We start from the raw sequence: 57671 nt of genomic DNA on the forward strand, positions 1-57671 counted from the left end.
CGCCGTTGCGCATAGATTCGCGGACGTCGACGATCTCCAGTCGGGTGATCGGCCCCCCGGTTGCGATCAATTCCGACAGCCAAGTCCAGACATCGGCGTGCTCGCGTGCTTCGGCAGGCAGGACAAGGGTCATTCCCCCATCCGGCATCGTGACCAGTTGGGAATTGAACAGATACGTCCGGATCGCTGTGTCGAGGCTCACCTGATCTGCCGGAACCTCGACGATCACCGCGTCGGGGACGAGCGCCGCCACCGCATCGTACAGCGCGCAAGGATCGGCGAACGCCTGCTCATGCGCGAACAGGACGTGACCGTTGGCCACCGCAACCACGTCATTATGGAAAGCACCGGCCGCGATCGCCGCCTCGCTTTGCCGAACCATCAGCGTATGGCGCGTATCGAGGCCGTGGCGGCGTGCGACCGCCTCGCTCGCGCTGCGGTGCTGACGCGAGGGGAAGCCACCCGCCTGCCCCTCGCCATAGACGAACATCTCTACCGCGGCGGCGCCTGCGGGCGAGACCAGCCGCATGAAATTGGCGGCGCCTTCATCCCCGAACGCGGCGGGCAGGGGGGGATGCACTCGGAAATACCGCGCGTCCGAAAACGCAAGGCGGAGTTGTCGTTCGGTCTGCACGGCCTCGATCGCCCGGTGCGGCATCGTCGACAGGTTCGCGACCGAGATATGGCAAAGGCCGTCATCCGTGTCGGTCGCCGGGGAAACCGTGCCTGCATTCGCGGTCCACATCGACGACGCCGACATCGCGTTGGCGACCAGCGCACGATCAGTTGTCCACGCCGCCGACAGGACTTCCGCATCGGAACCCGCGAAACCGAGCGTCCTCAGCCAAGCGACCTGCGGCCTGACGTGCGGCAGGAGGACGCCTTGCTTCAGGCCCATGGCCATCAGGCGACGCATCTTGCCCATACCCTGAAGCGCGGCCAAGCGCGGCGCGGACACCGCACCGGCGTTGGCGGACGACGCACGGTTGCCGATCGAGAGCCCTGCATAATTGTGCGTCGGACCGACGATTCCATCGAAATTGACCTCGATCACGGCATCACTCCTCGTTCCGTCGGTCTCGGTGTTTGCCACCGCCGTCCCGCGAATGGCAGGCCGATAGCCGGAATTGCCGACAGGGTAAAAGGTGCCGTGCCCGATGAAGGATAGCTATCACGCAGCGCCAACGGTCTCGAGCGACGGGGCGGGTTAGCGCGATAGGCTTCCGCTCAGCGCCACCAAGCGCCTGTGCGTGGCAACCGTGCGACGGTGCGAGGTTCCGATCCGCTGGTGTCTGTGGCACATCCTTCGGCATGGGTGGGGGTAACACGAGCAGCGACTTGGCTGCGCAACGGCGCTTTCGGCGCGATCGCAATGCTGTCCTTCGGCGGACCGGCAGCGGCGCAGGACGACGCAGGGTTTCAGTCGTACATGCGCGAACTGCGTCAGCAGGCGCTGGCCGATGGTGTCAGCGCGCGTACGGCGGATGCGGTCTTTCCGACGCTGACGCTCAACCCTCGCGTGATCGAACTCGACCGGGCACAGCCGGGCGCAACGAACTCCAGCGCGATACCCGCCTTCGCGCCGTATCGAACGCAGCATGTCGACGCCGCGAGGATCGCGCGCGGTCGCCAGACCTATCAGGCGCAGCGCTATCGGCTGCAGCGGATCGAGCAGCAGACCGGCGTTCCCGAATCGGTCATGGTCGCGATCTGGGGCCATGAGACGAACTACGGCAGCTACACCGGCGACTTCGATCTCCTGCGATCGCTCGCGAGCCTCGCCTATGAAGGCCGGCGGAGGTCGCTGTTCGCGGGCGAGTTCATCGCCGGGTTGAAGATGCTCGATCGCGGCGTGACGCGGTCGCAATTGAAGGGAAGCTGGGCAGGGGCCATGGGCAACCCGCAGTTCCTGCCGTCCATCTACCTGCGGATCGCGCGAGACGGCGATGGGGATGGCCGCGCGGATATATGGAACAGCCCCGCCGACACGCTCGCGTCGATCGGCAACTACTTTGTCGATGCCGGCTGGCGGGCTGGTCAGCCCTGGGGGGTCGCAGTCAACGTGCCCGCCGGGTTCGACCGATCGCAGGTCCGCAACCGCCTCGTCTCGCCGCGCTGCCCGCGCGTGTTCGAACGGCATAGCGGCTGGCGGACGATCGCCGAGTGGCGCGCCCTGGGTGTCAGCCCGCAAAGCGGTAGATCGCTGGACGGTTCGGTGATGGCGACGTTGCTCGAACCGGATGGCCCGGGCGCGACCGCGTATCTGCTGACCAGCAACTACCGCGTGATCCTCGATTACAATTGTTCGAATTTCTATGCGCTGTCGGTCGGATTGCTGGCCGATGCGGTCGAGCGCTAGGGCCCTGAGCCTGGCGTTCGCGCTCGCCGCCTGTGGTCACGCGCGCGAAAGCGGTGGCGCGATACTGTCGGCTGGCGGCGGACTGTACGGCAGCTATCAGGATACCGGCACGGCAAGCTGGTACGGCGACGAATTGTCGGGCAACCGCACGGCATCGGGCGAGGCGTTCGATCCGGATGCGATGACCGCGGCGCATCGCACACTGCCGCTCGGGTCTTTCGTCGAAGTCACCTCGATCGAGACCGGCCGGTCGATTCTGGTCCGCATCAACGATCGCGGCCCCGGTCGTCGTGACCGGATGATCGACTTGTCCCGCGCCGCAGCGCACATGCTCGGCACCGACCGCCATCAGGTGGCAACCGTCCGCATCCGCGCGATCGTGCCGTCGATGCGGGACGCTTCACTGCTGAGGGCGGGTAAGGCTGTCGCTCTGCAACCCGCCACCTATACCCGCGCGATGAGCACCGACACCTTGCCGTCTCGTGCACCGGTGACGCTGATACCCGGCCGTCGGTATCTGTTGCAGGTCGCGACCTTCTCGAACGAAGCGCGCGCGACCGCCTTGGCCAAGCGCCTCGATGCGGACGTGGTCGAAGGCGGTGGCCTGTACCGCGTCCGCATCGGCCCGTTCAAAGATGCTATCAGCCTGCAACGCGCGCGTGACGCGGTCGCCGAGCGCGGCTATGGCGATGCCCAGGTCCTGCCCACGGATTGAGTTCCCTTTTGCTCACGGAATACCCCATGAAGAAGCTGATCGTCGCACCGCTTGCCGCCCTCGCGCTGGCGCATCCGTCCATCGCTGCTGCGCCGCAGTTCCAGACCGCCGCGCCGATCGCGTACATGGAGGATCTGTCCTCAGGCGCAGTGTTGTTCTCGCGTGATGCCGACCGCCGCATGCCGCCGGCGTCGCTCGCCAAGATGATGACGGTCTATGTCGCGTTCGACATGGTCAAGAAGGGCGAGTTGAAGCTCGACCAGATGATGACCGTGCGTCCCGAGACCTGGGCGAAATGGCATGGCCCGACCGCGGGTTCGACGATGTTCCTGTCGTCCGGCGAGAACGTCAGCGTCGCCAACCTGCTTTACGGTATTGTCACGCTATCGGGTAACGACGCGTGCATCGTGCTTGCCGAAGGGATCTCCGGTTCGGAGCAGGCCTTCACCGAGCGGATGAACCGCAAGGCAGCCGAACTCGGCCTCAAGGACAGCCATTTCGGTACCGCGAACGGTTGGCCCGACAACGGCGTCACCTACGTCACCGCACATGACCTTGCCGAACTCGCAGCCGCGACGATCAACAACTATCCAGACCTCTACAAGCAGTTCTACTCGAAGCGCGACTTCACCTGGGGCAAGACGATGGGCGGCAGCGCCATCACCCAGGCAAACCGCGATCCGATCCTCGGGCGCGTCGCCGGTGCCGATGGCCTGAAGACCGGGCATACCGAGGAGGCGGGCTACGGCTTCACCGGCTCGGCCGTGCAAAACGGGCGCCGCCTGGTCATGGTCGTCGCCGGCCTGACGAGCGCGGGGCAGCGCGCGGAAGAATCAGTGCGTTTCATGGAGTGGGGCTTTCGCGCATGGCAGTCGAAGCCGATCGTCGCCAAGGGCAAGAAGGTCGAGACCGCAGCGGTCCAGCTCGGCGATGCCTCGTCGGTCGGTCTCGTCGCGCCCAAGGCACTGACCGTGACTTTGCCCGCCGGTACCTCGCCGAACCTTACTGCCAAGGTCGTGTACGAGGGCCCGATCAAGGCGCCGATCAAGGCTGGCCAGCACATTGCGGATCTCGTCGTAACGACGTCGGACGGCCTGCAGCAGCGCATGCCGCTCGTCGCAGACAAGGATGTCGCCGTAGCCGGCTTCTTCGGTCGTGCCTGGGCAGGCCTGACCGGGTTCTTCGGATGACGATGCATGTCCCGGACGCGCGACGGGCATGACTGAGATATTCGGCAACGCCGCCGCGCAGTCCGCTTTCCTTGCGGCGATGCGTGGCGGCGCGCTGCATCACGCCTGGCTGCTGACCGGACCGCAAGGTGTCGGCAAGGCGAGTTTCGCGCGGCTGGCGGCGATGCGGATGCTGGCTGACGGCGCCAATCCCGATGCCACTCCGGCTGGGTTCGACGTGCCGCAGGGCGACCGCACGCGGTCATTAATCGAGGCGGGGTCTCACCCGGACTACCGTGTGCTCGCGCGTCTTCCAAAGGATCCGGAGAAACCCGACCAGGACCTGGCGCGAAGCATCACCATCGCGCAGGTCCGCACGCTCCAGCCGCTGTTCGCGACGACGCCATCGATGAGTCCGCGCCGCGTGGTGGTGATCGATGCGATTGACGATCTCGAACGCGGCGGTGCCAATGCGTTGCTCAAGAACCTCGAGGAGCCGCCCGCTGGAACGATCTTCCTGCTCGTCAGCCACGCACCCGGGCGACTGCTGCCGACGATCCGGTCGCGGTGTCGATTGCTGCGGTTCGAAGCACTGGGCCAAGACGAGGTGACGAAGGCGATCCGCGTACTCCGCCCCGAAGCGGATGACGAAGAGGTCGCCGCGCTCGTCCGTGCCAGCGACGGGGCACCGGGCAGGGCGCTACGCTATGCCGGCCTGGATATCGCCGGCATCGACAGCGCGCTTGCCGAGATCGCGCGCGACGGTGACCGTGATAATGGCCGGCGACTGAAATTGGCAAAAGCGCTTGGGAGCAAGACGTCGCAACCGCGATACGAGGCGTTCCTGGACCGCGCGCAAGCCTTTGTTGCGGACCAGGCGCGCACGCGATCCGGACCTGCTTTGCGTACCGCGCTCGATGCCCATGCGGCTGCGCGCGATCTCGCCGGCGCGGCGGTTGGACTTTCGCTGGATGCCCAGGCGACCGTCTTCGAAATGGCCGGGATCGTCGCGTCGCTGCGCCAGTAAGCAGCGGAATCGTCCGAGCATTCCGGCGGGGTCATAGCGCGGGCTTCACCTGATCGGACCGATGCTCTAGGAGCGCGCCATGGCCGACCCCTTTTATATCACCACCGCGATCCACTATCCCAATGGCCGTCCGCATATCGGCCATGCCTATGAGATGATCGCCGCCGACGCGATCGCCCGGTTCCAGCGTCAAGCGGGACGCGACGTGCTGTTCCAGACCGGTACCGACGAGCATGGTTTGAAGATGGCGCAGGCCGCGCGCGACAGGGGCATTCCGGTGCGCGCGTTCGCAGACGAGATGTCGTCGCATTTCAGCGTGATGGCGGATCGTCTTGGCATCTCCTATGACCGTTTCATTCGTACCGTGGACACGGATCACTACGCCGCCAGCCGTGCCATCTGGCAAGCTATGGCGGACTCGGGCGATCTGTATCTCGATCGCTACGAGGGCTGGTATTCGGTTCGCGACGAGGCGTTCTACGATGAATCGGAACTGACAGGGGGAGGGCGACGATCGCCGTTCGCCGCAAGGTACGCCGGTCGAATGGACCGCCGAGGAAACGTGGTTCTTTCGCCTGTCGAAATACCAGCAGCCGCTGCTCGATCTCTACGCCGCCAACCCGGACTTTATCCGCCCCGAAAGCCGCCGCAACGAGGTGATGCGTTTCGTCGAGGGTGGTCTGAAGGATCTGTCAGTGTCGCGTACCAGCTTCGACTGGGGCGTGCCGGTGCCCGACAGCCCCGGCCACGTCATGTATGTGTGGGTCGACGCGCTGACGAACTATCTGACCGGCATCGGCTATCCCGACATGACGGGCGACAAGGCGAAGTTCTGGCCCGCCGATATCCATCTGATCGGCAAGGATATCGTCCGGTTCCACGCGGTCTACTGGCCCGCGTTCCTGTTGTCCGCGAACATTCCGTTGCCGAAAAGCGTGTTCGGTCACGGCTTCCTGCTCACACGCGGCGAAAAGATGTCCAAGTCGGTCGGCAACGTCGTCGACCCGATGGCGTTGGCGGATGCGTTCGGCGTCGACGCCCTGCGGTATTTCTTCTTGCGGGAGGTCAGCTTCGGTCAGGACGGGAGCTATTCTCCCGAGGCGATCGTGACCCGTGTGAACGCCGAACTGGCGAACAGCTTCGGCAATCTGGCGCAGCGGACTTTGTCGTTCATCGCCAAGAACTTGGAAGGCGTGTTTCCCTCCGCGGGTACGGTCCACGAGGCGGATGGCGTTTTAATCGAGGAGGTCATCGTCGCGTGTGCCGGCTTCAAGGCAGGCTTTACGGATCTGGCCTTGTCGCAGGGTATCGAGGCCTGGATGCGCGGTGTGTTCGCCTGCAACCAGTATATCGACGCGCAGGCGCCCTGGGCACTGCGCAAGACCGATCCCGACCGGATGCACGCCGTCTTGCGCACGCTGGTGCGCGCGATCCGCATGCTGGCGATCGCGATCCTGCCGGTCGTGCCGGACTCCGCCGGTAAGGTGCTCGATCAGATCGGCGCGGTCGAGCGCGATCATGCGGCGATCGACGATGATCGCTGGTACGACCGGGTAGCTGCGTCCGACTTCCGGATTACGCCACCATCCCCCGTCTTCCCCCGTCTCGAACTGCCCGCGGAGGCCTGATGCTCGCCGACAGCCATTGCCACCTCAACTACAAGGGGCTCGTCGAGCATCAGCAAGCCGTACTTGCACGGGCGCGAGCGCGGGGCGTGACGGCGATGCTGAACATTTCGACCCGCGAGAGCGAGTGGGATGATATCGTCGCGACCGCAGAGCGCGAGCCCGACGTCTGGGCAACGATTGGCATCCATCCGAACGAGGCGGACACCTATCCCGACGTCGATGCCGCCAAGCTGATCGAACGGGCACGTCATCCTCGCGTGGTGGGGCTGGGCGAAAGTGGCCTGGATTATTTTCGCGACACGTCCGATCGCGCCCGCCAGCAAGCGAGCTTTCGCGCGCACATAACGGCATCGCGCGAGACCGGGTTGCCGATCGTCGTCCACACACGCGATGCCGAGGACGATACCGCCGCGATCATGGCCGAGGAAATGGGGAAGGGGGCCTATCCCGGCGTCATCCATTGCTTCACCGCGAGCGGAGCTTTCGCCGATAAGGCGTTGGACATGGGCCTTTTTATCTCGATATCGGGTATCGTCACCTTCAAGAACGCACGTGATCTGCAAGAGACGGCCGCGCGTTTGCCCATCGAGAGGCTTCTGATCGAGACCGACGCACCGTTTCTCGCGCCGGTCCCGCATCGTGGCAAGACGGGAGAGCCCGGCTTCGTCGCCGACACGGCAAAATTCCTGGCCGACTTGCGCGGTGAGGATGTCGAGGAATTATCGCGCCGTACGGCCGAGAATTTCCACACGCTGTTCGGCAAGACGCGCGCATGAGGATCACGATTCTCGGATCGGGCACGTCGTCCGGCGTCCCGCGGATCGGTAACGACTGGGGCGACTGCGACCCTGCCGAACCACGCAACCGCCGCACGCGCGCGTCCGCGCTGATCGAGCATGATGGTACGCGCATCCTGATCGACACTAGCCCGGACATGCGCGAGCAACTTCTCGCGGCCGACGTCGACCGGGTCGACGCCGTTATCTGGACGCACGATCACGCGGATCACTGCCACGGTATCGACGATCTGCGCCAGCTCTACCACGCCGCAGGAACGCCGGTACGCGGCTATGCGCGACCCGCCACGCTAGCGGCGCTGGACTCGCGTTTCACCTATGCATTCCACGGCCGAGCGGGCTACCCGCCGACGATTGCGGCACAAACGCTACCCGATCGGCTGACGATAGGCGGGATCGAAATTCGTGTTACCGATCAACCTCACGGTAACATCCACGCGGCTGGACTGCGGTTCGAAGCAGGCGGCGTTTCGATCGGATATGCTACCGATTTCAATATCATGACCGACGATATGGCCAAGCTTTACGAAGACCTCGACGTCTGGGTCGTCGATGCGTTGCGGCGACGACCGCATCCGACGCATATGGAGTTGCCCGCCGTGCTTGGATGGGTCGACCGACTGCGGCCGGGGCGAACCGCGCTCGTCCACATGGACCACAGCATGGATTATGCGAGCTTGATCGCCGAACTTCCGAAGGGTGTCGAGCCTGGTTATGACGGGCTCGTACTCGACGCATGACCGCAGACCGTGCAGCCCAGTTCGCGCTGTACGCCGTGATGCTGATCCTGCCGCTGTCGGCGCTGGTTGCTAGGCGAAGCGCCGTCAAGCCGATGCTCAAGATGGCGCTGGCATGGGTAGGCATCTTCGCCGTCGGTCTCCCTGATTGCGAGCCAACGCGATCGACTGTCCGATGTCATTGCGATGTTCGACGACCAACAGGTCAGCGGAACGGAAACCCGCATACGCATGGCTGACGACGGTCATTTCTGGGCGAACGTGGAGATCAACGGGGTCGGTCGACGCATGCTGATCGATAGCGGCGCCACAACGACCGCATTGTCGACGCAGACCGCAAAGGCGGCCGGCCTGGACCTGAGCGAAAGTCCGTTTCCCGTAATTCTTTCAACTGCCAACGGCCAGGTCACGGCACAGTCGGCGACCGCGAAACGCGTAGCCGTCGGAAATATCGTCATGACCGACCTGGGAATCGTGACGTCGCCGGCCTTCGAAGAGACGGACATCCTCGGCATGAATTTTCTGTCGCGGCTGAGTTCATGGCGGGTCGTCGAAAAGACGCTGATCCTCTCGCCATCACCATCTTGAATTTAACATAATGTATATTATCGATCTTATATTGTGTGGAGCGGCGGATTCTAATTTGAAGTGCGAAAAGTCAGCTTATACGCGGGTTCTACCCGCTTAGAGGTCGCACATGGGTAACTACCAGCATCTCGATCTGGAAGAACGTCGCAAGCTATACCGGCTTATCACCAGCGGCAGAAGCCCGCGGCAAGCGGCAATCGAGCTCGGGCGGCATGCTTCGACAATCTATCGTGAGCTGAAACGGAACCAGCATTTCGACAACGAGCCAATGTTCCGCGGATATTTCCCAGTTACAGCGCAGGACAAAGCTGCCGCTCGACGAACTAAGGGTAGTAAAATCAGCAAAAATGCTGAACTGGCTTCGTATGTCATCGAACGGCTGATAGAAGCCTGGTCTCCAGAACAAATTGCCGGTTACCTTCGGCACAGGCACGAAGATAGCCTCCAGATTAGCCACGAGACGATTTATCAGTTCGTCTATAGCCCCATGGGCCGCAACATGGAGTTAGCGCGCCTCCTACCGACCGGCCGAAAAAAACGCCGGCGCCGTTATGCTCGTCGGCCCCGCGGAGTGAACATTCCACTAGCTAACACAATTGCAGCGCGACCAGCGGAGGTAGCAAGTCGCTTGGACTTCGGCCACTGGGAAGGCGATCTCATCGCCTTCAAATTGCAGCATGGCACAGCGAACCTTACTTCCCTCATCGAGCGGCGTAGCCGCTTCACGGTCCTGACGTCGAACCCCAGCCGCCACTCTGCCGGAGTCATAGGGGGCATAGAGCGACGCCTCCATCATCTCCCCCTTCCCTCCGGCGCACCATCACGTTCGACCGAGGCACCGAGTTCGCGGCGTACGCTCGATTGCGAGATACGCTTGGAATGACCGCGTACTTTTGTCAGCCGTCAGCACCTTGGCAAAAGGGTAGCGTTGAAAATAGTAATGGCCGGGTAAGGCGCTTCTTGCCATTGGACACCGACATCGCTCGCATCCCAGAAGCTGACATCGACCGGTTAGTCGCTCGGCTCAATAATACTCCACGCAAATGCCTCGGCTACCGTACGCCCCGCGAGATACTTGCCGAACAGATTGCATTATCGGCAGCAGTTACTATTGGCGGTTAGTAATCGGGTACAACGACAAAGAAAGCAGACACACTGACTTAGCAGGGGCCCCACATTTTTAGTCACAGTCTGATGTCTCCTTGCTTGCGACAGGCTGGTCAGATATCCAATGAGGCACTTGATCTTGCGCACATTATCCAGAAGCAGCTGAACCAGCTTAGATAACTGTTGGGTGGTTACACCTGAACGTTCGACCAGGCTGCGCGCAAGCCGTCACCCGCGCTGTGAGTGAGCCCGCTTCTTGCGCAGCGGGTCCAAGGTCGCAGGAGCCGCGAGACTATCGCATCAGCAGGGGCACCGTTGCGCTGTTGGGATGGCTACACGCTGCCCCTGCTGCTACCCGGCGGTATGTCGTGTCGCACTTCAACTTGAAACCTCAAGCATATCGGTTGATTCCGAGGTGCTCCTAGGCATCTCGGTAGCCAAGCAGCTTACGTATAATGACGACGCTCTGCTCGTCATGAGCGCTCATCCCTGGCTCAGCGTATGCGGTTCAACGGTGAACGCTGCCAATGATGGCGCCACCGATTCGGCACGATACCGTATCGAAGGTATCGTCCGGCGTATGAAGAGGCTGAGGCAGCGCCATGTCGCGCTGCCTCAGCCTCCCTCCTTGCGCGCTACTTCGCGTTGGCAAGCGCTGTGTCGATCTCCGCGGACTTCGCCTGCCGCAATACACCGCAGTGGCGAATACTCTCCAGCGTGCGCTGATAATTTAGCAACCCGACGTTAGCCTTGCGGATCGAGGCGCCGACCTTTGCATCGATCCGGTCCGCCTGATCGGCACCGCACTGGACCGCGAGCGCCTGCGGCAGGCGGCTGGTGATGAAGATGCCGTCGCCACCGGCGAGAAGCTTGTCGTAGTTCGCCAGGATCCAGTCGATGCCGAGATCGCGCGTTCCCGCATTGCCGGCGACGCCGAAGATCAGCCCGATCCTGTCATAGCTCCGCATCCGCTTGTCTTCGAGCGACAGGAGATAATTGGCGGCGTCGGGCCGCCCACTGGACGCAGCGGCGCCGAGAGCAGCCTGGCGGAAGCCCGGGTCCTCGCTCGATAACGCCTTGTCGACCAGCATCTTCGCAGCAGGCAGACCGCCCCTCCTCTGCCACCACGGTCAGCGCAGCTCCGAGAAAGCCGGAGTCGAGCGCCGCGGTGTCGCCCGCCAGGTATTTTTCCCCCGCTGACTTCAGTTTGTTGCGGACGGCGGGATCGCGCGCATCGTCCGCGACGAGATTGACCAGTTCGTGGCGCAGGTTCTGCCGACCTGGATCATCCTTTGCATAGGCGCCGGCTGCCGGGTTGAACCCCAGCGCGGTCAGGCGCGGTGTGTAGATCGAGGCTAACAGCGCGCGGTAGGCGGGCAGTGAAGCGGCCGAGATCAGCCCGCGCGAGCGCAACCCGGCAATTCGCCGGCCGCCGTCGATGCTGGCAGTCGAGTCCGGATTTGCCGCGACTGCACGCGCTTCCGCGAACAGCCATGCAGCCGGTGCCTTGCCAGCGCGGAACGCGGCCCACAGGCTATCGGTGGTGGCGAGCGCCTCGCCCGGGGACAACGTGCCCGAAGCCGCGATCAACGCCTGCCAATCCGCCGGTGCCATGTCGAAACGGTAATAGCCCGCACCACCGACGTTCGGCATGATCACCCCCTGAAGCGGGCGCGGCGATCGACGTCGTGGTCTTGTCGAGCAGCGTGCATTGCTTCGCCGCGCCGACCCGAACGCAGAACGGGATCGTCCAGCTCAATGGCGGCGGAGACGATCCCAGGAAGGCATAGCGCGACTGGGACGCGACGATGCCGTTACCCTGCCGCCGGACGTCGATGACCGGAACGCCCTGCTGATCGACGAACGATTTCAGCGCGGACAGCACGCGCGGATCCTTCGCCGCATCCGAGATCGACTGAAAGAACTGCTCGGATGTCGCGTTGCCATACGCGTGACGCTTGAGGTGAAGGCGGACCCCCGCCTTAAACTTCTCGTCGCCGAGATAGGCGGCGATCATCGCGACCACCTGCCCGCCCTTTCCGTAGGTTATGCCGTCGAACGCGGAATCGATCTGGCCGTTGTCGGTGATCGGCTGGTGGATTGGGCGTCCGACCTCCAGCGCATCGGTGTTCATCGTGCCGAAGCCCTCATCCAGCGCGCCGACGCCGATGTTGAGCTCGGGCCGCCATGCGTTGCCGATGCGATAGCCCATCCAGTTGGCGAAGCTTTCGTTCAGCCAGATGTCGTCCCACCACGCGGGCGTGACGAGGTCGCCGAACCATTGGTGCGATAGCTCGTGCGCGACGATCATCCCGAACGCCTGCTTGTCGGACGTCGTCGCGCCGGGCGAGAGGAAGATGATGCCGTCGCCATAGGTGTCCGCGCCCGCGTTTTCCATCGCGCCCGGCATGATCGGCGTGCCGATCTGGTCGAGCTTGGGGAACGGGAACGGCTCTCCGAAATATTGCTCGAGCAGGGACACGATGCGTGGCGTCTCCGCCATCACATAGCCCATCTTGTCCTTCTGCGCGTGCGTCGCGACGGCGCCATACGGCATCGGCGTTGACCGTTCGGGGGTCGCCGGGATCGTCCCGGCCTGGTGAACGAACGGCCCCGTATCGAACGCAACGAGATACGTGGGCAATGGCTTGGTAACCGCGAGCTGATGCTTCTCCATTCCCCCGGCGACCTTCGTGACGGACACCTTCGGCGCGTTGCCGATCACGACCAGACCTGGATGCGTCGTGACGGACACGGTGAACGGCGTCTTGAAGCCAGGCTCGTCGAACCCCGGAAACGCAGCGCGTGCATCGATGCTTTCGAACTGCGTCCAGCTGTACCAGGCATCGCCGACCTTGACGTGGAACAGCCCTGAAGCGCTGTCTCCGAAACTGCCCGTATAATCGAATGCCAGCGTGGCCGCGCCGGCAGGCAGGACATTCGCGAAGTCCAGCCGCGCCGTGCCACTCTGATCGACCTGCGTGAAGATCGCCGGGGTAGCCTTGCCACCTACCATCGCGACCGCCTTGCCAATCTTCAGGTCGCGCCCGTGGACATACAGAGATTTTGTCGCAGCCTTCAGCGTGACGTCGATCTCGTCATGTCCCGAAAACCGGTCATCCTCGGGCAAAATGGTGAAGTCGAGGCGATACGCCTTGGGTATCGCCGCATCGGACAGACGCCCGTTCGGTGCGTTCGCATCGGGTACGATCGCCGCCTTGGCGGGCGCTTCCGTCATCGCCTTCGGACTTGCATGCGCGGTCGACGACAGCAGGAGAGCGGTGAAACCAATGAGGCATGAGGCGCGCATGTGAAGATTCCCGACGAAGGTGTAGTAGGGGTGTAAGTCAGCACCGAAGGCGCTGCAAGCCTTGTCTGGCCATGCCCTCGATCCGCGCCGGGCGGAAAATTTCGAAGGTTTTCCTGCACGCCGATGACGAGTAGCAAATGGCGTTCGACATCGTCTAAGGCTTGAGTATGCAGCAAGACCCGCCGGTAAGCCCTTCCGATACCGCCATTTTAGCAAGGACGCCTTACCCGTCGATCGCCCCCGCCCCTGCGTTGCGGGCCGCAGAGCCCTACGCCCGTGATGAACTGCTGCACGAGATCTTCGACGCCACGCGCGCGCTGCATCCCGACGGGATCGCGCTGCGGCTGATCGGCGCAGACGAGGAATACGACCGCAAGACCACCTGGAGCTATACCGACCTCGCCACGCGCAGCTTAGCTCTCGCGCACCGCCTGCGCGCGATGGGGATCGGCCGCGGCGATCGTGTCGTGCTGTGCCTGCCGCGCGGGCTCGACCAGTATATGGCGATCCTCGGCGTGCTGCGCGCGGGTGCCGCCTATGTGCCGGTCGACTGGGGCTACCCGCAGGACCGCATCGACTTCATCGTCGAGGACAGCGAAGCCGCGCTGACGATCACCGTCGCCAGCCGCGTCGCCAACCTGAAGGGGAAAACGCTCGCGCTCGACGCCGCGCTGGGCGATCTCGCGGCCGAGCCGTCCGAACCGATCGGCCGCGACGTCACGCAGGCAACGCCGCAGGACCTCGCCTACATCATCTACACCTCGGGCACGACCGGCCGGCCCAAGGGCGTGATGATCTCGCACGGCAATGCCTGCCACCTGGTCCGCTCGGAAAGCGCGATCCTCGACCTCACCCCCTGCCGACGTGGTGTTCGGCGGCTTCAGCCTCGCGTTCGACATGTCGGTCGAGACGATGTGGAGCGCGTTCTTCGTCGGTGCGGTCGTGCTGGTCGCGACCGAGGCACTGGCGACCAGCGGGCCCGACGTTGCGATCGCGTTGGCCGAGGCGAACACGACGATCTGGCACGTCGTCCCCTCGCTGATCGCGCTGGTCGAGCATCCGGTGCCGACGCTACGCCTGCTCAACATGGGCGGCGAAGCGTGCCCGGCGGACCTGCCACGCCGGCTTGCGCGACCGGGCCTTCGTCTGCTCAACACCTACGGCCCGACCGAGACGTCGGTCACCGCGACCTGGACCGAGGTGTTCCCCGGCCAGCGCATCACGATCGGCAAGCCCCCTCCCCCGGCTACACCGCCTGGGTGGTCGACGAGCACATCCAGCCGGTCCCCGACGGCCAGGAAGGTGAACTCGTGATCGGCGGGCCGGGCGTCGGCGTCGGCTACGTCAACCGCCCCGATCTGACCGCCGAGAAGTTCATCATGACGCCGTTCGACGGCCCGTCGGGTGCGCCGGAGCGGATCTACCGGTCGGGCGACCTAGTGAAGCTCGACGCGGCGGGCGACATCGATTTCGTCGGCCGGATCGACACGCAGGTCAAGATCCGCGGCTTCCGCGTCGAACTCGCCGAGATCGAAGCGGTGATCGGCGAATGGCCCGGCGTCGCGCAGACCGTCGTCCAGCTCTTCACCGACGACGACGGCTCCGAATTCCTCGCCGCGTTCCTGATCGCGCGTCCGGCCGAGGAGATCGACATGGTCGGCCTCAAGGCCCGCGTCGCCGAGCGGCTCCCCCAATTACATGCGCCCTGCGGGCTACCAGTTGCTGTCGCACATGCCGACGCTGCCCGCCTCGGGAAAGGTCGACCGCAAGGCGCTGGTCAAGCCCGAGATCACCGTGACGTCGGACCGCGAGATTGTCGCGCCCGCCACGCCGATGGAGGAAAGCCTGCACCGCGTCTGGGCCGAGGCGTTCGCACCGCAGCCCGTCTCGGTGCTCGACGACCTGTTCGAGGATCTTGGCGGCCATTCGCTGAAGGCCGCTCGGTTGGTTTCGGCAGCGCGAAAAGTGCGCGGCCTCGAAGGGCTGTCGCTCGAGGACGTCTACGCCGCGCCGACGATCCGCGCGCTGGCGTTACGGATCGGTGGCACCACGCCCGTCGCGATCCTCGACGAGAGCAGCTTCCACCATATCGCGCCGTGGAAGCGGCGCCTGTGCGTCGCCGCGCAGACGCTCGCGCTGCTGCCGATCTACACGCTGGCGGGGCTGCAGTGGTTCTCACCCTATCTCGCCTACACGCATCTCGCCGGCGACATGCCGCGGGTCGATGCGCTGATCCTCAGCGGGCTGTTCTTCACGGTCGTCCCGATCGCGTCGATGGCCCTGTCGATCGCGCTGAAATGGCTGATCGTCGGGCGCTTCAAGGCGGGCGATTACCCGCTCTGGGGCAGCTATTATTTCCGCTGGTGGCTGGTCCGCCGGATCATCGGCGTGACCGCGACGCCGTATCTCGCGGGCACGCCGATGATCCGCGGCTATTACCGGATGATGGGCGCGAAGATCGGCGAGCACGTCCATATCGGTACCGGGATCATCGATACCGCCGACCTGCTCCACGCGGACGACGATGCGATCATCAGCGACCAGTCGGTGCTCTCGACCAGCTCGGTCGAGCGCGGATTGCTCCGCCTCGGCACGGTAAAGCTCGGCAAGGGCGCGTTCGTCGGGTCGATGGCGGTGGTAGGCCGCAACGCCGCGCTCGGCGACGACGCGATGCTCGACGACCTGTCCGCGCTGCCCGCCGACACGACGATCCCCGCCGGCCAGCGCTGGGCAGGCTCGCCCGCTGCGCACGACGGCGATGCACACCCGCCGCCCGGCCACCGCAGCCTCGCGCAACGCCGGCCCGGCGATCGGTCTGTTCCTGTGCGCGCTGATCCTGCCGCTGGTCGCGATCCTGCCGATCGCGCCCGGCCTGATCGCGCTGATCGAGCTCGACTGGGCGACCAGCGGCTATGCCTATGTCGCGGTCGCGCCGCTGCTCGCGGTCACCTATGTCGTGATGATGTGCGTGCTGACGGTGGCGGCCAAGCGCCTGATCCTCGGTCGCGTCGCGCCCGCGGTGTATGCGCTGAACAGCGGGTTCTACGTCCGCTACTGGTTCGTGCAGCAGATCAACGACCTCGCGCTCCGCCTGCTCCACCCGATCTTCGCGACGCTGTACGTGGTGCCGTGGTACCGCGCGCTCGGCGTGAAGGTCGGCCGGCGTGCGGAAATCTCGACCGCCAGCGCGATCGTGCCCGACCTGGTCGAAATCGGCGAGGAGAGTTTCATCGCGGACTCGGTGATCTTCGGCGCGGCGCGGATCGGCCACGGCACGATCGAACTGGCGCACACGAAGATCGGCCGCCGCAGCTTCATCGGCAATTCCGCGCTGCTGCCGAGCGGGACGCAGATCGGCGACGAGGTGCTCGTCGGCGTGCTCTCGAAGCCGCCGAGCGACCCCGCGCTCGCCACCGAGGCGGGTAGCACCTGGTTCGGCTCGCCCGCGATCAAGCTGCCGGTGCGCCAGGTCAACACGATGTTCGACGAGGGCGCGCGGTTCAATCCGTCGCGCGCGCTGATCGCCACGCGCCTGTCGATCGAGGCGGTCCGCACCACGCTGTCGCTGACCGCGTTCCTGGTGTTCTTCAGCTTGCTGCTGTCGGTGGTCGGCGACCTCGACGATCTCGACAACGGTGCGCTGGTCGTAGCGGCGACCTTCCCCTTTCTGTACGTCGGCTTCTGCCTCGCCTGTGGGATCTTCGTCCTCGCGCTCAAATGGCTCGTCGTTGGCCGCTATAAGGTCACCACCGCGCCGCTCTGGAGCACGTTCGTCTGGCGCACCGAACTGGTGACCGCGACCTACGAGAATCTGGCGGTCGCCAACCTGCTCGAACCACTCCGGGGCACGCCGTGGATCGCGCTCTATCTCCGGCTGATGGGCGCGCGGATCGGCAAGCGCTGCTACATCGACACCACCGACCTGACCGAGCACGACCTCGTCGATATCGGCGACGACGTCGCGCTGAACGATTTTGCCGGCTTGCAGACGCATCTGTTCGAGGACCGCGTGATGAAGGTCGGCGCGATCCGCGTCGGCGACCGCGCGACGATCGGTTCGCTCGCGATCGTGCTGTACGACGCGGAGATCGGCGCCGACGCGCAGCTCGGCGACCTGTCGGTGGTGATGAAGGGCGAGACGCTCCCCGACGGCACGAGCTGGGACGGAAGCCCCGCACGGATCGCCGTCGCGACGTGACGCCGATCTGGCACGACGGTCCGCTCGACGCGCTCGTCTGGGACGGTCAGTCGCCAGTCGCATGGAGTGTTGCCGAGACCGGACCGTATGCCGCCGGCCTACAAGGCGATGCGCGCGCGATCCGGCGGGGCCTGGCCTCCGCGCTGATCCGCAAACTGGTCGACGACTCCGTCGATGTCCGCCTCACACGCAGCCCGGCCGGCGCGCCGATCGTTTCCGCTCCCGGCGGTTGGTATCTCAGCCTCTCCAGCCGCGGCGCGCACGCCCTGATCGGCGTTGCACGCGCGCCGATCGCGGTCGACCGCGAGGTCATCGACGACCACGCTCCGCTATGGGACATGCTGACCCCGATCGAAGTCGACGCGCTTCGCCGCCTACCCGCCCCTCGCTCAGTCCCAAGCCTGGCTGCGACGCTGGACGATCAAGGAAGCGCACGCGAAGCTCATCGGCGAACCGCGTCGTATCCTCCCCGAGTCGATCGAAACCGTCGTGACCGATCCAATCCGCGCGACCGCGACGTTCGAAGGCACTTCGCGCTGCTGGAGCCGTTCCACCGCCGACGCGATCGAAACCATCGCGCAGTGGAGCCAGCCATGACCAGAATCCTGACCCGCCGCTACGAGGAGAAGGACCGCGCCGCCGTCCTCGCAATCTTCGACTCGAACCTCCCCCGAGTATTTCGGCGCGGGCGACCGCGAATGGCTGGAGGAAACGCTTGACGACCCTGATGGCCCGGCGTTCGTCGTTGACGTCAACGGCATCCCCGGCGCGTTCGGGGGCTACGAGATCTGGGAGCATTACAACAAGGCGCTGCTCTTCTGGGGGCATGGCCGCGCGCGCGCATCACGGATCGGGTCTCGGCAAGCTGCTGCTGTTCGAACGCCTGCTGCACGTCGCCACCAGCGCCGAGCCACGAACGCGCTACGTCACCGTCGACACCTCGCCGCAGGTCTCGCCGTTCTTCCAGCATTGCGGCTTCGAACTGACCAGCGTCTGGCCCGGCGGCTACCGGTCCGGCATGGACATGCACGAACTCCGCTTCGATATTGCGGGGGTGTCGCTCGAAAACCTAACGCGCAGACGCGATGCTGCTTTTGCGCGATGTACGGCCTGATACGGTCCAGTGTTAATGTACCGCGCCCTCGATGTTTCGGCGTACGTTCCGGATCCAAAAACCCCGTTCTATAAGGCTTCTCTATGATCGAACGTCTCGTCGCCATCATGGCCCGGTTGCGCGATCCCGTCGAAGGTTGCGACTGGGACCGTGTGCAGACCTGGTCGACGATCGCACCCTACACGATCGAGGAAGCCTATGAGGTCGCCGACGCGATCGAACGGAACGATCCCGGGGACCTGAAGGACGAACTGGGCGACCTGCTGCTTCAGGTCGTGTTCCATAGCCGCATTGCCGAGGAAGCCGGCGCCTTCACGCTGGCCGACGTCGTGACCTCGATTGCCGACAAGATGGAACGGCGTCATCCGCATATATTCGGGGACGTGGAACAGTCGCCCGGATGGGAAGCGATCAAGGCGCAGGAGCGTTCGGCCAAATCGGATAGCAGCGCACTGGCGGGGGTCGCCCTTGGCCTTCCGGCACTGTCTCGGGCCGACAAGTTGCAGAAACGCGCAGGGCGTGTGGGCTTCGACTGGCCGGATGCGAGCGGGCCGCTCGCGAAAGTCCACGAGGAAATCGAGGAGGTTCGCGAAGCTCCTCCCGAGAAGCTTGCAGAGGAAGTTGGCGACCTGCTGTTCGCGGTTACCAACTGGGCGCGGCATCTCGGAGTAGACGCGGAAAGCGCGTTACGCGATGGCAATCTGAAGTTCGAGGCGCGGTTCCGGGCGATCGAAGATCTCGGCGGCGATGCGTTCGCCGGCATGACCCTCGATCAGAAGGAGGAACTATGGCAGGTGGTCAAACGTCGCGGCGGGTGAACCGGTCGTAATCCGCATCGGACAGTCGCACGTCATATGTCGTCTCGAGCTCGTCATCGACACTCCCGAACACTTCGCCATGCGCATGCAGCCAAGCAGCGCCCGCGCCATCGCTGGCATCGAGCGTGATCCGATAGCGCCGATGCGCCCCCGTCAGCTTTGCCGCGATCTGCTCGATCAGATGCGGCACCCCTTCCCCGCTTAGCGCCGATATCGCCACGACGTCGTCGCGCCGCGCCGCTTCGCCGGCAATCTCGTCGTGCGCGTCGGGGTCAAGCAAGTCGAGCTTGTTCCAGACCTCGAACCGCGGCGTATTATCGTCGACGCCGATCTCGGCCAGCACAGTCTCGACATCGGCACGCTGCGCCTCTGAGTCCGGGTGGGCGATATCACGGACATGGACCAGTAGATCGGCGGACACGACCTCTTCCAGAGTCGCTTTGAACGCCGCGACCAACTGGGTCGGCAGGTCAGAAACGAAGCCGACAGTGTCCGACAGGATCGCCTTGTCGAGCCCGGGCAGCTGAATTTGACGTAGCGTCGGATCTAGCGTTGCGAACAACAGATCCTCCGCCATCACATCGGCACCAGTCACGCGATTGAACAATGTCGATTTACCCGCATTGGTGTAGCCGACCAGCGCGATTACCGGCCACGGCGCACGCTGGCGCCGTTCGCGGTGCAGTCCGCGCGTGCGGCTGACCTGCTCGAGCTCACGCTTCAATCGCGCCATCCGGTCGCGGATCAAACGACGATCCGCTTCGATCTGGGTCTCGCCCGGACCGCCAAGGAAGCCGAAACCGCCGCGCTGACGTTCGAGATGCGTCCAACTCCGCACGAGCCGGCCAGCCTGGTAATCGAGATGCGCGAGTTCGACCTGCAAGCGCCCCTCGGCGGTCGCGGCACGTTCGCCGAAGATCTCTAGGATCAGTCCGGTGCGATCGATGACCTTCACCTCGAGCGCTTTCTCCAGATTGCGCTGCTGGATCGGAGTCAGGCTCGCATCGAAAACGACGAGTCCCGCCTCTTCCATCCGAACTTGGGTGGCCAACAATTCGACCTGCCCGCTTCCGATCAGCGTTGCGGGCTTTGGCTGGCGGACGCGGTAAGCAATCCGGTCGACCACCTCGACACCGATCGCAGCAGCCAAGCCCGCGGTTTCCTCTAGCCGAGCGTCTACGTCGCGCGCGACGTCGCCCTGGTCGGGGAGAACGACGATCGCTCGTGTTCCACGGGTGAACTCGTCCCGATCGCGTTCGAAACCACTACTCAATCGTCATCGTCCGTTTCATCCGTGTCAGTGGGCTCTTCGGCAAGGTTCAGCGGGCGCGCCGGCTGGATCGTCGAGACAGCGTGCTTGTAGACGAGTTGTGCCATGCCTTCGCGCTGGAGCAGCATGCAAAACAGATCGAAGCCTGCGATCTGGCCCTGCAGCATGACGCCATTGATCAGGAACATCGTCACGCTGTCTTCGGATTTGCGCACGGCGTTGAGGAAGATATCCTGCAAAAGCGGGTGCTTCTTCTGGTTTTCTCCCACCGCATCGACGATCGCCGACACGTCCATGGGCCCAGCAGGCATGATCGTCGAGATCGCATGCTTGTAGATCAGTTGCGACTGGCCATCGCGGCGCAGCAGGACGGAAAAATTATCGAACCATGTAACGATGCCCTGGAGCTTTACGCCCTTGACGAGGAACATGGTGACCGGCGTCTTAGAGCGCCGGAGTGCGTTCAGGAACAGATCCTGAAGCGAGCCTGGTTTATCGGCCAATGGGATAACTCTTTGTTTTTGGCGGGACTTTGCCCGCAAGGCGCCGTTTCCCGGCGTCGGAGATGCACCCGGTTACCGGGCGCGGTACTGATCTATGATCGCCGCCCTGCTATATCCAGAGGGCGGCGAAATTACGGCGTCTATTCCTCGCGGGTTTCGGTGATGCCGAGCAGCTTCAATTTTCGATGAAGCGCGGAACGCTCCATGCCGATGAAGCTGGCCGTCCGTGAGATATTTCCCGAGAAACGTCGGATCTGCACCCGGAGATATTCCCGCTCGAACGTCTCGCGCGCTTCCCGCAAAGGCGAGCCCATGATCGCGGTCGATCCGGCTGATCCGATATCGCCCTGGTCCCCGAGAACTTCGGCCGGCAACAGGTCGAGATCGATCCGCCCGATCCGGTTTCCCGGCGCCAGAATGATCGTACGCTCGACGACATTGCGCAACTGCCGGACATTTCCCGGCCAATCGTAGGATTGCAACGCAACCATCGCGTCCGGCGCAATTTCCGGCGTCGGCACGCGGCGCTCGGATGCGTAGTGCGCGATGAAATGCTGGACCAGCGCGGGGATGTCCTCGCGACGATCGGACAGCGGCGGGATCATCACCGGCACGACGTTGAGCCGGTAATACAGATCCTCGCGGAACCGTCCTTCGGCGATTTCGAACACCAGGTCGCGGGCGGTTGCCGAGACGACGCGGACGTCGACCTTGACGACCCGCGTACCGCCTACTCGCGTAAAGCTCTGGTCGGTGAGTGCGCGGAGGATGCGCGCCTGAGTCGCGATCGGCATGTCGGCGATCTCGTCGAGGAACAGCGTGCCACCATGCGCCTGTTCGAACAGACCGGGACGGACGAGATCGCCCGCTTCCTCGACGCCGAACAGCTCCTCGTCCATGCGCTCGGGCGTCATCCGCGCGGCACTGACGATGATGAACGGCGCGTCGGTCCTCAGGCTCCAGCCGTGTAGCAGGCGGGCGGCGACTTCCTTGCCGACCCCCGCCGCGCCCATGATAAGGACCCGGCTGCCGGTTGCCGCGACCCGCTTCAAGGTCGCGCGAACGCCGTTGATCGAGCCCGAACTGCCGGTCAGGTCGGTTTCGCGGCCGACCGTAGCCCGCAGTGTCGCCACCTCGCGACGGAGCCGTTCGGTCTCGGTCGCGCGAGCGACCATCAACAGCAGTCGTTCGGCCTCGAACGGCTTTTCGATAAAATCGGACGCCCCGCGGCGGATTGCGGCGACGGCGGTATCCAAATTGCCGTGCCCCGAAATCACCAGCACCGGGATCGACGGATCGCGCCGCTTGATCTCGTCGAGCAGTTCGAGGCCGTCGAGACGCGAACCTTGCAGCCACACATCGAGCAGCACCAGTGAAGGACGCCGCGCTGCGATTGCTTCCAAGGCGGAATCGCTGTCGCCAGCGTCGCGCGTCTCATAGCCTTCGTCCTCCAGGACGCCGGCCACGAGTTCGCGAATGTCACGTTCGTCGTCCACGACGAGAATATCGAGCGCCATTAAATCATGTCCGGTTGCGGGTCATCGTGTCGAGTCGGCCCTCCCCAGCCAACTCGGATGCGGATGCCCCTTGGTCGAGCGCGGCCAGCGCCTTGGCGTCGAAGGTCATGGTGACGAGTGTACCGCCCCCCGGCCGATCGGAAAAGCCGATCGTGCCGCAATGCTCCTCAATGATCTTCTTGACGATGGCAAGGCCGAGGCCTGTACCACGGGCACGGGTCGTTACATAAGGTTCGACAATCCGGTCCCGCTCCGCGGGTAGCCCGATGCCGGTGTCCGCCACTGCGATGCCGACCGTGTTGGCATCGCTCGTCAAAGTCATCGTAACCGAACCGCCGGGTTCACCGCGCGTCTCAATGGCTTCCACCGCGTTCTTGACGATGTTTGTGAGCGCCTGACCGATCTGGCGGCGGTCGCAAACCAACGTGAGGCCCGGATCGTCCTGCACCAGTTGGAAGCTGATCGCGGGATGCGCAACCTCATGCAGGAACAGCGCCTGGCGCGCGGCATCGACTAGCGATTCCTCGCGGAACACCGGCTTCGGCATCCGCGCGAACGAGGAGAACTCGTCGACCATGCGACGAAGATCGCCGACCTGGCGGATGATCGTGTCGGTCAATCGCGAGAACGTGCCGTCCTGCGCCTCGATCTTGCCACCATAGCGGCGTTGAAGCCGCTCGGCCGCAAGCTGGATCGGTGTCAGGGGGTTCTTGATCTCATGTGCGATCCGGCGAGCGACGTCGGACCATGCCGCGCGGCGTTGATCGAGCAGCTGCTGCGTGATGTCGTCGAACGTCAGGATCGGGCCAGTAGCCGGCCGGGCGATCCGCACGGCGAGTGTACGGACCTCGCTCCCCTGCCCGACTTCGACGATCGCCTCGCGGTCGCCGCCATCGAGCATCGCGTCGAGCTCGGGCGCGACATCGACTAGGCGCCGTCCGACCAGCCCGCCAGTATCGGTGCCTAGCAACGTCGTCGCCGAATCGTTCGCAATTGTGATCGTCCGCTCGCGTCCGGTTGCGACGACGCCTGCGGAGACCCCCGCCATCACCGCCTCGATCAGTGCGCGACGGCTTTCGAGCTGGCCGTTGGCAGTGACGAGTTCGGTGTTCTGCGCCTCCAGCTGCCCGGTCATCTGGTTGAACGCGTTGGCGAGCGTGCCGACCTCGTCGCGGCTGCGCGGATCGGGAACGCGCGCGGTCAGGTCGCCGGCTGCCACCCGGCGCGCGGCGTCGACGAGCTCGCCAACCGGCCGGACGAGACGATCCGCAACCGCCAGCGCGATCCACACGGCAATCCCCACGATCAGCAACGAAATCAACAACAGTGCCGCATTGAACTGCAACTGAAGACTGCGCGCCCTGGCCAGAAGCGATCGATAACTTTTCAATACGTCGTTGGCGCGCGTGGTCTGTTCGGAGAGGGATTTCGTATCCTCGACGCGGCCCGCATAGAGGAACAGCTCGTCAGATCCGGGCAGCATCGTGATCGTCTGAATACGATCGCCGGTGACCGAAAGGACCGCACTTTTACCCGACCGTAGCTCCGCGATCGCCGCGGGCGTGACGCGGCGCGTGAAGTCGATCTCGTACGGGTTGACGATCGCTAGCGTCTGAATTCCCCGTTGAGGGGACAGCTTGAACAAAGCGGCCTCGGAGAGGCTGCGATAATAGACTTGCTGAAGGAACCAGCCCGAAAAATCCGGGCTTTGAAGCGAACGTTCGCGAAGATATGCAGACATGTCGCTGGCCATCGTCACGGTGGCTTCCTGCCATCGGTTGAGCTGGCGTCCGTAGGATGATTGAGCAAGCCCGGTTGCGTTTTCGAGCATACCGCGCGCCTGATCGGAATACCAGAATTGCACGCCATATTGGAACAGCAGGGACGCGAAGATCGTCACGAGCAGCATCGGCACAGCGGCGACGATCGAGAACAAAGCGACGAGGCGAACGTGGAGGCGACCGCCACCGCCGATCGGCGAACGCGCTGCACGGCGCATGGCCACACGTCGCCCTAGCAACATGAGGAGCGCGATGCCGGGCACGAGGTTCGCGACCAGCAGCAGCGCTACCAGGGGTGGCGGGATCAGGCGCTGCGGTGCGTCGCTGCCGGTAATGATAAAGTAGCTCGTGACGGCGATCGCGATCGCCACGCCGAGCACGACCGCCTCTACGGCAGGCGTCACGGCAAACCGGTGTGCAGGCCCGTCATCGTCCATCGGTAGCGTCGCGGAAGCGATCATCGTTGCCCCGATACAACGTCAACCGTTGCCGTGAAACCACATAATGACAGAATTACCGCCGTTCCGGTTCGCCTACGCGAGGCGCGGCGCTGCCGATCGCACCGCCGATATCGATGCCGAGCGTATCGAGGCGTTTGCGAAGCGTATTGCGGTTGATCCCCATCGCGCGCGCGGCCCGAAGCTGGTTCTGACCATGACGCGCCAGCATCGCCTCGATCAACGGCCGTTCGACTTCGCCGATCACGCGGTCGTAGAGCGTGCCGTCATCGAGCGCAGCCGGATCGTCGTGAGCGATGCGCTCGATCATCGCGCGGACCGCTTGTCCGATATCGAGGTCGACCGGGTCGGTGAGCGAGGCATGTCGGCCGATCATGGTACGGATCGCGTCCGCGTCGATGATTTCGTCGCGCGACAATACAGCGAGACGCCGCATGAGATTTTCGAGTTCGCGAACGTTGCCCGGCCAGTCATGCCCGCCAAGCGCGACCAGGGCGTCACTGGCAAGCTGACGCCGCGGAAGGCCCCTGTGCAGCGGCGTGATCCAAGAAATGCCGCGCGAGCAACGCAATGTCCTGACGCCGTTCGCGCAGGGGCGGCAACGTGATCGGGACGACATTGAGCCGGTAGAACAGGTCTTCGCGGAACTGCCCCGTCGCGACCTGTGACGCCAGATCGCGGTTGGTCGCAGCAACGATGCGAACGTCGACGCGGATCGTCCGTGCGCCACCGACGCTGGTGAACTCGCCCGACTGGAGCACGCGGAGGAGGCGGGTCTGCGCTTCCATCGGCATGTCGCCGATCTCGTCGAGGAACAGCGTGCCGCCCGACGCCTGCTCGAACCGGCCGGCATTGCGCACCGCTGCGCCGGTGAACGCGCCGCGTTCATGTCCGAACAGTTCGGCTTCGATCAGTTCACGCGGAATCGCGGCCATGTTGATCGCGACGAACGGGGCTGCACTGCGCGGGCCGAGATCATGGATCGCGCGCGCGACGAGTTCCTTGCCGGTCCCCGATTCGCCCGAGATCAGCACGGTCAGATCGTTCGAGACGACCCGCGCGATGATCCGGTAGACGTCCTGCATCGCCGCCGACCGACCGATCAGCGGGAGTGCGCGGTCCGCGTCGTGGAGCGCATCCTCGCTGACCATCCCGCCCCGCGCCAGCGCACCGGCAACCGCGCGGGTCAGCACGTCGAGGTCGAACGGCTTGGGTAGATATTCGTATGCGCCGACCTCGGCGGCGCGGACCGCCGTGGTCAGCGTGTTCTGCGCCGAGAGGACGATGATCGGGAGCAGCGGAAACCGCGCGGCAACGCTGCGGACATGATCGATGCCGTCGCCGTCGGGGAGGATGACGTCGGTGATGAGAACGTCCGGCAGCGACGCTGCAAGCGCGCGTTCGAGTTGCGCGAGGCTGTCGGCCACGGTGACCTCATGCCCCGCACGACGAAGCGCCTGCGCGACGACGGTCCGGATCGCCGCATCGTCATCGACAACCAGGACCGTGCTCATGATGCCGCTCTCGGGAGCAGGAGGCGAAGGACGGTCATCTCGGGGTTTCCTTCGCGGTCGTATTGGACGATGCCGCCCATGTCTCTGGTCAGCTTGTCGACGAGCGCGAGACCAAGCCCCTGCCCTTCGCGCCGACCCGATACGAACGGGTCGAACAGGTGATCGGCGATGTCGGCGGGGGCGCCGGGACCGTTGTCAAAGATACAGATCTCGATCGGCAGCGGCAGGCGCGGCTTGCCGGGTGCCGAACTCACGGTGATGCCGTGCCGGTAAGCGGTAGTCATCACGATCCGCGGTTCGCGTTCGTTTCGAACGGCTTCGCGGGCATTCTTCAGCAGGTTTATGACGATCTGCAGCAGCGCATCCCGGTTGATCTGCGCGGGCGGGAGCGACGGATCGAAGCGCTCCTCGATCGTTATGCCGCGCGCGAAACCGGCGAGTGCAAGTCGGCGGGCGTGACCGAGCAGCGGATAGATATTCTCGCTGGCGAGCGGCAAGGGCCGGGTGTCGCTGAAGTCCTGCATGCGGTCGATCAATGCGGCGATGCGATCGACCTCGGTTACGATCAACGTGGTGAGTTCGCCCGCACCGAGCAGTTGCGCCGCGCCGCGGATACCAGACAGCGGATTCTTGATTTCGTGCGCGAGCATCGCGGCGGCGCCGACCGCAGCCCTGGCTCCAGCCGCGCGATCCGCGGAGTGTCCGAGCCGCCGTGAGGTGGCGGATGCGTGCAAGGTGATCGCGCGCCAGCCCGGATAGTCGGCGATCTGCGTCTCGGCGAAGTCCGCACGGATCTTGACACCGCGCGCGGTCGAGATTTCGGTGTCGTAGACGGCGAGAGCGTGTCCGTCACGATTTCGCGGGTCGTCGGGCGGCGGGATGATCGCATCAAGCGGTTGTCCGATCATCAACCGTTCGGACAGGTTCAGCAGTTGCTCGGCGAGCGCATTGGCATGTGCGACCTTGTGGTCGGGATCGACGACCACCACAGCCACCGGCAGCGCGGCGAAGAGTTCCGCGAACCCCGGCCGATTCCGCGATGGCGTATCAGGCCGCTTCAAGGTCGCGCCAGGGAGCGTAGAACTCGGCCAGCATCGCCTTGACTTGCTTGGGGTCGGGCACTTGGTTCACCTTGTTGCGGAACTCGGCCGAACCGGGGAGGCCCTTGGTGTACCAGCCGATATGTTTCCGGGCCATATTCACGCCGGTCTCAATCCCGTAATGTTCGAGCATCGCCTCGTAATGACCTGCGATCGCGTCATATTGCTCGGTGATCGACGGATCCTCGATGCGCCGGCCGGTGGCGAACCACTCCATCACCTGGCCGAGTACCCACGGGCGACCATAGGACCCGCGACCGATCATCAGACCGTCCGCGCCGGACTGGTCCATTGCGGCTTTGGCATCTTCGATGGTGCAGATGTCGCCGTTGACGATCACCGGGACTGTGACCGCGTCCTTGACCTTGCGGACGAAGCCCCAGTCGGCGCTGCCCTTGTACATCTGGTTGCGTGTGCGACCGTGAACGGTGATCAGCTTGATGCCGAGGTCTTCCGCGATCCGCGCGAGATCGGGTGCATTGAGGCTGTCGTGGCACCAGCCCATCCGCATTTTCAGCGTCACGGGCACGTCGACGGCTTTGACGGTAGCCTCAATGATCGCGCTGGCGAGCTTTGTATCGCGCATTAGCGCCGAGCCAGCATCGCCATTGACGACTTTGCGCACCGGGCAGCCCATGTTGATGTCGATGATCGCCGCGCCGCGATCCTGGCTGAGCTTGGCCGCCTCGCCCATCTCGTACGGGGTGCAGCCGATCAGCTGCATCGACACCGGTTCCTCCAGCCGATCCCATGCCGCCTTCTGCAACGACTGGCGCGTCTCGCGGATCGCAGCCTGGCTGGCGACCATCTCTGTGACGTTGAGGCCCGAGCCATAGCGTCGCACCAGCGTGCGGAACGGCATGTCGGTGACGCCGGTCATCGGCGCGAGCACGACGGGGCTTTCGATCCGGACGGGACCGATCTGGATAGGGGCAAGATTACGCATGGATGTGCCTGAAAAAGAGGCATCGCCCTACCCCGTCTGATGGTTTTTCGCAAGACTGGCGAGCGTCGGAGCGAACCGCTAGATCGCGAGGATGGCACAGGCACAGCGTATCGTCGCGATCATCGTCGCGGCCGGAACCGGCGTGCGCGCCGGGGGATCGGTTCCCAAGCAGTTCGCGCCGATCGCCGGTCGGCCGATGATCGCCTATTCCTACGACGCTTTCGCGACGCATCCGGCGATCGCCGAAACGATCGTCGTCGTTGCAGATGGCCAGCAGGGCTTGGCGACCACAGCATTGGGGGACGCGATGATCCTGGTTGGCGGACCGACGCGGCGCGAGTCGGTCACCAACGGTCTCGCGGCGGTCGGCGACGCGACGCACGTGCTGATCCACGACGCCGCCCGTCCCTTCCTGTCGCACGCGGTCATCGATTCGCTCGTCGCCACCTTGAAGACCAGGGACGCGGCCATTCCCGTCCTCCCGGTGACCGATACGCTCGCCCGCGGCAGCGTCCTGCTCGGCGACATCGTCCCGCGCGCGGACCTCAACCGGGTGCAGACACCGCAGGCGTTCGCCGTGGAGGCTTTGCGTGCCGCGCATGCGGTCTGGCCTGCGGGTGAAGAGGCGACCGACGACGCGCAGATGGTGCGACGGCTTGGCGTCGGCGTCGCGTTGGTGCAGGGCTCGGCGATGCTCGAGAAAGTCACGCACCCAGAAGATTTCGCGGCCGCCGAAGCGCGTGTCGCGTACGAAACCCGTACCGCGATGGGGTTCGACGTCCACCGTCTCGAAACCGGCGAGGAGCTGTGGCTCGGCGGCGTCCTGATCCCGCACGACAAGGGTTTGTCGGGGCATAGCGACGCCGACGTCGCGCTCCACGCGCTGACCGATGCGCTGCTAGGCACGATCGCAGCAGGCGATATCGGCACGCATTTCCCGCCGAGCGATCCGCAGTGGAAGGGCGCCGACTCCGCTCAGTTCCTCCAGCATGCCGCCAAGCTGATCGCCGACAAGCGCGGTCGCATCGATTTCGTCGACCTGACGATCATGTGCGAGGCGCCGAAGATCGGCCCGCACCGCGCGGCGATGACCGCGCGGATCGCCGACCTGCTCGAGCTGACGCTCGACCGGGTCAGCGTCAAGGCGACCACGACCGAGCGGCTCGGCTTCACCGGGCGCGGTGAGGGTATCGCCGCGCAGGCGGTCGCAACTATCCGCCTGCCCGGATCGCCGCTTTGAAGATCGCTGCCGCGTTTGCCGCGATCGCGCTCCTTGCCAGCCCGGCGGTCGCCCAACAGCGTTGCATCACCGGGCCCGAGGCCAGAATCGCTGACGCTTGTCGCGATGCCCGACATCCTGCGCGAAACCGGCCGTGTCTGCGCCGCGCAGCTTCCCGCTGCCAGCCTCATCCGGCGGCAGTCGAGTGCGCTGATCGATCGCTATCAGATCGAGTCCGACCGAGCCTGGCCGGCGGCGCGCGCGGCAATCGTCAAGCTCAGCGATCCCGCAGTCGACGCGATGCTCGATTCGGAGTTTGCGCGACCGTTACTGACGACGCTGCTGGTGCCGCAGATCGTCGGACGGATCGCGACGCGCGATTGCGGGACGATCGACCGGATGGTGACGCTGCTCCAGCCCTTGCCACCGCGCAACACCGCGGGCATCGTCGTCGAGACGTTGCGGTACCTCAAATCCCAGAAGTCGCGCAGCGGTGATATCGCCGCGGTGGCGATGCTGCTCTGCCCGGTGGAGACTCGCTGATGGATACGATCCTTCCCGCCGAACTCGTCGACGCCGCGCGCAAAGTGGTCGAGCAGAACCGCGCGATCGGCCGCCGGGTCGCGGTCGCCGAGAGCTGCACTGGCGGACTCGTCGCGGCTGCCCTTACCGAGATCCCCGGCTCGTCAGACGTGTTCGAGGTCGGCTTCGTCACCTATTCAAACGCCGCCAAGCTCGGCGTGCTGAAGATCAGTTCGGACGTGCTGGAAACGTTCGGCGCGGTCTCGATCGCGGTTGCCTGGAGCATGGCGCAGGCCGCGCTCAAACAGTCGGGCGCTGATATCGCCGTCGCGATAACCGGCGTGGCAGGCCCCGGTGGCGGATCGCTCAAGAAGCCGGTCGGCACGGTGGTGTTCGGTCGCGCCGAGAAGGGTCGTGACCCGTCCGACGTCCACGCCGATCGCAAGGACTTTGGCGATCTCGGCCGCGGCGGGATACGGCTTCAGGCCGCGTTGTGCGCGCTCGAACTCTTGTTGCCGGACGCGTCGGCCCCGTAAAGCTCCGCGGCGCGCGTTTCGAACGCACCGATCATCTTCCGGAGTGCCACGCCGAACACCTGCCCGGCGATCATCTCGAACATCCGGTTCTTGAACGCGAAGTCGACGGTGAAGTCGACCGCGCAGCCTTGCGGTTCAGGCCGAAAATGCCATTCGTTGCGCAGATACTTGAGCGGGCCATCGACGTAATCGACGTTGAGTTCGCTCGGCCGGACCTTCTGCACGCGCGAGGTGAACGTCTCGCGCAGGCCCTTGAAGCCGACGATCATGTCTGCGAGCGTTTCCGTCTCGCTGTTCGAGCGCACGCGCATCGCGCTGACCCAGGGCAGGAACTCGGCATAGCGGCCGACATCGGCGACCAGGTCGAACATTTGCTCAGGCGTGTAGGGCAAATGGCGCGTTTCCGAATGCTTCGGCATCAGATGCGCGCGACGCCCAGCTTGGCGTCACGGTTAGCGCGCAACCGTTCGAAATCGTCACCCGCATGATAGCTCGACCGAGTCAGTGGCGACGATGCGACCAGCAGGAAGCCCTTCGCGCGGGCGATCGAGGCATAGGCGTCGAACGCCTTGGGCGGCACGAACTCGGCAACCTTGGCATGGCGCGGCGTCGGCTGGAGATACTGGCCCATCGTCAGGAAATCGATGTCGGCGCAGCGCATGTCGTCCATCACCTGATGGATCTCCAGACGCTCCTCGCCGAGCCCGAGCATCACGCCCGACTTGGTGAAGATCGACGGATCGTGCTTCTTAACGCTCTCGAGCAGCCGCAAGGACGCATAGTAACGCGCACCCGGGCGGATCGTCGGATAGAGCCGCGGCACCGTCTCGAGGTTGTGGTTGTAGACGTCGGGTCGCGCCTCGACGATCGACTCGATCGCCGCCTGCGCCTTGTTGCGGAAGTCGGGCGTGAGGATCTCGATCGTCGTCGTCGGGTTCGACGCGCGAATTGCCTGGATCACCTTCACGAACTGCGACGCACCGCCATCGGGGAGGTCGTCGCGATCGACCGAGGTGATGACGATGTGGTTGAGCCCCATCTGCGCAGCCGCATCGGCGACGTTCTGCGGCTCCATCCGATCGACTGCGCGCGGCATGCCGGTCTTGACGTTGCAGAACGCGCACGCCCGCGTGCAGGTGTCGCCTAGGATCATGACCGTGGCGTGCTTCTTCGACCAGCATTCGCCGATGTTCGGGCACGCCGCCTCTTCGCACACCGTCGTGAGGCTTTTTGGAGCGCATCAGCTCTCGCGTCTTTGCGAAGCCAGCGGAGGTCGGCGCCTTGACGCGGATCCAGTCGGGCTTGCGCGCACGGACCGGCGCAGCCATCGGGGTCATGTCGTTCATGCACGCCAGATAGCCCCGCCCTGCCGTTGAGACAATGGCGGCGGACGCCGTCGGCGGGTTGGAACCATCGGACGAACCGGATAAAATCATGGAACCAGTTTCAACATGACAAGTTTTTCATGTTGCATCGCAAACTGATATGGAAGGCTAACCGTGCCAACTCACTTTCCGGAAATGATCGAAGGCTATCACCGCTTCAAGGACGGCCCCTGGGAAGCGCAGCGCGAGCGCTGGAAGGAACTGCAGGAAGGCCAGAGCCCGAAGGTGATGATCATCGCGTGTTCCGACAGCCGCGTCGAACCCGCGCAGATCTTCGACACGCTCCCCGGCGAGGTGTTCGTCGTCCGCAACGTCGCCAATCTGGTCCCGCCCTACGAGACCGGTGGCGGCCATCACGGCGTGTCGGCGGCCATCGAGTTCGCCGTTACGCAGCTGAAGGTCGAAGAGATCGTCGTGATGGGCCATGAGAAGTGCGGCGGCTGCAAGGCCGCGCTGACGCAGGCCTTTGCCGACGCGGACCATGGCGCTGGCGGCTTCGTGTCTGACTGGGTGAGCTTGCTCGACGGCGCGCGCGAGAAGGTCATCGCCAAGTATGGCGACAGCGACCAGGCGGGCCGTGAGATGGAACTCGAGTCCGTTCGAACCTCGATCGCCAATCTGCGCACCTTCCCGTTCGTCAGAAGGGCCGAGGCCGCCGGCACGCTGGCCGCTCCGCGGTGCCTATTTCGGCATCGACAAGGGCCAGATGCTGCTGCTCAACGCGGACGACGAGTTCATCCAGGCCGATGCACCAGAGGCCAAATCCGCGAAAGCCTGACGCGTCAGCGAAGGCCTAACGCCTTCTCCGCCACGCGCTTGACCTTCGGGTCGAGCGGTGGCGGCACCATCGAAACCCCCGCTTCGAGGCGGTCCGCGATCAGCGTCAGCGCGGCGATTCGGGCCGCCTTCTTGTCGTTGCCGTCGATGACGGTCCACGGCGCGGTCGCGGTGTCGGTGCGCGCGAACATCTCGGCCATCGCCTCCAGATACTCCTCGCGGCGCGACCGGTTGTGGAAATCGTCGAGCCCGGTCTTCCAGTGCTTCCACGGATCGTCGAGCCGCGCCCTCAGTCGCCGGTCCTGCTCCTTCTGCGTGGTGTGGATGAACAGCTTGATCAGCGTCGTGCCGCTCTCGACCTGCTGCGCCTCGAACGCGTTGATCTCGTCGTAACCGTGGCGCCATTCGGTCTCGCTGGCGAACCCCTCGACGCGCTCGACCAGGACACGACCGTACCAGCTGCGGTCGAACACCGCGATGTTGCCATTCGCGGGCAGACGGTTCCAGAAGCGCCAGAGGAAATGATGCGCCTTCTCGTCCGCGGTCGGCGCCGAGATCGGCCAGACCTTGTAGTTGCGCGGGTCCCATTCGGCGGAGAGGCGCTGGATGATCCCGCCCTTCCCCGCCGCGTCCCAGCCTTCGAACATCACGATCGCGCGCGTGCCACCGACGATGTGGGCGACCTGGATATGTTCGAGCCGCTTTTGCAGCGCAGCAAGGTCGTACTTGTACTTGCCGTCGTAGTCGTTGCCGTCTTCGTAGTCGGCCAGGTGTATCGTCATGTATCGCGCTCCGTCGCAAGGGTCGGGATCTGAACGTTCCAGGCGCCCCGTCGGCGCAGGATGAACCAATAGTAGGCGATCGACAGCAGGATCTGCGCGGCCGTCATGATCAGGCCAGGGCGCCCCCTCCTCCAGATCGGACCAGCTCGTCCAGCAAACATAGCCGAGTGCGAGAAGCGTCACGACGGGGGCGAGCGGGTAGAACGGCATCTGGTAGGGAGCGTGCGCAGTCTTGCCGGTGCGCCTGCCAACCATCGCCGCAACGCAGATCCCCGCGTAGATCGCGACGAGGCCGGTGCCGCTAAGCACGAGCAGCAACTGGAGCGGCAGGAAACACGCGACGATCCCGAACCCGCCGACCAGCAACGTGCCCACCCAGGGCGAGCCGAACATCGGGTGGACCTGCGTCATCCACTGATCGAGCGGGCGGCCCCAGCTTCCATCGCGCGCAGTGCCGTAGAAGAAGCGCGCGCAGGCGAGGATGCAGGCGATCACCGCGTTGACGATCGCGACGACTACGCCGATCGAGATCCAGTTTGCCGTCGTGGTGTCGCTGCGGAGGGTGACGAGAAGGCCGAACGGGTCGTTGGCGGTGAGGGTGGCGTGGAGATCCGGCGCGCCGATCAGGACCGCGACGATCGGGATGCCTTCGAACAGCAGCGTCAGCGCGAGCGAGGCCATGATCGCGCGCGCGATCAGCCGGGGCGCGTCGAGCATCTCTTCGCCGAAGTACACCGCAGCGCCATAGCCGTTGAGTGCGAAGATCGCGATCGAGGTGGCGAGGCCGATCGAGGCGGCGGACGCGGGGACGAGATTGGCCCCTTGCGGCATCACCGGGTGGAGCAACAGGTCGCCAATCGGGCGAACGGTATCGGCGAACCCGAGCCAGACGACCGCGAGGATGGCGAGCATCTCGACGAGCAGGAAGAGCCCGGTGAGCCAGGCGTTCACCTTGATCTGGAGGATCGCGACCAGCGTCGATCCTGCGACCACGGCGATCGCGACGGGGATCTGCGGCAGGCCGGGAACCAGCGTTCCGAGCACGGCGCTGACGCCCAGCCCTGCAACCGGCGGGAAGAGCAGGTTGTTGAAGACGTTGACACCGAGCATGACGAACCCCGCCATCGGCCCGAGCGTATGCGCGACCGCGACATACTCGCCGCCTGCGACCGGCCAGGCGGAGGAGAGTTCGGCATAGACGAACGCGGTCGCGACGCAGACGAAACCGGCGATCAGCGTTGCCCACACCGCGCCGGTGCCGGCGACCTGGAGCATGCCGGGGACGATCACGAACACTGACGATGCGGGAGTCGCGACGGAGAGGGTGAGGAACAGGACACCCGTGACGCCGAGGCTGCGGACGAGGCTTGGCGCCGGTGTCATCTGATCGTCGCGCATGCCAACCCCCTTATCGTGCAGGGGTATTTGCATGGTTGAGGGGGTTGAGGAAGCGTAGGTCGTCTTTCCCTCGCCCCTTCGGGGGGAGAGGGAGGGGCCCGCCCGCGCTTGCGGGTGGGAGGGTGAGGGGGAGTTAGCGCGCACCAACCTCCCCTCACCCCCCCCGTCGCCAAACGGCTCCTCCTTCCCTCTCCCCGTAGGGGCGAGGGAAAGGGAGACGTTACCCAGCGCTCGGCGCGACCACCTTTGTCGCGTCCTTCGGGCCATCGACCGTCAGGCGGATGTTGAGTTCCTTCAGCTGCTTGGCGCTGACCGGGCTCGGTGCGCCCATCATCAGGTCCTCGGCCTTCTGGTTCATCGGGAACAGCACGACTTCGCGGATGTTCGGCTCGCCGGCGAGCAGCATCACCATCCGGTCGATCCCCGGCGCCGAGCCGCCATGCGGCGGCGCGCCGACTTTGAACGCGTTGATCATGCCGGCGAAGTTCGTGTCAACGTCGGCTTGCGTATAGCCGGCGATCTCGAACGCCTTGTACATGATCTCGGGCCGGTGGTTCCGGATCGCGCCCGACGACAGCTCGACGCCGTTGCAGACGATATCGTACTGATAGGCGAGGATATCGAGCGGATCCTTGGTCTCCAGCGCGTCCATCTCGCCCTGCGGCATCGAGAACGGGTTGTGGCTGAAGTCGACCTTCTTCGCGTCCTCGTCATATTCGAACATCGGGAAGTCGACGATCCAGCAGAACTCGAACCGGTTCTCGTCGATCAGGCCAAGGTCGGCACCGATCCGCGCCCGGGCAGCGCCCGCGAGCTTCCGAGGCGGGCAGTTCCTTGCCGGCGGCGAAGAAGATGCCGTCGTTCGGGCCAAGGCCCATCTCGGCGATCAGCTTCCGCGTCGCTTCCTCGCCATGGTTCTTGGCGATCGGACCGCCGAGTTCGCCGTTCTTCTGCGTGATGTAGCCGAGCCCGGCATGCCCCTCGGCGCGCGCCCAGTCGTTCATGTCGGTGAAGAATTTGCGGCTCTTGTCGGCGGTGTTCGGCGCGGGGATCGCGCGGACCACGTCACCGCCGGCGACGATCCCCGCGAACAGGCCGAAGCCCGAGTCGACGAAGTGGTGGCCGACGTCGTGGATCAGGATCGGGTTGCGCAGGTCGGGCTTGTCGCTGCCGTACTTCAGCATCGATTCGCGGTACGGGATGCGCTTGAACGGCAATGCCGAGACCTGGCGACCCTTGCCCTGCCAGTCCGCGAACTCCTCGAACACGCCGTGCAACACAGGCTCGATCGCATTGAACACGTCGTCCTGCGTGACGAAGCTCATCTCGAAATCGAGTTGGTAGAATTCGCCGGGCGAACGATCAGCGCGTGCGTCCTCGTCGCGGAAGCACGGCGCGATCTGAAAATAGCGGTCGAAGCCCGCGACCATCAGCAGCTGCTTGAACATCTGCGGCGCCTGCGGGAGCGCATAGAACTTGCCCGGATGGACGCGGCTCGGGACCAGATAATCGCGGGCGCCCTCGGGCGACGATGCGGTCAGGATCGGCGTCTGGAATTCGGTGAACCCTTGCGAATTCATCCGGTTGCGCAGCGACGTTATCACCTGGCTGCGGAGCATGATGTTCGCGTGCAGCCGCTCGCGACGCAGATCGAGGTACCGATAGCGCAGGCGGATATCCTCGGGATATTCGGCCTCGCCCGCGACCGGCATCGGCAGTTCGCCGGCCATCGACTGGACGGTCGCGGCGTTCGCGCGGATCTCGATACCGCCGGTCGGCAGGTTCGGGTTCACGGCTTCCGGCGCCCTGGCCGTAACCTTGCCAGTGATCGTGACGACGCTCTCGCTCTTCAGGCCTTCGATGACCTTGAAGACCGGGCCCGACACGTCAGTGACGATCTGCGTGATGCCGTAGTGATCGCGCAGATCGATGAAGACGAGGTCGCCGTGATCGCGCTTCTTGTGGACCCAGCCGGAGACGCGGGCCTCTTCGCCGACCTGTTCGGGGCGGAGGGCGGCGCAGTTGTGGGTGCGATAGGCGTGCATGATGGGTCTTCTCGGACGATAAACAGGTGGTCCGCGCTTCCCTTCATCACCCGCCTTTGTCAACCTCGGCGACCCTCGCTATGGAAACCTCATGCATATCCACCCGCTTATCTCCGACAGTGCCACGCTCGCCAATCTGTGTGCGCGCATGGCCGACGCCGACTATGTGTGCGTCGACACCGAATTCATGCGCGAGAGCACCTATTACCCCGAACTCTGCCTGATCCAGATCGCCGACGACAAGGAGGCCGCCGCAATCGATCCGATGGCGCCGGGTATCGACCTCAAGCCGCTGCTCGATCTGCTCGTCGAGAATCACGACGTGCTGAAGGTGGTTCACGCCGGCGGGCAGGACATCGAGATCGTCTACAACCTGACCGGCAAGACGCCCTTCCCGCTGTTCGACACGCAGGTGGCGGCGATGGCGCTCGGCCAAGGCGAGCAGATCGGCTATTCGAACCTGGTCGACAGCTGGCTCGGGATCGCGGTCGACAAGGGCGCGCGGTTCACCGACTGGGCACGCCGGCCGCTTGACGCGCGGCAGATCGAATATGCGATCGGCGACGTCACGCATCTGTCGAAGATCTTCCCGAAGATGTTGGAGCGGTTGCGGAAAACCGGGCGCGGCGTTTGGCTCGACCAGGAGATGGAGCGACTCGGCGATACCGCCAATTACGCGAACGATCCCGATCTGGCGTGGAAGCGCGTGCGGATCTCGGGGCGCAAGCCTGATGTCTTGGGCCGGTTGAAGGCACTCGCGCGGTGGCGGGAACTGGAGGCGCAGGCGAAGGATCTGCCGCGTGGGCGGATCGTCAAGGACGAGACTCTGGGCGACATGGCGGGGCATCCGCCGAAGAAGCAGGCGGACTTGGCACGCGTGCGTGGATTGTCGGCGACTTGGGCCGGCAACGACATCGGTAGCCGCTTGATGGCGGCGATCGAGGGCTCGCAGCCGCTCGGCGACGACGAACTGCCGCCGCGCGACGATCGCAAGCCGGGGCTTGGCAAGGAGGGGCTCGCTGGTGGCGGATCTGCTCAAGCTGCTGCTGAAGATCCGCTCGCGAGACATTGATGTCGCGTCGAAATTGCTCGCACGCACCGATGAACTGGAGGCGCTGGCTGCGGGCGTGCGGACCGGGCTGCCGATGCTCGAAGGCTGGCGGTTCGATCAGTTCGGCCGCGATGCGCTCGATCTGGTCGAGGGGCGGCTGGCGTTCGCGGTCATCGGCGGGAAGCTCAAGATGACGCGTACGGAGGATGCCGCATGAGGATCGTTCTGGTCGCAGCCTTGCTGGCTTCGGCGGCGTGTACGCCAGTCGAGATGCGTGGCGAGACGCCTGCCGCTTCGCCAGTCGCAGCCGCCTGCAATGCCGACTCGCTCGGCGATCTGGTCGGCAAGCGGGCGAGCGATGCTCGGGCTGACGTCATGCAGACGCGGTCGGGCGCACGCACGCTCCGTTGGATCGCGCCGAACACGGCCGTGACGATGGATTTCCGTGCTGATCGTCTGAATGTCTATGTAGACGCCAAGGGCCGGATCGAACGCTTCACCTGCGCTTGAACCCTTTGACCCTCCCCCTAAAAGGGGAGAATTTAGGAAAGAGCCAGTACGGGTTTGCGTCCCAGGGCGGCGGCAAGCGCGTTATGGCGACGTTCCACCGCCTCGCCGTAGAGCCCACGATCATCAGGGCGCAGCGTCAGCGTAAGTGATACCCCGTCATCTGCGAGCCCTGATCGTTTCAAAGGTCCTGCTAAGCCACCACTCATTCGCTGGCCTAGTCGCATAGCGAGGCCCCAAGCAGTCGCGCTTTTCACCGCTGCCGGCGACGCGAGGAGACCAACTGTTTCACCGGCGGAGAGATCGCCACCAAGGCTCGTGTAAAGAGCTTGCGCCAACATCCCCGGCCGGGCGCGTCAATCGCGACCCAATTGCCATGCAGCGCGACCTCGACGCCGCGTTCGGCGCGGAACTCGGGGTTGGCGCGCCAGCCTACGTCCGCAAGCAGGCATGCCGTGTGGCGGATGCGGGCCATTGCGGGCGGCTCGGTAGTGAAAAGTGGCGTGATCCAGCGGTCGAGGAGATCGCCGTGCTCGGGGAAGCGGCCGAGCAGGCGACCTTCTTCGCGTGCGGCGACGATCAGCGGATCGAGTGCGCGGTCTGCGGGTTTCAGGTCTTCGTAAAGAAGGCCTTCGCGCAGGCCATAGGCGGATACGATCGTCGTCCGGCTGCCAAGCTGGCGCATCAGCACGCCGAGCAATGCCGCGGCGTCGGAGAGCGTTGCCGTGCGGCCCGACGACAGCCCCGGAATCGCCTTAAGGCGCTGCTTGGAAAGCTGTGGGATCGTCCGGCTGAGCCGGGTGATCGTCGCGGCAGTCATCGAATATTGGTGGATGATCGGCAGCGGATAGTCAGACAGCTCCATGTCGAGCCGTGCCAGCGCGCGCCACGATCCGCCGACCAGATAGAGCGGAAGCCCCTGCCCCTTTGCCGTCCAGCCGGCTTCGCGCACCAGGCGTGCCACGTAGCGGGCGAGCACCTTGCCGCGCTTGGCCCGGATCGGGCCGATCCGCAGGACGCCGAGCGGGAACGAGACGCGGTCCTCGATCTTGCCGCGGCGAACGCGGACGAGTTCGAGACTGCCGCCGCCGAGATCGCCGACGATGCCGTCCGCATCGGGGATCGCGGACAAGACACCGTAACCCGCCGCGCTGGCTTCCTGTTCGCCCGACAATGTCTCGACGGTCAGGCCGAGTTGTTCAGCCGCGGCAATGAGTTCGCCACCGTTCTTCGCATCGCGTACCGCCGCCGTTGCGACCGTGCGGAGCGTCGAGCATTCCATTTCCTTCGCCACCGCCGCGAACCGCGCCAGCGCGACCCGTGCGGTCTTCAGCGCCGACTTCTCGATCGCGCCGGTAGCAGCAAGCCCTCGCCCGAGCCCCGCCAACACCTTCTCATTGAACCGGATCGCGGGGAGCCGCGGCGGCCCCTGGTAGACCACCAGACGGATCGAGTTCGAGCCGATGTCGATGATCCCGGTGCGCGGGTGATCGTCGGTCTCGGCCTTGGGCGGGGAATTGCCGAACAGGATATTCGTGACGCTCATCGTTTTCGACGGAGCGACAGCGTCGGCACGGCATTGCTGGTCGCGAGCGAAGCGCCGCGGCCGGAGAGCGAGGGATTCGTCATGAAATACCGATGCAGGTTGAACGGGCGGTCGCCGGGATCGACGCGGCTATATTCGCCGTCGGGGCCTAGCTCCCAACTCTGCTCGTTGTCGATCAGGTTCGCGACCATCACCTGATCGAGGATCTGGTCGTGGACGGTCGGGTTGAGGATCGGCAGCATATATTCGACGCGGCGATCGAAATTGCGTGGCATCCAGTCGGCCGACGAGATGAACAGCTTGGCACCGTCGTTGGGCAGCGCCTTGCCGTTGCCGAACGCCCAGATGCGGCTGTGCTCGAGGAACCGCCCGATCACCGATTTCACGCGGATCGTCTCGGACAGGCCAGGCACGCCGGGGCGCAGGCAGCAGATGCCGCGGATGATGAGGTCGATCTCGACCCCTGCCCCGCTCGCCTCGTACAGCTTCTCGATCACCGCCGGGTCGACCAGCGAGTTCATCTTTGCCCAGACACCGGCGGGCTTGCCGGCGCGCGCGTTGGCGATCTCGACGTCGATCAGGTTCATCAGGTTCTGCCGCAGGTCACGCGGCGACAGGCTGACGCGCGCCATGTCGGTCGGTTCGACGTAGCCGGTGATGTAGTTGAACATCTGCGCCGCATCGCGACCCACTGCTGCATCGGCGGTGAAGAAGCTGAGGTCGGTGTAAATCTTGGCGGTGACCGGGTGATAATTGCCCGTGCCGAAATGGCAGTAGGTACGGAACGCCTGTCCCTCGCGGCGGACGACAAGCGAGACCTTCGCGTGCGTCTTCCAGTCGATGAAGCCGTAGACGACCTGCACGCCCGCGCGCTCCAGCGCGGGAGGCCCAGACCATGTTCTGCTCTTCGTCAAACCGAGCCTTCAGCTCGACGACCGCGGTGACGGACTTGCCCGCCTCGGCCGCGGTGATCAGCGCGTTGATGACCGCTGGCTGCTTGCCGGCGCGGTAGAGCGTCTGCTTGATCGCAACGACGTCGGGGTCGTTCGCAGCCTGTTTCAGAAAGGCGAGCACCACTTCGAACGTCTCGTACGGGTGATGGACGACGATGTCCTTGGCCTTGATCGCTGCGAAGCAGTCGCCGCCGAATTCGCGGATTCGCTCGGGGAAGCGCGGCGTGAAGGGCGGGAATTTCAGGTCCGGGCGATCCTCGTCGACCAGCCCGTCGAGGTCGACGATGCCGAGCAGGTTGCCGCTCTCGGTGATGATCGCGTCGGCGCCGCCGAGTTCGTCCTTGAGGACCGCGGCGAGGACGTCGGGGATACCGGTTTCGAGTTCCAGACGGATCACGCGGCCGCGGCGACGACGCTTGATCGCGTTCGCGAAGTAGCGGACGAGGTCCTCGGCCTCCTCTTCGATCTCCATGTCGCTGTCGCGCAGGACGCGGAAGCTGGCGGCGGCGAGGACCTCGTAGCCTGGAAAGAGGACCGGCGCGAACCGCTTCAGGATCGACTCGATCGAGATGTAGCGCGCGGGCTCGCCGGGGGAGGCGGACGAAGCGTGTCATCGTATGCGGGAGCATGACCAGTTCGCGGACCGGCTCGTTATCCGAACGGCGGACGAGGTCGAAGATCACCGACAGGCCACGGTTCGGGATGAACGGGAACGGATGCGCTGGGTCTAGCGCCTGCGGGGTCAGAATCGGGAAGATCTGATCGCGGAAATGCGTTTCGAGCCACTCGTCGGCCTCGCCTTCGACGGCCTCGCGGCGCAGGACGAACAGCCCGGCTTCGTCGAGCAGCACGCGTAGGTCGCCCCATACCGCCTGCTGGCTCGCCATCAGTTCGTCCGCCTCGCGGACGATCGCGGTCAGCTGCTGGCCCGCAGTCAGTCCGTCTGCCGAGCGTCGATCGACGTCTTGCGTCTGCTGGCCCTTCAACCCGGCGACGCGGACCATGAAGAATTCGTCGAGGTTCGACCCCGAGATCGACAGGAAGCGGAGCCGCTCGAGCAGCGGATGTGCGGGGTTGCATGCCTCCTCCAGCACACGCCGGTTGAACGCGAGCCAGGAGAGCTCGCGGTTGAAAAACCGGTCGTTCGGCTCTGCGCCGATGGGATCGTCGTCGTCTTCCGATTGGCGGACGATATGGGCTGGACGGTTCATCGGGCCTCTTGGGGGGCTTATGGTGGCGTGAAGAGCGGGAGGTCGAGAGCGAGTTGCGGCCGGAGGATCAACCCGGCCTCGGTGAGTGTGGTTCGTGCAAGAGGAATGGACAAGCGCTTGCGACGTTCCATCGCCTCCTGATCCAGCGCATCGACGGTTCGCGTTACGGTAATATGACTGCGCTCGATTCTGGTCGCGAGCCAGTCGATCAGATCGGGCCGTGCATCGAGGCTGCGGCGCTCGAACAGATGCGCGAGCAACAGCCGCATGAGCTCGTCGTCGGGCGCGCCGATCGCCGCGATCGGGCTGGCGGCGAGACGCGAGCGGAGGTCGGGGAGCTTTACCTTCCATTCGGGCGGCGCGGCGTCGGCGACGATCAGGAGCGGCCTGTGCTCCTCCTGCGCGCGGTTCCAGGCGTGGAACAGCTGTGCCTCGGGCACTCGCTCGGCATCGTCGATGATCGTTCCGCCGCTCTTCGCCGCGAAGATCCGCGCGAGCAGGCTGCGACCCGATTTGCGCGGTCCAGTGAGGATGGCGGTCATGACGGGCCAGGTGGCGGTGTGCTCCAGCGTGTGGACGGCGCGCGGAGTGGAGGGGGTAACCAGGAAGGCGTCGTCGCGAGGGTCCGCCGGCCACCCGAGTGGCAGCGCAATTTGAGTCATCTTGGTCGCGCTCACCCTGTCGTCGCATTGTCCGCGGGCAAGTCCGGCGGAAGAAGTTGGGCGACCCGGCGGATGCGGATCGTCTGGCCGGAGCCGAATACCTGATAGCCGCGAGCTTCTAGCGCGGTCTTCAGCGCGGCCGGATCGCCGTCATAGGCGACGCGCATCAGCGAGACGCCGCCAAGCGCGAGGCTGGTCGTTGCCGCCGAGCGAACGCCGGGGATCGCGCGGAGTGCGGCTTCGGTCGAGGATACGTTTGCTGCGGCGGGCGTATCGAACTGGACGATGACCGAGATGCCCTCGCCGCCGGTCAGCACCGCTGTGTTAGCGTCGGCAGTCTCGTCGGTCGGCAGGTCCTCGATAACCGCGGCTTCGGGCGGCGGCGGTGGCGACAGGCTGTAGTCGACGCGGAGCGAGCCGTTGCGACGCGCTTGCTGGTACAGGTCGTCGATCCGCTTCACGCCGGTGTCGAGCAGTTGCGGCAGGCCGTCAGGCGTACCGACTCGCAGGGTGAAGCTCCCGATCAGCTCGTTGTCGGGGCCGTGGCGCGCTTCGAACACGCCGATCACCGGGCCGCCGGGCCATTGGCGATACAGTTTCACGACCGGGGTGAGCACGTCGCTCGCGCCATATTGGTCGAGGATCGTCCGCCACCAGCCGCGGCCGGGGCGCTGCGTCTGGCCGACGTTGAGCAGCAGCGCGTCGGGCCCTGAGCCGGACGGCCGGACATAGTCGATGCTGCTGTTGCCGGTGCGATAGCGCGCCCAGGCCTGTTGCCACTGCGTGCTCTGCTCGAAGGCTTGGCCGACTCCGCCCGAATATTGGACGGGGATCACGAGCATCGGCGGCGAGCGATCGGCGTAGGTCGAGATGCCGAGGATCGATCCGGCGCGGCCGCGATCGAACAGCACGCCGAGCTTGGCGATGTAGCGTTGCGGGCCGATCTGCTCGTTTTCGACGACGATTCCCGAGACGAGCGAATCGAGTGTGCCATCTGAGACGAGGCCGCCACCACCGCCGAGCCGGTTCGACAATTGCACCCAAGCTTTTCGCTGGGCGAGCCGCCAGCCGCTATAGCGCGCGGCGTCGGCGGTCTTGCCGGCAACGTCGACGGTGACGCCGCTCACCTCATACGCGCTGCCGCTGTCGACCGGGGCTGCGCCTCGGCTGCCGCCCTCGATCTGCGCGAGCACGGCTCCACCGCTCAGCAGGAGAGCGGCGCCAGCAAGCGCGGTGGGAAGGGTACGGATACGCATCAAGCGGGCCTTTTGGCGAAGCAGACGTGGAAATCCAAGCGCGATGTGGCTAGCAGCACCGATCATGACCGATACGCCAGACTCCGCCACCCCGAATGCCGCGCCGAACACGGGCTCCTACACCTACGCTCAAGCGGGCGTTTCCATCGCCGCGGGCAACGCGCTGGTGCGGGCGATCGCCCCGCTCGCGCGCTCGACGCGGCGGCCGGGCGCGGATGCCGATCTTGGCGGGTTCGGGGGGATGTTCGACCTCAAGGCGGCTGGGTTCGTCGATCCGTTGCTGGTGGCGGCGAACGACGGTGTCGGCACCAAGCTGAAGCTAGCGATCGAATGGGACCGGCATGAGGGCGTCGGCATCGATCTCGTCGCGATGTGCGTCAACGATCTGATCGTGCAGGGCGCCGAGCCGCTGTTTTTCCTCGATTATTATGCGAGCGGGAAGCTCGATGCGGCGGTCGCCGAGCGCGTCGTCGCGTCGATTGCGGAAGGCTGCAAGACCGCCGGCTGCGCGCTGATCGGGGGCGAGACCGCCGAGATGCCGGGCATGTATGCGGACGGCGATTACGACCTAGCGGGATTTTGCGTCGGGGCGGTCGAGCGGACCAACGTGCTGACGGGGCGCGAGATCGCGGCAGGCGACGTGATGCTCGGGCTCGCGTCGTCGGGGGTGCATTCGAATGGGTTCTCGCTGGTTCGGCGCCTTGCTGCCGACCGCGGGTGGAAGCTCGATCGGCCTGCGTTGTTCGATCAGGACAAATTGCTGATCGATCATCTGATGGCGCCGACTCGCATCTACGTCGCCAGCCTGCTGCCGTTGCTGCGCGAGCGGCGGATCAAGGGACTGGCGCATATCACCGGTGGTGGCCTGCTCGAGAACATCCCGCGCGTGCTGCCTAAGGGCGTGCATGCGGTGGTCGATGCGGACGCGTGGGAGCAGTCGCGGTTGATGGCGTTCCTGCAGGCGCAGGGGCGCGATCGAGCCGGAGGAGATGGCGCGGACGTTCAACTGCGGGATCGGCATGGTCGTGATCGTGAGTGCCGACGAGGCCGAGGCCGTGACCGCGGCGCTGGAGGCGGCGGACGAAACGGTGTTCACGATCGGGCGGATCGAGACTGGCGCGCATGGCTGCACGGTGCGTGGGTCGGCGGGTACGTGGAGCGCGCGCGAGGACTGGACCGCGACGCATGGCTGAGAAAACGCGCGTCGGCGTGCTGATCTCCGGGCGCGGATCGAACATGATGGCGCTGGTCGGTGCGTCGCGCGCTGCGGAGTGTCCGTACGAGATCGCGCTTGTCGCTTCGGACAAGCCGGACGCGGCGGGCCTCGAATGGGCTCGGTCGGAGGGCTTGGCGACGTTCGCGCTCTCGCCGAAAGGTTTGGGGAAGCCGGCGTATGAGGCGGCGATCGATGCGGCGTTGCGCGGGGCTGGTGTCGAGGTCGTTGCCCTCGCCGGCTACATGCGGCTTCTGTCGGACGGGTTCGTCGCGGCGTGGCGGGACCGGATCGTAAATATCCATCCGTCGCTGCTGCCCAAGTACAAGGGCCTCGATACGCACGCGCGGGCGATCGCGGCGGGCGATGCGGTCGGCGGCTGTTCGGTCCATGTCGTGACCGAGGAACTCGATGGCGGCGTGGTGCTGGGGCAGGCCGAGGTGCCGATCCTTCCCGGCGACGATGCGGATGCGCTTGCCGATCGCGTGCTGGTGGCGGAACATGCGTTGTACCCTAAGACCTTGGCGGAGTTCGTGACGCGATGACCGATCTGTCCCCCTCGACCGCGTTCGCGCGGCGGCTTTGGCGCTGCCGGAGACGGAGGAGAAGGTGTCACACGGTCAGCCGACCTTCTTCGTGGCCGACAGGCAGTTCGCGCAGTTCCGGGCGGATCTTCACGGCGATGGACTGATGGTGGTGTGTGTGAAGACCAGCGGTACCGATGAACAGACGACGCTGATCGAGGCGAACCCGGCAGTGTATTCGCGGCCGGCGTATCTCGGTGCGACTGGCTGGATCGGTATGAACTTGGCGGGCGATCCCGACTGGCCGCTCGTCGAGGACCGGATCGCGCGGAGTTGGGAATTGGCGGCCCCTGCCCGTTTGCTGGAGGCTGGCGGACGATGAGCACCGAGACACCGACCGAACGCCGCGAGGCTGCGGCGACGCGGCGGCGTTGGGTGACGCTGGCCGAGGTCGTGGCGGTCGCGGGCGTGCTGATCGCGGCGCTGACGCTGTGGACCAACTGGTCGGATCATCGTGCGAACGAGGCCGACAAGATCGCCGCGCAGTCGAGTGCGGCGCGCGAGCGGACGAAGATCGACCTGTCGGCGATCGTGCAGGATGGCGGCGGTACGCTGTTGTTGAAGGACGCGCGGCATGACCTTCAGGACGTGACGATCACCTTCCCGCGTGCGCTCGGGGTTTCAGCGCAGCGGCCGCCGGCTGAGCCGGTCATCGACGGGTCGTGGTTCTCGGCGCCGTTGTTGAAGCTTACCGATGGTGGCTCGGACGATCGTGCGGGGCGGCTGCCGGTGCTGGTCAGCGTGCAGTATTTCGACGGGGATACGACGCGGACCGCTAGCGGGATCTACGATGTGATCTGGAAGACCGAGGGGCGGATGCTGCGCGGTCGCGCGCTAAAGCTTGAGGGCTTACGGGTTCGTCAGCGTGGTGGCGATCAGGCGAAGCTTGATGCGATCTGGGCGAAAGAGAAGCCGGCGACATAAGCTGCACTTACTGGAAAAGTATAGCTTGTTCCCCCGCAAAGGCGGGGCCCAGTCTGGACCCCCGCCTTCGCGGGGGGAACAAGGAGGCGGGGGCCCCCGTGGCCTAGCTCACACCGCTCGCGCGTAGACCGGGTCGTCGTGAAGGGTGGTGCCGACCATGAACTGGCGGGTGCCGATTACCTTGAAGCCTTGGCGTTCGTAGAAGGCTCGGGCGCGGGTGTTCTGGTCCCATACGCCTAGCAGGACGCGGGTTCGGCCTGCCGCCGTGGCGTCTTCAAGGGCGCGGGCCATCAGGGCGGCGCCCAGGCCTGAGCCTTGGGCCTGCTTCATGAGATAGATGCGGCGGAGTTCGATGTCCGCGGGTCCGGGTTCGATCGGGAAGTCCGGCACGGTCAGTACCGTGTAGCCGATCGGCGCTTGGCCGGGCTCGTACTCGGCCAGCGTCACGATCGTCGAGGGATCAGATAGCCACGTATCAAACGCGGCGATGCTGTTGTTGCGCGTGCAGTGAGCGACGATATCCGCCCCGGACAGCACGGTCGCATAGGTATCGAGGAACGTGGCGGATGCGACGAGCGATAGCGCGGGCGCGTCGCCCGGCCCGGCCCGTCGCAGCCGCCAGGTCATCAGCCGACGATTTCTTCGGGCTTGAAGAAGTACGCGATCTCGATCTCGGCGTTCTCGTCCGAGTCCGAACCGTGGACCGAGTTGGCTTCGATCGACTCGGCGAGTTCCTTGCGGATCGTGCCGGGCTCTGCGTTGGCGGGGTTGGTGGCGCCCATGATGTCGCGGTTGCGCTGCATCGCGTTCTCACCTTCGAGAACCTGGACGACGACCGGGCCCGAGATCATGAACGAGACGAGCTCGCCGAAGAACGGACGCTCCTTGTGCACCGCGTAGAAGCCCTCGGCCTGCTCGCGGGTCATCTGGATGCGCTTCGAGGCGACGACGCGCAGGCCGGCTTCCTCGAGCATCTTGGTGACCGCACCGGTCAGGTTGCGGCGGGTTGCGTCGGGCTTGATGATCGAAAAGGTACGGTTCGCGGCCATGATGGTCACGGGCTCCTGTGTTGACGGTAGTTGGATGCGGGGCGCTTAGGCGGGAGACGCGGTTAAAGCAACCTATGCGGCCTGTTCCCAGCGGCCGGAGTCGTTCTGTTTCCAGTAGCGGCGTTCGACGCCGTCGCGGTCGGCTAGCGCCTTCCATGCTAGACGCGCTTCCTGGATCGCTTCGTCGTCGAAGATGTGAAAGGCTCGGTCAAAGGTTAGGATAAGGTCACGCCAACGTCCGTCTACCACCGCGACGTTGCGGGCGGCGTTGGCAGGCGCGGTTTCCTGGATATCGTGAGCGATTAGAATGGGTTGGACGGTATCGTCGTTGCTGCCGGCCTGGGCGTGGGGGAGGAAGCTCTCGGGAGCGTAGGACCAGAGCAGGCGGTCGAGCGCGATGCGTTGGTCTTCGGGTTCGGCGACGATCAGGAGGCGGCCGCCGGTCTGGACGACGCGCTCGGCGATGCGTGGGAGGACGCGGTCGAGGGGGCTGGTTAGGTGGTAGAAGTCGACCTGCATGCTTACTCCCCTTCCGCTTGCGGGAGGGGTCGGGGGAGGGCTTTGCCTCGCTCGACGCCGCTCGCGGTTGGCCCCCTCCCTAACCCCTCCCGCAAGCGGGAGGGGAATTCATGGCCTTACCCCTCGAAATTGTCCGCTACGAACTGGTCGAGCAACCGCACGCCGTAGCCGGTCGCGCCCTTGTCGTGGTTCGTCCCCGGCTTGTCCGACCACACCATGCCGGCGATGTCGAGATGCGCCCACTTCACGCCCTCGTCGACGAAGCGCTTGATGAACTGCGCGGCGGTGATCGAGCCGGCGCCGCGGGGACCGACGTTCTTCATGTCGGCGATCGGCGAGTCGATCAGCTTGTCGTAAGCCGGCGACAGCGGGAAGCGCCACAGCGTGTCGCCGGTCGTCTTGCCGGCCGCGATCAGCTGGTCGGCGAGCGCGTCGTCGTTGGCGAAGATGCCGCCATTCTCGGTGCCGAGCGCGACGATCATCGCACCCGTGAGCGTGGCGAGATCGACGATCGTGGTCGGCTTGTGCGCCTGCTGTACCCAGGTGACGCAATCGCACAGCACGAGGCGACCCTCGGCGTCGGTGTTGAGCACTTCGATCGTCTGGCCCGACATCGAGGTGATGACGTCGCTCGGACGCAGCGCGGCGCCGTCGGGCATGTTCTCGACCAGGCCCATGACGCCGACGACGTTCGCCTTGGCCTTGCGGCTGGCCAGCGCCTTCATCGCGCCGGCGACGGCACCAGCGCCGCCCATGTCCCACTTCATGTCTTCCATGCCCGCGCCGGGCTTGATCGAGATGCCGCCCGAATCGAACGTCACGCCCTTGCCGACGAACGCGAGCGTCGGCGCATCGGCCCCTGCGCCGTTCCACTTGAGCGCTAGGATGCGCGCTTCACGGCGCGAGCCCTGGCTGACGCCGAGCAGGGAGCCCATGCCGAGCTCGGTCATCTGCGCTTCGTCGAGCACGGTGATCTCGAGGCCGAGACCTTCCACGTCCTTCGTCACCTTCTCGACGAAGCTCTCAGGGTAGACGACGTTCGGCGGCGACGTGACCAGCCAGCGAGTCAGGTCGAGCCCGCCGGTGACAGCGGCCGCCTCGGCCCAAGCCGCATCGGTGCCGTCGGGCGCGCCGGCGATGGTGATCTCGGTCAGCGTCGGCTTCGATTTCTCGGCGAGCTTGGTGCGGTACGTGTCGTAACGCCATGCGCGCTGGGCGGCGGCAGCGGCGAAGTGTGCGGCGGCCTTGGCGGTCGGCGTAGTACCAGCCGAGAGGTCGGCGACGACCGAGGTTGCGCCGGAAGTCAGCAGGCGTGCGGTGATCGCACCGCCGGCCTTCTCCCAATCGGCAGTCTCGCCAGCGCCCACTCCGACAAGCAGAACCTGGCGGACCGCGCCGTCGACGGGCACGAACAGCTCGATCACCGATCCTGCTTCACCCGCAAAGCGTGCCGCAGCCGCTGCGCTGGTCGCCACCGCCTCGCCATCGCCGCCGATCGCGCTCCAATTTATCTGCGCCATGCCGTCCTTCGCGACGGGGACGGCGAGGATCGGGGCGTTGGCGGGAACGGTCGGGGCGAAGACGATCTGCATGAAGAAACCTCGGGGAGCTTTTGAACGATAGGATGGGCTTGGCTCTAAGTTGATGCCGCGGGCTTGGCAAAGCAAGGTGGCGGCCTGTCATCTCACGGCGATTGCAGCGAAGCGCCGGTGGTGCGATAGGCGGGCGATATGGCGGCAAACGGCTGCCCAGTGCCAAAGGGGTTGGTTCGGATCGTGTTGCGTATCGACCTTTTGACGGGTTGCGCCCTTTCGCTCGCGTTGGCGACCGGGATCGCGGCTGCGCCTGCCCAGGCCCAGGATTTCCAGAACCGCCCGGTAGCGCCTCCGGTGCAAGACCCGCCGGTCGCCAACGCGTCGACAACGACGCCGGCCGAAGACCAGGTACAGTTCAGCTCGACCGCGCTGGAGTACAACACCAACACCGATATCGTCACCGCGACGGGTGAAGTCCGGATGTTCCGCCAGGGCAGCCGGCTGCGCGCCGACAAGGTCGTCTGGAACCGCAAGACCGGCAAGGTCGTCGCGACTGGCAACATCGCGGTCACCAATCCCGAAGGCGATATCGCGTACGGCGACGAAATCAACCTGACCGATTCGCTGAAGGACGGCGTGGTCGACAACATGCTCGTTGTGCTCGAACAGGGCGGACGCCTTGCCGCCAAGCAGGGCACGCGCGACGCCGACGGCACGGTCAATTTGAAAACCGCCGCCTACACGCCGTGCAGCGTCACCAACACCGCCGGTTGTCCCAAGGAGCCGACGTGGAAGATCACCGCGGTCCGCGTCACCTATCGCCCCGAGCGGAAACGCATCTTCTACAAGGGCGCGCGGCTGCACCTGTTCGGCCTGCCCAGCCTGCCGCTACCCGAGTTCTCGAACCCGGTCGGTGGCGGCAGCGACAGTGGCCTGCTCTCGCCCAACGGCGGCTATAGCCGCGTCAACGGCGTCGAAGTCAGCGTCCCCTATTACTGGAAGCTCGCCCCGAACCAAGGGCTGGTCATCACGCCGCACATCTACAGCAGCGTGCTGCCGATGGCGCAGGTCGATTATTCCGCGCTCAACTCGAAGGGCGCGTTCAAGGTACGCGCCTACGCGACCGAAAGCCGGCGCAGCGACGACCTGACGACCGCCACCCCGACCGACACGAGCATGGCGTTCCGCGGCTATATCGACGGCATGGCACGCTATCAGCTGACGCCGAACTGGACCGCGAGCGGGTCGCTCCGCCTGACGACCGACCGCACGTTCCTGCGCCGCTACGACATTTCGCGCGACGACCGGTTGCGCACCACCGCGAGCCTGGAGCGGATCGACGACAGCAGCTATTTCTCGCTGAGCGGCTGGTACGCACAGACCCTGCGCGTCGCGGACAGCCAGGGGCAGCAGCCGATCGCGCTGCCCGAGATCGATTATCGCAAGCGGTTCGACGATGGCCTCGTCGGTGGCCGGTTCCAGCTCCAGCTGAACACGGTCGCGCTGACCCGCACCGATGGCCAGGACACGCAGCGCGCGTTCGCGAGCCTGCAATGGGATTTGCGCCGCTTCACGAACTGGGGTCAGGAGGTCACTTTCACCGCGTTCGCGCGCGGCGACCTGTACAATAGCAACGAGATCGATGCGACGATCAACCCGACCTATCGCGGGTTCGGCGGCTTCCGCCAGCGTGCCATCGGCGCGGCTGCGGTGGACGTAAAATGGCCGTTCATCGGTACGTTCCTGGGCGGTACGCAGCGCTTTACGCCGCAGGTGCAGTTCGTCGCGGCACCGAAGGTCGCCAATCTTTCGTTGCCGAACGAGGACTCGCGCGCCGTCGACCTGGACGACACCAACCTGTTCTCGCTCAACCGGTTCGCCGGCTATGATCGGTTCGAGGATTCGTCGCGCGTCACCTATGGTGGCGAATGGGCGCTCGATTTGCCGGGGATCGCGTTCACCACCAACGTCGGCCAGAGCTATCGTGTCGACAAGCGGCCGACCATCTTGCCCGACGGCACCGGGCTCAGCGACCGGTTCTCCGATATCGTCGGGCGCAGCGAGCTCCGGTTCCGCGACTTCGTCTCGATCGTCCACCGCTACCGGCTCGACAAGGATGGCTTCGCGATCCGCCGCAACGAGCTCGACGCCACGATCGGCTCGCGCGCGACCTATGTGCTGGTCGGGTATCTCAAGCTCAACCGCAACATCGATGCATCGATCGAGGATCTGCGCGACCGCGAGGAAGTCCGCGTTGCGGGACGCGTGCAGTTCGCACGGTTCTGGTCGGCGTTCGGTTCGGGCGTGGTCGATCTGACCAACGCATCGGAAGATCCTCTGTCCCGCAGCGATGGCTTCACGCCGATCCGCCACCGGCTGGGCGTCCAGTATGAGGACGACTGCCTGCGTCTCGGCGGAACGTGGCGGCGGACGTACAACGACACCGGCGACGCGCGTAAGGGCAACAGCTTCCTGTTGACGCTGGCCTTCACCAACCTCGGCCGCTAAGCCCGCGTTCAGCTACTTTGAGGCAAACGTCGCCGGATATGCGCCGTCATGACAATGATGGTGCGGATTACGGCGTGCGATGATGGGATACCGACACTTGAAGCATGATGTTCGACTGGCGGCGCGTGGCGGCCGTGTGATCGGTTCTGTGGTCCTGGCTGCGCTGGCAGCAGGCGCGATCGCCCAGGCGGTGCCTCCCAAGGGCGCTCAGGGCCGGCGCGGGGCGCGACCTGCGCCTACCCAGCCGGCTCATGCCCAGCCGGCCCAGGCCCAGCCCGCGCCCTCGGCTCCGGGACAGACCGTTCAGGACCAGAGCGTGCCGGACAATACCGGTCTCGACATCCCGACCAACCTCCAAATCTTCGGCAAGGTCGATCCCAACGTCCGCAAGCCGACCGCGATCGTCAACGATACCGTCATTACCGGTACCGACGTCGACCAGCGCGTCGCCCTGGTGGCAATGGCGAACGAGGCGAAGCTGTCGCCCGAAGATCGCGAGCGGCTGAAGCTGCAGGTGCTGCGCCAGCTGATCGACGAGACGCTCCAGATCCAGGAAGCGAAGACCGCCGACATCACGATCACCCCGGCCGAGCTGACGCAGAGCTATGACGGCGTATCGAAGCGCTTCAATCGTACGCCGGTCGCGATGCGCGCCTATCTGCGCGAATCCGGTTCGTCCGAGCGGTCGCTGAAGCGCCAGATCGAGGGGCGAGCTCGCCTGGCAGCGCTATCTGCGTCGCCGCGTCGAGCCGTTCGTCAACGTCGGCGACGAGGAAGTGAAGTCGATCATCGACCGTCTCCAGGCGGCCAAGGGCACCGACGAGTTCAACCTCAAGGAAATCTATCTCGCGGCGACGCCGGCGAACAGCCAGCAAGTCTATGCGAACGCCAAGCAGATCCTGCAGGAGATCCAGAAGGGCGCTCAGCCGTTCGAATATTACGCGCGCCAGTTCTCCGAGGCGTCTACGCGCGCGGTCGGCGGCGATCTTGGCTGGATCCGTGCGGCGACCTTGCCGGGGCAGTTGGCTGAAGCCGCGACGACGATGCAGGTGGGCCAGGTTGCCGGGCCTATCGAGGTTTCGGGTGGCTATTCGATCCTGTATCTCACTGACAAGCGCCAGGTGCTGACCGCCGATCCGCGTGATGCCAAGCTCAGTCTGAAGCAGTTGACGCTGCGCTTCCCGCCGAACACCAATCAGGCACAGGCGTCTGCGCGCGCACAGGCATTTGCCAAGGCGACGCAGGAATTGCGTGGCTGCGGTACCGTTGAGAAGGTCGCGGCCGGGATCGGCGCGGACGTGGTCGACAACGATACGGTGCGTATCCGCGACCTGCCACCGCAGCTTCAGGAAGTGATGCTGAAGCTTCAGGTTGGCGAGTCGAGCCCACCTTTCGGGTCCGCTGAGCAAGGCGTTCGCGCGCTGGTTCTGTGCGGTCGCGACGAGGCGGCTGGCGGTTCGGTGCCGAACTCCGAGCAGATCCAGGGTCAGCTCGAGCAACAGCGCGTCAACCTGCGTGCCCAGCAGAAGCTGCGCGATCTGCGGCGCGATGCCGTGGTCGAATATCGGTGATAGGATCGTGACCCGCATCTTGCCGCTGGCGGTGTCGATGGGCGATCCCGCGGGGATCGGGCCCGAGATCATCGCCAAGGCGTGGGATGCGCGCGAGACTCATGGCCTGCCGCCATTCGTCGCGGTGGGCGATGCGCGGGCGATCGAGCGGGTCTGGGCTGGTCCGATCGCGCGCGTGACGGACGTGGGCGCGGCGGCGGCGGTTTTCGGCGACGCATTGCCGGTGCTGACGGTGGGCGATGCGGGCGCGATCGTACCGGGTGAGCCCGATGCGGACGGCGCGCGCTGTGCGCTGCATTCGCTGGAGTTGGCGGTCGGTCTCGTCCGCACTGGGGCGGCGCGGGCGCTGGTGACAGGTCCTGTGTCGAAGTCGCAGCTGTACGCGATCGGCTTCACGCATCCGGGGCAGACCGAGTTCGTTGCCGAGCGCTACGGGGTTGCGGGCGACAATGCGGTGATGATGCTGGCGGGGCCGTCGCTGAAGGTGGTGCCGATTACGACTCACGTGCCGTTGAAGGACGTTTCGGCTTTGCTCACGGTCGATCTGATCGTTGCCAAGGCGCGCGCGACCGCTCGGGGATTACTGCGAAACTTCGGAATCGAGAACCCGCGGCTGGCCTTTGCCGGCCTCAATCCGCATGCCGGCGAACAAGGTGCGCTTGGGCGTGAGGAAATCGAGATCATCGCGCCGGCGATCGCGATCCTGTGCGATGAGGGCATCGATGCGACTGGGCCGTTCGCGGCGGACACGATGTTCCATCCGCGGGCGCGTGCTACCTACGATGTCGTCATGTGCTGCTATCACGATCAGGCGCTGGTGCCGTTGAAGACGATCCATTTCGACGAGGGCGTGAACATGACGCTGGGCCTGCCGATCGTGCGGACCTCTCCCGACCACGGGACGGCTTTCGCGATCGCCGGCAAGAATATCGCCGAACCGGGCGCGATGATCGCGGCGATCGCGATGGCGGGCGAAGCGGCGGACCGGCGCGCGCAGACCGCTGCCCAGTCGTGAGCGAGGCTGCATTGACGGAGCTTCCCCCGCTGCGCGAGGTGATCGCGCGCTATGGGCTGAATGCGAGCAAGGCGCTTGGGCAGAACTTCCTGTTCGATGGGCAGTTGCTCAAGCGCATCGCGGCGGTGCCGGGCGATCTTCAGGATGCCGAGGTGCTTGAGGTCGGGCCTGGACCGGGTGGGCTGACGCGGGCGCTGCTCGCTGCGGGGGGCTCGGGTGACTGCGATCGAGCGTGACCGGCGGTGCATTCCTGCGCTGGCGGAGCTCGGCGAGGCGTATCCGGGGCGGCTGCGGGTCATCGAGGGCGACGCGATGGAAGTCGACGCGCCGGCGTTGTTCGAGGGCAAGCCGCATATCGTGTCGAACCTGCCGTACAACATCGGCACGGCGTTGCTGGTAGGGTGGCTGTCGACGTCGTGGCTGCCGTGGTGGCAGTCGTGCACGCTGATGTTCCAGAAGGAAGTCGCCGAGCGGATCGTCGCGAAGACCAACGACGACCATTACGGGCGCTTGGCGGTACTGGCGCAGTGGCGTTCGACTGCGCGGATCGCGATGCCGGTTCACCGGTCGGCATTTACGCCGCCGCCGAAGGTGATGTCGGCGGTGGTGCATCTGACTCCGGTCGAGGCGCCGGAGGGGGGTGAACTTCGCGGTTCTGGAGCGGCTGACGGGCGCGGCGTTCGGGCAGCGGCGGAAGATGTTGCGGCAGAGTTTGAAGGGTGTGCCGGGTGCGCTCGATGCGCTGGAGCGGATCGGGGTGGAGGCTACGCGGAGGGCCGAGACGCTTTCGGTTGCGGACTTTACGGCGTTGGCGAAGGCCGTCGGCTAAACTCCCCCCTCCCTGAAAGGGAGGGGCCGGGGGTAGGTCGGCTTCCGTATGAGGTGACGTCGGCAACACGAGCCGGGCTACCCACCCCCAACCCCTCCCTTTCAGGGAGGGGAGCGCTTCAGTCCTTGGCGGCGACTGGCTTTTTCTCGAACTGCGCGGTCGCAATCGGCGGGCCTTTCGCAATCACCGCCGCAAGCTGCGTCGCTTCGGGGCAGACACCCTTGCAGAGCGTGCGGATCTTCACGAGATTGTCCTTCGCGCGGACCACGGCTCCCTTGGCGACTAGCGCCTCGCCCTGCCCCCTTGAGCGCCGCGACGTCGTTCGGCTCCAGCAGCAGCGCCTCGCGGTACAGGCGGATTGCCTTGCCTGGCAGGTCACGCGTTTCTGCTACCCGAGCGAGAAGCAGGAACGTCGCCCGGTTGCGCGGATCGACCGCCACCGACGTTTCGAGCACATCGGTGGCGCCGTCCAAATTGCCCGCGGCGACCAGCGAACGCCCCTGCGCCAGCAACTGCATCGAGCGCGCGTCGATCTGAGCGTCGGGGCGCTGCCCGCTGAGCGACGTCGAGACGCATACGACGGTCAGCGCGGCGGCAAGGGCAACGGACGAAAAACGCATCATCGTCTCCAGGCGGGATACAGGTTTGGCCGTGAGTTGAGCCATAGGTCGGCTGGCTAGCACGCAGCCCGGAGCCGCGCGACAAAAAAGCCGTCGGTGCCGTCGCGGCCGGGTTCGAGGCGGACGCCGTGGCCGTGCTTCGCGCCGGCGGGGAGCGACAGGGCTTCCGTCGTCCAGCCGGGGTGCTCGTTGAGGAACCAGGTGACCTGGTCGGTGCCCTCGGCGTCGAGCAGCGAGCAGACGATGTAGACGAGCGAGCCGCCGGGCTTGACCAGCGTGGCGGCGACGGAGAGCACCTGCTGTTGCGTCGATTGCAGCCGCGAGACGCGGTCGGGGGGTAAGCCGCCAGCGCGCCTCCGGGTTACGTCGCCACGTGCCGGTGCCCGAGCACGGCGCGTCGACCAGCACGCCGTCGGCGCGACCGGCCCATTCGCTGAGCGCCTCGATCTCACGCGTCGGGTTGAGCAGGCGGCTCTCGACGATCGTCGCACCGGCGCGGGTCGCGCGGGGGGCGAGGCGTGCGAGGCGGTTGCGATCGGTGTCGCAGGCGAGGATCACGCCTTCGTTCTTCATCGTCGCCGCGAGCGCGAGCGTCTTGCCGCCGGCGCCTGCGCAGAGATCGACGATGCGTTCGCCGGGCTTTGCCTGCATCGCGAGGCCGACGAGCTGGCTGCCTTCGTCCTGCACCTCGAGCGCGCCTTCGTTGAAGAGCGGGAGTGCTTCGACGTTGGTACCCGTGGGGGAGGCGGATGCCGTCGGGGGCGTGGGGGGTGGCTTCTGCTTCGGGCAGCGCGGCGA

At 65.3% G+C, this 57671-nt stretch carries 40 protein-coding genes and 17 pseudogenes (2 of these 57 cut by a window edge); 30 read left to right on the forward strand and 27 right to left on the reverse strand.

Annotated elements, in window-relative coordinates:
* Positions 1 to 1093, reverse strand: partial view of an N-succinylarginine dihydrolase gene (locus NHF48_RS05060; RefSeq protein ID WP_263816730.1) — the 5' portion only. The gene continues 236 nt to the left of window position 1, outside the view; the window shows 1093 of its 1329 coding nt (coding positions 1-1093); the start codon lies at positions 1091 to 1093; its stop codon lies off the left edge, out of view.
* A gap of 279 nt (positions 1094 to 1372) precedes the next feature.
* On the opposite strand from NHF48_RS05060, the gene NHF48_RS05065 reads away from it, so the two are divergent.
* From NHF48_RS05065 to NHF48_RS05105, 9 genes and pseudogenes are all read left to right on the forward strand, one after another.
* On the forward strand, positions 1373 to 2359 hold the full coding sequence (locus NHF48_RS05065; RefSeq protein WP_253070473.1) for a lytic murein transglycosylase: 987 nt from the start codon (positions 1373 to 1375) through the stop codon (positions 2357 to 2359).
* The gene (locus NHF48_RS05070) at positions 2343 to 3074 is read left to right on the forward strand and encodes a septal ring lytic transglycosylase RlpA family protein (RefSeq protein ID WP_253070474.1); all 732 of its coding nucleotides are present in this window, start codon (positions 2343 to 2345) and stop codon (positions 3072 to 3074) included. The genes NHF48_RS05065 and NHF48_RS05070 overlap by 17 nt, the downstream gene beginning before the upstream one ends.
* Positions 3075 to 3100: 26 nt before the next feature.
* Positions 3101 to 4264: a D-alanyl-D-alanine carboxypeptidase family protein gene (locus tag NHF48_RS05075; RefSeq protein ID WP_056058791.1), complete on the forward strand. Its 1164-nt coding sequence runs from the start codon at positions 3101 to 3103 to the stop codon at positions 4262 to 4264.
* A gap of 28 nt (positions 4265 to 4292) precedes the next feature.
* Entirely contained in the window at positions 4293 to 5270 is a 978-nt protein-coding gene (locus NHF48_RS05080) for an AAA family ATPase (RefSeq protein WP_253070475.1), read from the forward strand.
* A gap of 79 nt (positions 5271 to 5349) precedes the next feature.
* Positions 5350 to 6898, forward strand: a pseudogene (gene metG, locus NHF48_RS05085) (methionine--tRNA ligase).
* A complete protein-coding gene (locus NHF48_RS05090; RefSeq protein ID WP_253070476.1) occupies positions 6898 to 7674 on the forward strand; it encodes a TatD family hydrolase in 777 nt (258 codons plus the stop codon). Before metG ends, NHF48_RS05090 begins: the two are co-directional and overlap by 1 nt.
* A complete protein-coding gene (locus NHF48_RS05095) occupies positions 7671 to 8435 on the forward strand; it encodes an MBL fold metallo-hydrolase (RefSeq protein WP_253070477.1) in 765 nt (254 codons plus the stop codon). Before NHF48_RS05090 ends, NHF48_RS05095 begins: the two co-directional genes overlap by 4 nt.
* 183 nt (positions 8436 to 8618) lie before the next feature.
* Positions 8619 to 9020 carry a retropepsin-like aspartic protease family protein gene (locus tag NHF48_RS05100; protein ID WP_253070479.1) on the forward strand — a complete coding sequence of 134 codons (402 nt, stop codon included), beginning with the start codon at positions 8619 to 8621 and terminating at the stop codon, positions 9018 to 9020.
* Positions 9021 to 9129: 109 nt separating this feature from the next.
* Positions 9130 to 10142, forward strand: a pseudogene (locus NHF48_RS05105) (IS30 family transposase).
* Between the two features lie 620 nt (positions 10143 to 10762).
* On the opposite strand, the gene NHF48_RS05110 reads toward NHF48_RS05105, so the two are convergent.
* Genes NHF48_RS05110 through NHF48_RS05120 form a run of 3 tightly spaced genes read right to left on the reverse strand, consistent with a single transcriptional unit; the run spans position 10763 to position 13437 of the window.
* Entirely contained in the window at positions 10763 to 11095 is a 333-nt protein-coding gene (locus NHF48_RS05110) for a hypothetical protein (RefSeq protein ID WP_253070480.1), read from the reverse strand.
* A complete protein-coding gene (locus tag NHF48_RS05115; protein ID WP_263816731.1) occupies positions 11082 to 11741 on the reverse strand; it encodes an ERAP1-like C-terminal domain-containing protein in 660 nt (219 codons plus the stop codon). Before NHF48_RS05115 ends, NHF48_RS05110 begins: the two co-directional genes overlap by 14 nt.
* Positions 11662 to 13437 (reverse strand): M1 family metallopeptidase, encoded by a 1776-nt coding sequence (locus tag NHF48_RS05120; RefSeq protein ID WP_253070482.1) that lies wholly within the window; start codon positions 13435 to 13437, stop codon positions 11662 to 11664. Before NHF48_RS05120 ends, NHF48_RS05115 begins: the two co-directional genes overlap by 80 nt.
* 167 nt (positions 13438 to 13604) lie before the next feature.
* Here NHF48_RS05120 and NHF48_RS05125 point away from each other — a divergent pair.
* Together NHF48_RS05125 and NHF48_RS05130 are read left to right on the forward strand one after the other, a co-directional pair.
* Positions 13605 to 14207, forward strand: a pseudogene (locus NHF48_RS05125) (AMP-binding protein); the annotation flags it as partial.
* Positions 14208 to 14334: 127 nt separating this feature from the next.
* Complete coding sequence (locus NHF48_RS05130; RefSeq protein ID WP_263817020.1) at positions 14335 to 14751, forward strand: AMP-binding protein; 417 nt, start codon at positions 14335 to 14337, stop codon at positions 14749 to 14751.
* 122 nt (positions 14752 to 14873) lie between these two features.
* Here the strand turns inward: NHF48_RS05130 and NHF48_RS05140 are convergent, their stop codons facing one another.
* Positions 14874 to 15131: a hypothetical protein gene (locus NHF48_RS05140; protein ID WP_253072525.1), complete on the reverse strand. Its 258-nt coding sequence runs from the start codon at positions 15129 to 15131 to the stop codon at positions 14874 to 14876.
* Positions 15132 to 15270: 139 nt separating this feature from the next.
* Here NHF48_RS05140 and NHF48_RS05145 point away from each other — a divergent pair.
* The 5 genes and pseudogenes from NHF48_RS05145 to mazG form a co-directional block, all read left to right on the forward strand.
* A pseudogene (locus NHF48_RS05145) lies at positions 15271 to 15411 on the forward strand (phosphopantetheine-binding protein); the annotation flags it as partial.
* A gap of 784 nt (positions 15412 to 16195) precedes the next feature.
* On the forward strand, positions 16196 to 17635 hold the full coding sequence (locus NHF48_RS05150) for a Pls/PosA family non-ribosomal peptide synthetase (protein WP_253070483.1): 1440 nt from the start codon (positions 16196 to 16198) through the stop codon (positions 17633 to 17635).
* Entirely contained in the window at positions 17632 to 18354 is a 723-nt protein-coding gene (locus tag NHF48_RS25780) for a hypothetical protein (RefSeq protein ID WP_446741108.1), read from the forward strand. Before NHF48_RS05150 ends, NHF48_RS25780 begins: the two co-directional genes overlap by 4 nt.
* Positions 18355 to 18461: 107 nt before the next feature.
* The gene (locus tag NHF48_RS05160) at positions 18462 to 18749 is read left to right on the forward strand and encodes a GNAT family N-acetyltransferase (RefSeq protein WP_253070484.1); all 288 of its coding nucleotides are present in this window, start codon (positions 18462 to 18464) and stop codon (positions 18747 to 18749) included.
* Between the two features lie 83 nt (positions 18750 to 18832).
* Positions 18833 to 19567, forward strand: coding sequence for a nucleoside triphosphate pyrophosphohydrolase (mazG, locus tag NHF48_RS05165; RefSeq protein ID WP_253070485.1), 735 nt, complete (start codon positions 18833 to 18835; stop codon positions 19565 to 19567).
* On the opposite strand, the gene hflX is transcribed toward mazG, so the two are convergent.
* From hflX to dusB, 7 genes and pseudogenes are all read right to left on the reverse strand, one after another.
* Positions 19548 to 20840, reverse strand: coding sequence for a GTPase HflX (gene hflX, locus NHF48_RS05170; RefSeq protein ID WP_253070486.1), 1293 nt, complete (start codon positions 20838 to 20840; stop codon positions 19548 to 19550). The genes mazG and hflX overlap by 20 nt on opposite strands.
* On the reverse strand, positions 20837 to 21379 hold the full coding sequence (hfq, locus tag NHF48_RS05175) for an RNA chaperone Hfq (protein ID WP_082441049.1): 543 nt from the start codon (positions 21377 to 21379) through the stop codon (positions 20837 to 20839). Before hfq ends, hflX begins: the two co-directional genes overlap by 4 nt.
* A gap of 101 nt (positions 21380 to 21480) precedes the next feature.
* A complete protein-coding gene (ntrX, locus tag NHF48_RS05180; RefSeq protein ID WP_253070487.1) occupies positions 21481 to 22857 on the reverse strand; it encodes a nitrogen assimilation response regulator NtrX in 1377 nt (458 codons plus the stop codon).
* Positions 22858 to 22861: 4 nt separating this feature from the next.
* Positions 22862 to 25099, reverse strand: a complete 2238-nt coding sequence (locus tag NHF48_RS05185) for a sensor histidine kinase (protein ID WP_253070488.1) — start codon at positions 25097 to 25099, stop codon at positions 22862 to 22864.
* A 52-nt stretch (positions 25100 to 25151) separates the two neighbouring features.
* Positions 25152 to 26610, reverse strand: a pseudogene (gene ntrC / locus NHF48_RS05190) (nitrogen regulation protein NR(I)).
* Positions 26607 to 27671 carry a two-component system sensor histidine kinase NtrB gene (locus NHF48_RS05195; protein ID WP_253070489.1) on the reverse strand — a complete coding sequence of 355 codons (1065 nt, stop codon included), beginning with the start codon at positions 27669 to 27671 and terminating at the stop codon, positions 26607 to 26609. The pseudogene ntrC and the gene NHF48_RS05195 overlap by 4 nt, the downstream one beginning before the upstream one ends.
* Positions 27658 to 28656, reverse strand: a complete 999-nt coding sequence (gene dusB / locus NHF48_RS05200) for a tRNA dihydrouridine synthase DusB (protein WP_253070490.1) — start codon at positions 28654 to 28656, stop codon at positions 27658 to 27660. Before dusB ends, NHF48_RS05195 begins: the two co-directional genes overlap by 14 nt.
* A gap of 91 nt (positions 28657 to 28747) precedes the next feature.
* On the opposite strand from dusB, the gene NHF48_RS05205 reads away from it, so the two are divergent.
* The 3 genes from NHF48_RS05205 (at position 28748) to NHF48_RS05215 (ending at position 30933) form a co-directional block, all read left to right on the forward strand.
* Positions 28748 to 29896 carry a bifunctional 2-C-methyl-D-erythritol 4-phosphate cytidylyltransferase/2-C-methyl-D-erythritol 2,4-cyclodiphosphate synthase gene (locus NHF48_RS05205; RefSeq protein WP_253070491.1) on the forward strand — a complete coding sequence of 383 codons (1149 nt, stop codon included), beginning with the start codon at positions 28748 to 28750 and terminating at the stop codon, positions 29894 to 29896.
* A 105-nt stretch (positions 29897 to 30001) separates the two neighbouring features.
* The gene (locus NHF48_RS05210; RefSeq protein ID WP_253070492.1) at positions 30002 to 30418 is read left to right on the forward strand and encodes a hypothetical protein; all 417 of its coding nucleotides are present in this window, start codon (positions 30002 to 30004) and stop codon (positions 30416 to 30418) included.
* A complete protein-coding gene (locus NHF48_RS05215; protein ID WP_056048893.1) occupies positions 30418 to 30933 on the forward strand; it encodes a CinA family protein in 516 nt (171 codons plus the stop codon). Before NHF48_RS05210 ends, NHF48_RS05215 begins: the two co-directional genes overlap by 1 nt.
* Here the strand turns inward: NHF48_RS05215 and NHF48_RS05220 are convergent.
* Together NHF48_RS05220 and lipA are read right to left on the reverse strand one after the other, a co-directional pair.
* Complete coding sequence (locus NHF48_RS05220; RefSeq protein ID WP_253070493.1) at positions 30879 to 31352, reverse strand: type II toxin-antitoxin system RatA family toxin; 474 nt, start codon at positions 31350 to 31352, stop codon at positions 30879 to 30881. The genes NHF48_RS05215 and NHF48_RS05220 overlap by 55 nt on opposite strands.
* A pseudogene (gene lipA / locus NHF48_RS05225) lies at positions 31352 to 32279 on the reverse strand (lipoyl synthase). The gene NHF48_RS05220 and the pseudogene lipA overlap by 1 nt, the downstream one beginning before the upstream one ends.
* Before the next feature lie 174 nt (positions 32280 to 32453).
* On the opposite strand from lipA, the pseudogene NHF48_RS05230 reads away from it, so the two are divergent.
* A pseudogene (locus NHF48_RS05230) lies at positions 32454 to 33096 on the forward strand (carbonic anhydrase).
* Between the two features lie 4 nt (positions 33097 to 33100).
* Here the strand turns inward: NHF48_RS05230 and NHF48_RS05235 are convergent.
* From NHF48_RS05235 to aspS, 3 genes and pseudogenes are all read right to left on the reverse strand, one after another.
* Positions 33101 to 33877, reverse strand: a complete 777-nt coding sequence (locus NHF48_RS05235) for a polyphosphate kinase 2 family protein (RefSeq protein ID WP_253072344.1) — start codon at positions 33875 to 33877, stop codon at positions 33101 to 33103.
* 210 nt (positions 33878 to 34087) lie between these two features.
* A pseudogene (locus tag NHF48_RS05240) lies at positions 34088 to 35542 on the reverse strand (APC family permease); the annotation flags it as partial.
* Positions 35496 to 37320, reverse strand: a pseudogene (aspS, locus tag NHF48_RS05245) (aspartate--tRNA ligase). The pseudogenes NHF48_RS05240 and aspS, both read right to left, overlap by 47 nt.
* A gap of 91 nt (positions 37321 to 37411) precedes the next feature.
* Here aspS and rnd point away from each other — a divergent pair.
* Both rnd and NHF48_RS05255 read left to right on the forward strand, forming a co-directional pair.
* Positions 37412 to 38588 (forward strand): annotated as a pseudogene (rnd, locus tag NHF48_RS05250) (ribonuclease D).
* On the forward strand, positions 38585 to 38881 hold the full coding sequence (locus NHF48_RS05255; protein WP_253070494.1) for an I78 family peptidase inhibitor: 297 nt from the start codon (positions 38585 to 38587) through the stop codon (positions 38879 to 38881). The pseudogene rnd and the gene NHF48_RS05255 overlap by 4 nt, the downstream one beginning before the upstream one ends.
* Positions 38882 to 38913: 32 nt before the next feature.
* Here the strand turns inward: NHF48_RS05255 and NHF48_RS05260 are convergent.
* The 4 genes and pseudogenes from NHF48_RS05260 to NHF48_RS05275 all read right to left on the reverse strand — a co-directional run bounded on the left by NHF48_RS05260 (position 38914) and on the right by NHF48_RS05275 (position 44506).
* A pseudogene (locus NHF48_RS05260) lies at positions 38914 to 40424 on the reverse strand (Ppx/GppA phosphatase family protein).
* Positions 40421 to 42588 (reverse strand): annotated as a pseudogene (locus NHF48_RS05265) (RNA degradosome polyphosphate kinase). Before NHF48_RS05265 ends, NHF48_RS05260 begins: the two co-directional pseudogenes overlap by 4 nt.
* Before the next feature lie 17 nt (positions 42589 to 42605).
* The gene (locus NHF48_RS05270) at positions 42606 to 43250 is read right to left on the reverse strand and encodes an HdaA/DnaA family protein (RefSeq protein ID WP_253072345.1); all 645 of its coding nucleotides are present in this window, start codon (positions 43248 to 43250) and stop codon (positions 42606 to 42608) included.
* An 11-nt stretch (positions 43251 to 43261) separates the two neighbouring features.
* Positions 43262 to 44506: a heavy-metal-associated domain-containing protein gene (locus tag NHF48_RS05275; protein WP_253070495.1), complete on the reverse strand. Its 1245-nt coding sequence runs from the start codon at positions 44504 to 44506 to the stop codon at positions 43262 to 43264.
* A 64-nt stretch (positions 44507 to 44570) separates the two neighbouring features.
* Here NHF48_RS05275 and purM point away from each other — a divergent pair.
* From purM to NHF48_RS05295, 4 genes and pseudogenes are all read left to right on the forward strand, one after another.
* Positions 44571 to 45699 (forward strand): annotated as a pseudogene (purM, locus tag NHF48_RS05280) (phosphoribosylformylglycinamidine cyclo-ligase).
* Complete coding sequence (gene purN, locus NHF48_RS05285) at positions 45692 to 46264, forward strand: phosphoribosylglycinamide formyltransferase (RefSeq protein WP_253070496.1); 573 nt, start codon at positions 45692 to 45694, stop codon at positions 46262 to 46264. The pseudogene purM and the gene purN overlap by 8 nt, the downstream one beginning before the upstream one ends.
* 64 nt (positions 46265 to 46328) lie before the next feature.
* The gene (locus tag NHF48_RS05290; protein WP_253070497.1) at positions 46329 to 46625 is read left to right on the forward strand and encodes an MmcQ/YjbR family DNA-binding protein; all 297 of its coding nucleotides are present in this window, start codon (positions 46329 to 46331) and stop codon (positions 46623 to 46625) included.
* Positions 46622 to 47227 (forward strand): hypothetical protein, encoded by a 606-nt coding sequence (locus tag NHF48_RS05295; RefSeq protein ID WP_253070498.1) that lies wholly within the window; start codon positions 46622 to 46624, stop codon positions 47225 to 47227. Before NHF48_RS05290 ends, NHF48_RS05295 begins: the two co-directional genes overlap by 4 nt.
* 108 nt (positions 47228 to 47335) lie before the next feature.
* On the opposite strand, the gene NHF48_RS05300 is transcribed toward NHF48_RS05295, so the two are convergent.
* From NHF48_RS05300 to NHF48_RS05315, 4 genes are all read right to left on the reverse strand, one after another.
* The gene (locus NHF48_RS05300; protein WP_253070499.1) at positions 47336 to 47854 is read right to left on the reverse strand and encodes a GNAT family N-acetyltransferase; all 519 of its coding nucleotides are present in this window, start codon (positions 47852 to 47854) and stop codon (positions 47336 to 47338) included.
* Positions 47854 to 48276, reverse strand: a complete 423-nt coding sequence (gene ndk, locus NHF48_RS05305; RefSeq protein ID WP_031393391.1) for a nucleoside-diphosphate kinase — start codon at positions 48274 to 48276, stop codon at positions 47854 to 47856. Before ndk ends, NHF48_RS05300 begins: the two co-directional genes overlap by 1 nt.
* A gap of 72 nt (positions 48277 to 48348) precedes the next feature.
* The gene (locus NHF48_RS05310; RefSeq protein WP_253070500.1) at positions 48349 to 48795 is read right to left on the reverse strand and encodes a DNA polymerase III subunit chi; all 447 of its coding nucleotides are present in this window, start codon (positions 48793 to 48795) and stop codon (positions 48349 to 48351) included.
* A 116-nt stretch (positions 48796 to 48911) separates the two neighbouring features.
* Positions 48912 to 50387 carry a leucyl aminopeptidase gene (locus NHF48_RS05315; RefSeq protein ID WP_253070501.1) on the reverse strand — a complete coding sequence of 492 codons (1476 nt, stop codon included), beginning with the start codon at positions 50385 to 50387 and terminating at the stop codon, positions 48912 to 48914.
* 183 nt (positions 50388 to 50570) lie between these two features.
* Between NHF48_RS05315 and NHF48_RS05320 the strand changes: the two genes are divergently transcribed.
* From NHF48_RS05320 to rsmA, 4 genes and pseudogenes are all read left to right on the forward strand, one after another.
* The gene (locus tag NHF48_RS05320) at positions 50571 to 52838 is read left to right on the forward strand and encodes an LPS-assembly protein LptD (protein WP_446741201.1); all 2268 of its coding nucleotides are present in this window, start codon (positions 50571 to 50573) and stop codon (positions 52836 to 52838) included.
* A gap of 79 nt (positions 52839 to 52917) precedes the next feature.
* Positions 52918 to 54409 (forward strand): annotated as a pseudogene (locus NHF48_RS05325) (peptidylprolyl isomerase).
* Positions 54387 to 55424 carry a 4-hydroxythreonine-4-phosphate dehydrogenase PdxA gene (gene pdxA, locus NHF48_RS05330; protein ID WP_253070503.1) on the forward strand — a complete coding sequence of 346 codons (1038 nt, stop codon included), beginning with the start codon at positions 54387 to 54389 and terminating at the stop codon, positions 55422 to 55424. Before NHF48_RS05325 ends, pdxA begins: the two are co-directional and overlap by 23 nt.
* 11 nt (positions 55425 to 55435) lie before the next feature.
* Positions 55436 to 56253: pseudogene (gene rsmA, locus NHF48_RS05335) on the forward strand (16S rRNA (adenine(1518)-N(6)/adenine(1519)-N(6))-dimethyltransferase RsmA).
* 118 nt (positions 56254 to 56371) lie between these two features.
* Here the strand turns inward: rsmA and NHF48_RS05340 are convergent.
* Both NHF48_RS05340 and NHF48_RS05345 read right to left on the reverse strand, forming a co-directional pair.
* Positions 56372 to 56873 (reverse strand): annotated as a pseudogene (locus NHF48_RS05340) (tetratricopeptide repeat protein).
* 56 nt (positions 56874 to 56929) lie between these two features.
* Positions 56930 to 57671 (reverse strand): annotated as a pseudogene (locus NHF48_RS05345) (RsmB/NOP family class I SAM-dependent RNA methyltransferase) (it continues 448 nt past the right edge of the window).

This window comes from Sphingomonas sp. H160509, from assembly GCF_024124765.2.
Lineage (GTDB): Bacteria > Pseudomonadota > Alphaproteobacteria > Sphingomonadales > Sphingomonadaceae > Sphingomonas.

Coding starts and splice junctions, on each gene's coding strand:
- NHF48_RS05065 (WP_253070473.1), top strand. CDS start 1,373: ATGCTGTCCTTCGGCGGACCGGCAGCGGCGCAGGACGACGCAGGGTTT.
- NHF48_RS05070 (WP_253070474.1), top strand. CDS start 2,343: ATGCGGTCGAGCGCTAGGGCCCTGAGCCTGGCGTTCGCGCTCGCCGCC.
- NHF48_RS05075 (WP_056058791.1), top strand. CDS start 3,101: ATGAAGAAGCTGATCGTCGCACCGCTTGCCGCCCTCGCGCTGGCGCAT.
- NHF48_RS05080 (WP_253070475.1), top strand. CDS start 4,293: ATGACTGAGATATTCGGCAACGCCGCCGCGCAGTCCGCTTTCCTTGCG.
- NHF48_RS05090 (WP_253070476.1), top strand. CDS start 6,898: ATGCTCGCCGACAGCCATTGCCACCTCAACTACAAGGGGCTCGTCGAG.
- NHF48_RS05095 (WP_253070477.1), top strand. CDS start 7,671: ATGAGGATCACGATTCTCGGATCGGGCACGTCGTCCGGCGTCCCGCGG.
- NHF48_RS05100 (WP_253070479.1), top strand. CDS start 8,619: ATGTTCGACGACCAACAGGTCAGCGGAACGGAAACCCGCATACGCATG.
- NHF48_RS05110 (WP_253070480.1), bottom strand. CDS start 11,095: ATGCGGAGCTATGACAGGATCGGGCTGATCTTCGGCGTCGCCGGCAAT.
- NHF48_RS05115 (WP_263816731.1), bottom strand. CDS start 11,741: ATGGCACCGGCGGATTGGCAGGCGTTGATCGCGGCTTCGGGCACGTTG.
- NHF48_RS05120 (WP_253070482.1), bottom strand. CDS start 13,437: ATGCGCGCCTCATGCCTCATTGGTTTCACCGCTCTCCTGCTGTCGTCG.
- NHF48_RS05130 (WP_263817020.1), top strand. CDS start 14,335: ATGTCGGTCGAGACGATGTGGAGCGCGTTCTTCGTCGGTGCGGTCGTG.
- NHF48_RS05150 (WP_253070483.1), top strand. CDS start 16,196: ATGCACACCCGCCGCCCGGCCACCGCAGCCTCGCGCAACGCCGGCCCG.
- NHF48_RS05160 (WP_253070484.1), top strand. CDS start 18,462: ATGGCCGCGCGCGCGCATCACGGATCGGGTCTCGGCAAGCTGCTGCTG.
- mazG (WP_253070485.1), top strand. CDS start 18,833: ATGATCGAACGTCTCGTCGCCATCATGGCCCGGTTGCGCGATCCCGTC.
- ntrX (WP_253070487.1), bottom strand. CDS start 22,857: ATGGCGCTCGATATTCTCGTCGTGGACGACGAACGTGACATTCGCGAA.
- NHF48_RS05185 (WP_253070488.1), bottom strand. CDS start 25,099: ATGATCGCTTCCGCGACGCTACCGATGGACGATGACGGGCCTGCACAC.
- dusB (WP_253070490.1), bottom strand. CDS start 28,656: ATGCGTAATCTTGCCCCTATCCAGATCGGTCCCGTCCGGATCGAAAGC.
- NHF48_RS05205 (WP_253070491.1), top strand. CDS start 28,748: ATGGCACAGGCACAGCGTATCGTCGCGATCATCGTCGCGGCCGGAACC.
- NHF48_RS05210 (WP_253070492.1), top strand. CDS start 30,002: ATGCCCGACATCCTGCGCGAAACCGGCCGTGTCTGCGCCGCGCAGCTT.
- NHF48_RS05215 (WP_056048893.1), top strand. CDS start 30,418: ATGGATACGATCCTTCCCGCCGAACTCGTCGACGCCGCGCGCAAAGTG.
- NHF48_RS05220 (WP_253070493.1), bottom strand. CDS start 31,352: ATGCCGAAGCATTCGGAAACGCGCCATTTGCCCTACACGCCTGAGCAA.
- NHF48_RS05235 (WP_253072344.1), bottom strand. CDS start 33,877: ATGACGATACACCTGGCCGACTACGAAGACGGCAACGACTACGACGGC.
- NHF48_RS05255 (WP_253070494.1), top strand. CDS start 38,585: ATGAGGATCGTTCTGGTCGCAGCCTTGCTGGCTTCGGCGGCGTGTACG.
- NHF48_RS05270 (WP_253072345.1), bottom strand. CDS start 43,250: ATGACTCAAATTGCGCTGCCACTCGGGTGGCCGGCGGACCCTCGCGAC.
- NHF48_RS05275 (WP_253070495.1), bottom strand. CDS start 44,506: ATGCGTATCCGTACCCTTCCCACCGCGCTTGCTGGCGCCGCTCTCCTG.
- purN (WP_253070496.1), top strand. CDS start 45,692: ATGGCTGAGAAAACGCGCGTCGGCGTGCTGATCTCCGGGCGCGGATCG.
- NHF48_RS05295 (WP_253070498.1), top strand. CDS start 46,622: ATGAGCACCGAGACACCGACCGAACGCCGCGAGGCTGCGGCGACGCGG.
- NHF48_RS05300 (WP_253070499.1), bottom strand. CDS start 47,854: ATGACCTGGCGGCTGCGACGGGCCGGGCCGGGCGACGCGCCCGCGCTA.
- ndk (WP_031393391.1), bottom strand. CDS start 48,276: ATGGCCGCGAACCGTACCTTTTCGATCATCAAGCCCGACGCAACCCGC.
- NHF48_RS05310 (WP_253070500.1), bottom strand. CDS start 48,795: ATGCAGGTCGACTTCTACCACCTAACCAGCCCCCTCGACCGCGTCCTC.
- NHF48_RS05315 (WP_253070501.1), bottom strand. CDS start 50,387: ATGCAGATCGTCTTCGCCCCGACCGTTCCCGCCAACGCCCCGATCCTC.
- pdxA (WP_253070503.1), top strand. CDS start 54,387: ATGCCGTGGTCGAATATCGGTGATAGGATCGTGACCCGCATCTTGCCG.